The sequence below is a fragment of the Hydromonas duriensis genome (genome assembly GCF_004363775.1).
GTDB lineage: Bacteria > Pseudomonadota > Gammaproteobacteria > Burkholderiales > Burkholderiaceae > Hydromonas > Hydromonas duriensis.
Window position 1 is genome coordinate 1 of record NZ_SNZE01000014.1, and the last position, 57537, is coordinate 57537.

A 57537-nucleotide genomic window follows, 5' to 3' on the forward strand; every position below is an offset into this window, starting at 1 on the left:
TAAACTTATCCACAGGTGCAACCCAATTTGCGCCTTTAACTGCCTGGTCAAATTTCAACGCGCACTCATGGTCAGTTTTACTCGAGCAACAACACAACAGCAGCACCATCAACAACCAAAGTGGCGCATTGATAGCCACTGACACCCTCACCGCCAACGCACACACCATCAACAACCAAGCAGGCGTGATGGCTTCTGACGCCGCGCTCAACATCCAAGCCACCGATGTATTCAATGACGCAGGCTTATTACAAGCGCAAACCCTCAGCTTAAGCACCGCCAACCTCAGCAACGTCAACAGCAACACCAACACCACAGGCATCGTCGCCTCTAAAACCCTCAACATCAACGCCACACACTCAATCAACAACCAAAGCGGCGTCATCGCAGGCAACGCTTCTGTGGTGCAAGCGGGCAGTATCAATAACAGCAAAGGCAGCATCCAAGCCGCACAGAATCTAACGGTCAACGCCAACAGCGTCAACAACAACCTCGGCAACATCAGTTCAGCAGGCACACTCAAGGTTCAAAGTACGACGCTGAACAACAATACAGGCAATATCGCCAGTACGGGCGACCTCACCGTCACCGCCGACACACTGGTCAACAGCAGCGGCAATCTCATCGCCGACGGCCGCAACACCATCAACGCCAGCACGCTCACCAATGACGCTGAAGGTTTGGTTCAAGGTAAAGACTTAAACATCACCGCCGACACCCTGACCAACACCGAATCAGGTGCAACGGGTGGGCTTATCGCCACGAACGCGCTGACGATAAACGCCACCACCCATCTCAACAACGCCACAGGCTTTATCGGCAGCAAAGACCTCACCCTCAACGCCAACGCCATCGACAACCAGTCGGGACAAATCAATGTGTCGGGCAACGCCAGCGTGGCGGCCAGCAGTCTAAACAATCAAGCGGGCTTGGTATACGCGGCCCAATCCGCCACGTTAAACATCAACAGCATAGACAACAGCAACACCGCACAAGACCTCAGCGTCAAACAAACCAAAGCGACGGGCATCCAAGCCAACACCTTGAGCATCACAGGCGATGCCCTCAACAACGCTAAAGGACAAATCGTCGGTGGCAACATCAGCACCGCTTTAAGCAGCCTAGACAACCAAAGCGGTCAAGTCCTCGGCAACAACCTCAACCTCAGCGCAACCCGCTTAAGCAATAACAATGGGCAACTGCTAGCGAATGACACCCTTAAACTCGCCACCGACAACTACACCCATCAAGGCACAGTTCAAGGCAATCAGCTCACCGAACTCAACCTCACGGGCGACTTCACCAATCAAGGCACGCTCAGCTCAGGTGGCAGTTTAACCATCCACACCACGGGTAACGTCACCAACCAAACAGGCGCTACACTGAGCGCGGCCGACACCCTAGACGTGTCAGGACAAAACATCCACAACGAGACCAACGCCACCATCGTTGCCAATCACACCCAACTCACCGCCGTCGACACCCTCACCAACGACGGCACGATTGATGGCGGTCTGACTGAACTGCGTGCAGGCAAGCAAATCATCAACAACAGCAAGATTTATGGGGGCGACTTTAATGGCAACGGCGGCATCTTAATTGGCACCGACACCCTGACCAACAATGCCAACGCCGTGATTGCCAGCCGAGCGGGCATGAACATCGGCGCACGACAAATCACCAACAATGTCGGTGGATTGATTCAAAGCCAAGGTGATTTAAGCGTCGGCCGCACCTTGGGCACTGCGGCAGAAGGCTATGCCACCACGGGCACAGCTGACCGCATTGACAACAACTCCGCCACCATTGAAGTCGGTGGCAACGTGACGCAATGGAATGTCGCCGAGACTCACAATAACAACACGCAGTTTAAAACCGAAGCGGGTACGCCCGTATCAACCAATGGTAGCTATTACTACATTAACGGTCAGGAATTTGGCTTAAATGAAGCACGCTTGGTGTATAGCATGCGCGATACACCAGGGGTTCATGAGGTTGTACCTTCCAGTGACGACCCCCTACAAGTCTTAATCGTGCGAGACGGCGAGTCCTTCAACTATGTTGTTACACCGTCTTCAACTTACCCCACTAGTAACTTTGGTGTATTGGGTGAACCTCTTTACAAAGCCAATCCACAAACAATTGAGATTTTAAACAATTCCAAGCTAAGAATGGGTACTGGTTTTTTTGGTGGTGCTGGACTAACTCTAAATGACCGTGCGGATTTAGAAGCTTTAGGCATAGACTCAAGCAACTCTTATAATTTCGAACGCTATGCAGATTTTCAACTAAAGCCCGCCAACCGAAGTTATGAATACCTGCATCAAGCTTATTTACCAGAACGTACTTACACATACTCGACTGGGAAAGACAACCCAGCGCAAACGGTCAAATACTCAGAATCATTCACCTACTCAACCACCGACCCCATTTGGGCGGCATTTGGCGTGAGCGCACCGAAGTCAAGCACACCCGCACCCACAAGACCGACGGCCCCAGTGTCGCCCAAAGGCTACAACTGTGACTCACCAAATATGGCGGGTAGTACCATTTGCACTCAATACCATACAGACTTGGTCCAATACAACCAAGACAAGCCAATCTATGACAGTTGGATGAAAGACAATCTGCCTGCCTATTTAGAACTCAATGCTAAAATCAACGCCTTTAATCATGACATCAAGGCTCGCACTTACTATGACTGGCAAATGTTTACAGGCGTGAACCAAACCACCACGCCTGTTGTCACCAGCAACGCACCCGCTAAAATCATCGTCGCAGGCAACATGACATTGTCAGGGCATATTACCAACGACAAGAGCCAAATTGTGATTGGTGGCAATTTAACAGGCTCAGTCAACGGCATTGACAATGTGGGCGCAGAAGTACAACAAACCCATCATAAAATCGGCGACTACACGGACACTTCGACATACCGTCCCAACTCCACCAACTACTTCCGTCATATAAATACCGTTCACATTGATGAGGAGCAACCAAATACCACCGTCAACCTCGCCGTCGCCGAGACCAAGCTCAACGCAGGCGCGCAAGCGCTCAACAGCGCGACCAGCAGTACGAGCAACGGTTCAGGTGCGGTCAATGTCGCAGGACAAAGCAGCGCAGTAGGCAACGCTGCGGGCACGGCGAACGCCGATGGCAGCCCTGTCAGCACCGTCCCCACCAGCGACGGCAAAGGCATCCGCACGGTGGCATTTAACGGCATCCTGCCCTCGAACGTCATGTTCAGCCAAACCACAGACCCTGCTCTGGACTACCTCATCGTCACCGACCCGCAGTTCACCAACAAACAACGCTTCCTCTCCTCGGACTACATGCTCAACCAGTTTGATGCCGACAAGAAGTGGCAGCGCATTGGCGACGGCTACTATGAACAAAAGCTCATCAACGACCAAATCATCACCGCCACGGGCAAACGCTTCATTGGTGACTACAGCTCCAACGAAGCACAATACAAAGCCCTGATGAATGGCGGCGTGGCGTTTGGCAAACAGTTTGGCTTAACCGTCGGTTCTGCACTCACGCCCGAGCAAATGAGCAAACTCACCACCGACATCGTCTGGATGGTCGAACAAACCGTCACCCTCGCTGATGGCAGCACGCGCAAGGTGCTCGTGCCTAAAGTCTACCTCGCCGTCAACACGCTCGACCTTAAAGGCGACGGCACGCTCATCGCCTCTAAAAACAACTTCCTCACCGTCAAGGGCGACGTCAACAACAGCGGCGGCACCATCGCCGCGTTCAACACCATGAACCTGAGCGCGGACAACATCAACAACCGTGGCGGCACCATCGGTGGCAACAAGGGCAGCGACATCACCCTACGCGCCACCAACGACATCAACAACATCGGTGGCACCTTACGCGGCGGCAACATTGCACTGGATGCGGGACGCACCATCAACAGCGTCACCACCACACAAAGCAGCCACACAGGCGACATGAGCAACCCGTACCAGCGCGGCTACGCCAGCAGCCGCACCGCGATAGATCAAGTCGCTCGCATTCAAGGCCTCGATGGCGACCGCACGCAAGTGTACATCGACGACCAAGGGCAAGCACATGGCTACACCCAAGCCGCCGTGGCCATGAATGCAGGCCATGAAGTCAACCTCAAAGCCACCGATGTGAGCAGCGCGGGCTCAACCCAAATCACCGCTAAGGACATCAACCTGACCACGGTCGATACAGGCTTCGCAGAGAACATTACTTACAGCTGGACGAGCAAGAACAAACGCCGCTCCGACCGAGCGGATACCGCCGAGGTCGGCACTCAAATCAGTAGCGTGGGCGACACCACGCTGGTGGCGGACAATGCCATTAAAGCCCGCGCCGCCACCATCGCCGCAGATGGTGCCACCACATTGATGGGCGACACCGTCACTTTAGAAGATGGTCGAGCCACGCACAGCAGCTATGAAGAAACGTATAAGAAGTCCAAAGGCTTCCTCTCGTCGAGCAGTAAACACACCATCGACAGCAAGTCGAGTGATGAAACGGTGGGCACCTCCGTCATCGGTGACAGCACAACCATCATCGGCACGCACGATGTGAACATCAAAGGCTCGACGGTGTTTGGTAACAATGGTGTGGACATCGCCAGCGAACAAGGCAACATCAACATCAGCGCGAGCGAAGACCGCTTCAAGGAGTATCACTACAGTAAAGAAACCAAATCAGGTCTCGGTGCTCTCGGTGGCGTCTCTTACGGCAAGATGAGCGACGAAAAAGGTCGCACGGTTGACAAAGTCGGGCACACGGGTGCCACCATCGCCAGCTTGAACGGTGACGTGAACCTGCAAGCGAAGAGCGGCAAGATAGGCATCGAAGGTTCGACCGTGAATGCGGTCACGGGCGATGTCAACGCCTTGGCGCAGAACATCGCCATCACCGATGTGCACAACACGGCGACTGAAGACAGCTACACCAAGTTCAAATCGGTCGGGGTCAGCGTCTCGGTCAGTTCGCCCATACTCGATGCGGCGAAGAGTGCCGACACCATCAGCAGCCAAGCCGACAAAGCCCAAGGCGGCACACAAATTGGCGCACTGGCGGTATCGGGTGGGTTGGCGGCTTATAATGCCTACAGAGGCATTGCTGAAGTCGGCAAGGACTTGGGTAAACTCGCCAGCGGTGCTTCGACAGGTCAAGTACTCGGTGCGCTCGGTTCCGTCTCCATCACGCTGGGGATGCAGAAGTCTGAATCCAAATCGCATGGTGAAGAGTCAACCAGTCAAGGCTCTAACGTCACGGCGGGCGGCAAGGTCAATCTGACCGCTACGGGCTTGGGCAAGACGGATGATTCTAAGCTCAACGCTGAACGTGGCTCGGACATCTTGATTCAAGGCTCTACCGTTGCGGGTCAAGGCGGGACGCACCTTAAAGCCGATGATGACATCATCGTCAAGGCGGGTGAGTCCACCAGCATGATGAAGTCGACCAACAAGAGTTCGGGCGCGTCGATTGGGGTGTCGGTCGGTGCACAAACGTCGTTGAACATCGGTGTGAACATGGGACGCGGTCATGCCAATGGGGACTCCACCACGTACACCAGCAGCACGGTCGGCAGTGCGAACAGCCAAACCACGTTTGACAGCGGCGATGACACGACCATTACGGGCGGTCAAGTCATTGGCAAAGGGGTTAAAGGGACGGTGGGCGGTGACTTAACCGTCACGACCTTACAAGATGTGAACCATTACGATGCGAAGCAAACCAGTGCGAGCATCGGCGTGTCGATTCCTTTGGGCCCTGGGGCGGTTGGGGTGTCGGCGAGTTTCTCGAATGAGAAGACGCATGCCAATACACAATCGGCGAACCAAACCAGTGGCGTGTTTGCAGGAGTGGATGGGTTTGATGTGAATGTTAAAGGTCAAACGGAACTGAATGGCGGGGTCATCGCCAGCAGTGCCGATGCGACGAAGAACAGTTTGAGCACGGGCAGCTTGGTCACGCATGATGTGGTGAATACGTCGGATTACGACGCGAAGAGCATGTCGGCAAGTGCGTCCTACAGCGGCACGGATTCGAGGACGGGTAAACAAAGCGGTTATAACGGCTGGAATGCGGGTTTGCCTTCGGCGATGAATGCCAAAGACGCCGAAACCAGCACGACCCGTGCGGGGGTGTCGGCGGGAACAGTGACGATTACCGATTCTGCGGCGCAACAGGCTGCGACGGGACAAACAGCTGAACAGACGGTGGCGGGTTTGAACCGTGATGTGAGTGCGGATGCGCAACAGAAAACAGGCGTGACGAACTTGTATGAGCGGGATAAGGAGAAGATTGAAACAGGGTTTGCGATTGTCAAAACCCTAGGTGAGAACTTCAATACGTTTATGTCGCACATGGCGAAGGATTTGGATGATAAGGGCAAGCAACCTGCGGTGGATGCTCAGGGTAATCCGATTATGATTGCCGATAAAGGTGCGAATGGTGAATCGTTCATGCGCCCAGCGACGATTGCGGAGGCGGTCTCGAATCACCTTAATCCTGTGGGGGATGTGGCGAGCAGTTATATCAGCCAGAATAATGCGTTTGGTAATGGCGGTTATGGCAACATCATCTTGACGGCGATTGTGGGGGCGGCGAGTGGTAATGTGACGGGCAGTGGTTCGGCTTTAATACAAAACGCTGCGATTAATGTGGTGCGGCAGTATGGGGCAACTCAGATTAAGCATATGGCGGATTCGTTTATGACGGATGGTCAAGCCAATGGCACGAGTGAGACGATTCGGGCTGCGTTGCATGCAATTGCAGGTTGTGCTGGGGCTGCGGCGACAGGCGGGGATTGTTCGTCTGCAGCGGCGGCCAGTGCGGCGACGGTGGCGTTGAATAACTTGATTGCGGCGGATACGAGTAAGATGACTGCGGAGCAGAAGCAGGCGTATTCGAATCTGATCGGTACATTGGTGGCGGGGGTGACGACTGCCGTCGGTGGGGATGCGGCGGCGGCAACGTTGGCGTCTAAGGTGGAGTATGAAAACAATGGTGCTCTCGCAGGATTATATAAACATAATAAGGCCTTACATGAAAGACAGGCAATCGATGAGTTGAACCAAAAGCTTCTACAATATCCTGTATGTAATCGGGCGCCTGATCCATCGGCTTGTGTGAGTGCAGAACAAAACAAAGTCAACAACGCAGCCCAACGCACAGAAGAGTTTAGACGAGAACAAGCTCGTAACTCCAACATCAAAAAAGCATCATTGGTAAATCAAGCGATTGCCAATGTGGCCAATCAGAAAGCGATTGATGAGACAGGTACATCACCTGGCCATACAGCCGAGGCGGTTGGGGTAGGCGTTGATGCCACGGCGCAAACTGGTACCGAGTTCGAGAATTGCGGCTTGTTGAGAAACTGCACAACGGGTGGGGGTGCGAGTGTAATAGGTTTGCTAACTGATGTGCTAGCTGTAAGCACGGCTGTTAAAGCAATAGGAACAGAGGCTCGAATAGCCAATGCTGAGGCTGCTGCGGCTAGGGCTGAAGCCTCCCTGGCTAAGGTGGAGAATGGGGTGTATGCGGATGCGGGTGCTAATGCTTACGCGGATGATTCGTTTAATTTGGGTAAAACTGAATACAATAGTCCTGTGTCAAATGCGCACTTTGATGCACGACACGGCGCATCAACAACTTTGGAGCAACAGTATCAGAGGGCTTCAAGTGGGATACAGCCTGATGGGACTATTGGTCCGAAAGCAGTTTCTTCTCGTGCTTTCAACGATGGGGATATGCTTACTGCAATTCGAGATGCAGAAGCACGATATTCAGCAAATCCAGCGGCTTACAATAAAAGCGAAGGTATACCCATCACTTTTGAACGTCCTATTGGCGAGGGTTTTACAAAAGGAGGTGGTGATTACAAAATAACCAATGTTATTACGGTTAAAATTGATAGCGCGACAGGCAAAGCAGTTACCGCCTTTCCAAACATTACCGACAAATATGGCATTGTAAAACCCAATCCCCTTGCTGGAGGACGCCCATAATGAATGAATATATTGACATCAGTTGGGGTGCAGCTTATTCATTTTTTGGTGAGTTGGATAGCAACTTGATGGATTCGAGTCATGAGGTAGAGTTTACTACCTTGAACATGGCAAACCGAGAGGAAGCGAAATACGCTATCAAAAAATGGATTGTTAAACCGTTTTTTGAGTTTCCCAGAGCGAATGATAAGCAGAAAATAGCTAAGCACTCATTGCACTTTTTTATGACTCGAGATGGATGTGTGCCGGGTTTTGATATATGGTTAAATGGAATAGAGCCTAGTTTTTTTTTAGAAAAAGACTCAAATGGTTTAAGACATTCAAATTCATTTACGCCATTACCCCAAGAAGAAAGAATCCGCCTCACCAAACAATTTTTTGTTTGGGTATGGGAGGAGTTGTTTCAAGAGCCGTTTGTGCCTTTAACAGATGAAGAAATGAAACGTTATCGAATCCGTACAGACGGGAACTTTTTTAATCAAACAGTTTATGTTGGCGTTGACCGCCGCCACGAAGTGACGTATGCCGAAGACCCCATGACATGGAACAAACATGTTTGGTGATTTAGCTTCCCCAGTGACTTATGTTTCACCTGTTCTCACCTACATTAGCTCGCATCAACTACATTGATACATGACATATAAAAGGAAATATGAATGAAACCCTTGAAAAATACTACAAGATCTCTTCAATTAGGATTATTAATACTCTTGTTAAACGGCTGCGCTTCAAAAAGCTTTAAAAATATCAACATGGAGAATAACGCTGCAATTAGGTTTTATCATGAAGGAGGTTCAAGAGTCCTAGCAACAAAACCGATAGTTGTCGAACAAGATGGGAAGCAGTGCGTTCGTCTTGATAAAAACGCTGAAATAGTGGAAGCAAGTGCAGGTGGTTTTTCAGTCTTGGGTAAAAGCCATGATTTGGGCGTTCCGCCAGTCAAGAAAAACTATCCTGGCATTCGGATCCCTTACTACCCATATGATGATTACTACATTCCAGCAGATGAATTGGTAATGGTATCTGGATACATGGCTTGGGTTTCTGGCAATTGGCAAAAATTTTGCAAACCAAATCCAGTTTTGTTCAAACCAGAAAAAGGGAAATATTACGTCAGCGATATTGTCTTAGATAAGGATGAACGCTGTCGTTTTAATGTGGACAATGATACGATGGGAGTCGATGGATTTGGAGTCTTAACACCTGTAGCTGATTTGAAAACAATTCCAGCTTGTCCTGCTGAACAAAATGCTCAATAAGTAGTCGCTTATGACATAAAAATTCATTAGGGCGTGTTAACACTCAGTCTCATTTGCATCTTAACTTCGTGCTCTTATAGTCGATTGTCCAAATAGTGTTAACACGCCCTTGTTGTTTGTGGTTTTATTGCGCACTCAACCAAGATACCTGTAAAAACAGGACATTTCTTATTAAAACACCCGAGTCCTTTTAAGCCTTATACGCATAAAAAAACTCTTTTTCTAGAGCTTTTTTACGCTTCGCCCTTCCAAACCTCACTTTACACATCGTATCGCGCTGGATACTTTGTATGTCCCATAGCGCAGCAGTGTGTTTAAAAAAGTATCTAGGTCGCCCTTTTCATTCGAGATGAATTCAAATTGATAACAGCCCTCGCCTGTGATTTTATAGGCTTGCTCAATGCGAGGCTCTGCGATTAAAAAGGCTTCAAATCCGTCAAAGTCTAGACGCTCCATAAACATGGTGACGAAATGACGTTCCACATGCTTTTGTCGGATGGTGTAGCCATTGATAAGCCCTTGCTCTTCCAACTGTTGCACGCGAGCTGCGACGGCTTGCCCCGTCAAGTGGACGGCTTTGCCTATTTGTTGCCAACTCATGCGTCCATTGGCTTTTAATTGCTGCAAAATGGCTTTATTGGTGCGATTCAGATTCATGACTTTTTGTTTTAGGCTCGTCGTTGTTTATTCATTACAACAAATTTGTTGTGAGGTGCGCGAGCGGTAGTCTTCGATGAACGCATCAAAGTCTCCTGTTTGCGCGGCTTCCATATTGGCTTGCTCGGCGAGCGATGTGCGCGCCATGTCTTCAAACTGATCTTGTTCAATGGCACTGAGCGGTTGTTGTCTAAACTGCTCGGCAATCCACTGGCTTTGATGGGTGGTGAATTGCGTGAATGAGTTGTTGTGCTCACGGATGCCACGTAGCACGCGTGCCGACGGTGTGTGCTCTGGATTGAGCAGCTTGTCTTTTTGCAGGTTTAAGCTTTCCATAAATTCATTGCCGCCGTGTTGCGCGTCCAAAGCTTGCGCGATGGTGGCGATGTGCTCGATGAGCTCTAAGCCCCAGTCTTGCAAGCGAACGTCGCGCCCATTGTGTTTGAGCATGAGGTTGGGCTGACGGCCTTGCTTAACGGTGCGGGCAAAATTGTCGACGTTGATATGCCCTTCTTCCACATCGGTGAGCGGGCTGTCGTTGAGGGCGCAAAACCACAAAAACGCATCAAGAAAGCGAGTGGTTTGTAGGCTTAAGCCAATGGGTTCAAAGGGGTCTATGTCCATACAGCGCACTTCGATGTATTGCACGCCTCGGTCACAAAGGGCTTCGACAGGTCGCTCGCCTGAACGAATCACGCGTTTGGGGCGGATGGTGGCGTAAAACTCATTTTCAATTTGCAGAATATTGGTGTTGATTTGCACCCATTCGCCATCGCGCTTTGTGCCCAAAGCTTCATATGGCGGATGCGGGATGCGCACGGCTTTGGATAAGCTGCGCATGTATTCCATGAGGGTATTGTAAGGCGGTACGAGTCCGTCTTGGGCGTTATTTTGGTAACCCAAGTCACTCATGCGCAAGCTGGTGGCGTAGGGTAAGTACAAGGTGTCGTCGGACAGTTGCTCGAGCTGGTGCGCCTTGCCGCGCAAGAAATTTTTTGACAAGGCGGGCGATGCGCCAAACAAGTACATGAGCAACCAGCTATAACGCAAGAAGTTGCGAATCAAGGCCACGTAGCCTTCTGATTGAAAGTCTTTGTCGCTTTGCTTGGTTTCGCCTTGTTCCGTTTTCAGTAAACGCCACAAGCCTTCGGGCAATGAAAAGTTGTAATGAATGCCCGCAATGCACTGCATGCTTTTACCGTAACGCAGCGCCAAGCCGCGACGATAGACGTGCTTGAGCATGCCAATGTGTGATGTGCCGTACCATGCAATTGGAATTTCGGCTTCGCTTGGCAATTCGCAAGGCATGGATTGGCTCCATAGCATTTGCTCGCCTAAGTTTGCGTATACAAAGCGGTGAATGGCACTTAATTTTTCTAATGCCAATTGCGCATTCGGTTCAGCGGGGGTGATGAATTCAAGCAGGGATTCTGAATAATCCGTGGTGATTTGCGCATGGTTTAAGGTTGAACCCAGCACTTTTGGATGTGGCGTTGTATTTAAATGCCCATCTGGATTAACACGCAAGGTTTCGCGCTCAATGCCGCGCAGTCCTTCAGCAAATAGGTGACTGTTTTCTGCTTTCAGCAAAAGATTTAGACGTTGCTCGAGAGTGTTGCTTTTCAATGTGATGCCCCATGAAATGTGTTTGATATAGGAACAATCCATGTTGTTTCTATATCCATATTAATAATTTTATTTCTTCGTTCAGTGCCGTTATTCTACACCCCATTCGCAATATGGGTATGACTGCACCTTTTTGGTAAGCAGCTCAATAAAAACGTGTTTTTAGCTTTTACTCGTGCCAAGCAATAGACTGGTAAAATAGCGACCTTTATCAGACAGAACATACTCACACGAATGACTCCCAATTCTCAAAACCGCTCGGACTGGCAAACCATTAAAAGCCTTTGGCCATACATTTGGCGTAGCAAATACCGCGTCATGATAGCCTTTGCCGCCTTGACGTTGGCCAAATTGGCGAACCTTGGCATTCCCGTCACTTTGAAAAAAATCATTGATGGCATGACGCCCAATCCAAACCTGCAAACCGCCTTAATTGTGCCTATTGCGCTATTGGTGGCGTATGGTGGATTGCGCATCTCGATGACCTTATTTAATGAATTGCGCGAAATGGTGTTTTTTCGCGTCTCGGAAAATGCTGCGCGTACCGTGTCTTTGCAAGTATTTAACACGCTGCACAATTTATCTTTAAAGTTCCACCTGAGTCGCCAAACAGGGGGACTGACCCGAGACATTGAACGCGGTACGCGAGGCGTGCGCACCTTGATTGGTTTCTCTTTTATGACCATTGTGCCGACTTTAATCGAGATGTGCATGGTGCTCGGTTTCCTGTGGGCCAAATATGATGTGATTTTCGTCAGCATCACCGCCTTGGCCTTGGTGTGCTACATCGCGTTCACCGTGGGCATCACCGAGTGGCGGACGCAGTACCGCAAGCGCATGAACGAAATGGATTCTAATGCCAATCAAAAAGCCATCGACTCTTTGCTCAATTTTGAAACGGTTAAATATTTCAACAACGAAGCCTTTGAAGCGCAACGTTACGACCAAGGTTTAAAACAATTCCGCAGCGCAGCGATTCAGTCACAAAACTCACTGTCGCTATTGAACTTCGGTCAACAGATGATTATTTCTATCGCGTTGATTGCGATTCTTTGGTACACCACACGCGGCGTGGTCGCAGGCAAGCTCACTTTAGGCGACTTGGTGCTGGTCAATACGTTGATGTTGCAGCTTTATGTGCCGTTAAACTTCCTTGGCGTGATGTACCGCGAGTTGAAACAATCGCTGGTGGACGTGGATAAAATGTTTAACTTGCTGCACAGCGCGCCTGACGTATTGGACGCACCTGATGCGAACGAATTACACGTTGCTCACGGCCGAATTGAATTTAAACACGTTCATTTCAGTTACAACCCCAACCGCCAAATCTTACACGACGTGAGTTTTGTCGTTGAACCGAACACCACCACGGCCATCGTCGGCAAAAGCGGCGCGGGCAAATCGACGCTCTCGCGCCTGCTGTTTCGCTTCTATGACATCGACGCGGGCGACGTTTTAATTGACGGTCAGTCGATTGCTAAAGTCACTCAAACCAGCCTGCGTCGCGCCATCGGCATTGTGCCGCAGGACACGGTGCTGTTCAACGACTCGCTGGGCTACAACATTCAATACGGTCGCCCCGATGCCAATGCGACCGAAGTGCGTGCGGCTGCGAGTGCGGCGCACTTGGATGATTTTTTAAGCCGCTTACCCGAAGGCTTAGACACTGCGGTGGGTGAACGTGGATTGAAAATTTCTGGCGGCGAGAAACAACGCGTTGCAATCGCGCGCACTTTGTTAAAAAACACGCCGATTTTAATCTTTGATGAAGCCACATCCGCCTTGGACTCTCATGCCGAAAAGGCAATTCAGTCTGCTTTTGACGATGCGGCACGCAACCGCACCACTTTGATTGTGGCGCATCGCCTGTCTACCATCATTCACGCGGACCAAATTTTAGTGATGGAAGCTGGGCGCATCATTGAGCGCGGTACGCATGCGCAACTGTTGGCACAAAATGGCAGCTACGCCGCCATGTGGGCGGCGCAGCAAGAAGAGCGAACGATAGAAGCGGTGGCTTAGTTCATTTGGCGAAGGGCATGGGCATGGAATGCCATGTGCTCGCCAATAAACGTGCTGATAAAGTAATAACTGTGATCATATTCAGGCTGCAAACGCAGGTTCAAAGCAACGCCCGCAGCTTGACATGCCGTCACAAATAAAGACGGTTTGAGTTGTGAATCCAAAAATTCATCAGCCGTTCCTTGGTCAATTAAAATGGCGCGAGGAAAGCCCTTAATTTTCACCAACTCACACGCGTCCCATTCACGCCAAGCACTCGTATCGTCACCCAAATACGCTTGAAATGCTTTTTGCCCCCACGGCACTTGTGTCGGCGCAACAATCGGTGCAAAAGCCGAGACGCTAAAATACCGCTCGGGGTGTTTCAACGCACATATCAAAGCACCATGCCCCCCCATCGAATGCCCACTGATGGATTGTCGTCCGTTGGTCGGAAAGTGCGAATGAATCAAGGCGGGCAGCTCATGTACGATGTACTCGTACATATTAAAATGCGTCCGCCATGGGGATTGTGTCGCGTTCACATAAAACCCTGCACCTTGACCCAAATTATATGCGGCATCATCTGCAACCCCATCTCCACGCGGGCTTGTATCGGGCATTACAAGAATCAAACCATGCTCATCCGCATAACGCTGCGCCCCTGCTTTCAGCATAAAGTTTTGTTCGTTACAGGTTAGGCCTGAAAGCCAAAACAAAACGGGACAACGCTCATGTTGCGCCCGTTCGGGGATGAAAACGCCAAACCGCATGGTGCAATTCAACACTTCTGAAGCATGTTGCCACACGTCTTGACGACCGTTGAAGCATTTTTTTCGTTCAAGCTGTTGCATCGTATTTACCTTTTATCCTTCTGTCGTTTTAAGAAAAAACTGTGTGCGTACTCTTAAAAGTGTACGACAGTGCGAATGGATTGACCCGTGTGCATTAAATCAAAGGCCTCATTGATGCGCTCGAGCGGCATGGTATGGGTGATAAACGGATCCAACTGAATGTCGCCACGCATCGCGTCTTCTACCATGCTCGGCAATTGTGTGCGCCCTTTGACCCCACCAAACGCGCTGCCGCGCCACACACGCCCCGTCACCAGCTGGAATGGTCGTGTTGAAATTTCCTGTCCCGCGCCCGCGACGCCAATAATCACACTTTCGCCCCAGCCTTTGTGACAACACTCAAGGGCGGCGCGCATGACATTGACGTTGCCGATGCACTCAAAACTAAAATCAACACCGCCATCGGTCAGCTCAACAATCACGTCTTGGATGGGTTTGTCTTCATCTTTCGGGTTGATGCAATCGGTCGCCCCCATGCTGCGCGCCAAATCAAATTTAGATGGGTTGGTATCAATCGCAATGATGCGCCCTGCTTTCGCTTGTTTCGCACCTTGCAGCACCGCCAGCCCAATGCCGCCTAAGCCAAACACCGCGACAGTGTCGCCTTCTTTGACCTTGGCGGTATTGTGTACCGCACCGATGCCCGTCGTCACACCACACCCGAGCAAACAAACCTTTTCCAATGGTGCTTCTGGGTTAATTTTAGCCAATGAAATTTCAGCCACAACGGTGTATTCACTGAATGTGCTCGTACCCATGTAATGATAAATCGGTTGGCCTTGATATGAAAAACGTGTGGTGCCATCGGGCATCAAGCCTTTGCCTTGTGTGGCACGAATTTTTTGACACAAATTGGTTTTACCTGACAAGCAAAAATTGCAGGTTTTGCACTCCGCTGTGTACAAAGGGATGACGTGGTCTCCAGGCTGCACCGAGGTTACACCCTCACCCACTTGAACCACGATACCGCCACCTTCGTGACCCAAAACAGCAGGGAAAACACCTTCTGGGTCGTCGCCACTCAGGGTGTAGGCGTCTGTGTGGCACACGCCCGTGTGCGTGATTTTTACTAAGACCTCACCCGCTCGTGGCGGTTCAACATCAATCTCAACAATTTGTAATGGTTGACCTGGACCAAAAGCCACCGCAGCACGTGATTTCATGTAATTTTCCTATAACAATGTTAAGCAGAGATAGTTGAGCATATCCTTAGACTGGGTATATGTCAACGAACGTTCGTTTAAATTTCTTAATAAACAAAAAATGAACTTTGGTTAGAGGTTTCTTACACCGTCGTCTCTATGTGTGCCGCTCCAATGTTCATGAATGACCCGTTTCATCAAGGCTCCAAATCGATGCGCGTATGACTGCGCATTGAACACATCGAACTGATATCGGTTATTGTCCAAATGTTGGCGCATGGCTTTTAATTTGGAAACATTTCGAGCCAGCTCATCAATTTTTTTGAAATACTCGTCTTCATGCCACGTCACACACTCATCTAAACCCACGGCATGTAGCAAACTGGCGGCAACTCGCGAGGCAAATGTAGTACCCGCCCATGTCACCACGGGCGTACCCGCCCACAAAGCATCACTGGTCAAGGTGTGACCGTTATAAGGATGGGTGTCCACAATCACATCCGCACAACGTAAGCGGGCAAAATGAGCACCAATGCCTAAAGGTGGTGAAAAATATAAACGGCTGGGATGAATTCCTCGCCGCGAGGCTTCGACTCTCAGATTATGACAAACCTCTTCATTGTCAGACAGCAACCACAACACCCGTGATGCATCTAACCGCAAAAGATGGCACCACACATCGAATATTTGCGGTGTAATCTTGTAATTTTGGCTCATGTTTGCCAGCACAAAAGCGTCTTCAGGTAAACCCCAGTGCGAGCGCGGCAATTGTTCTGGTAGGCCTCGCAGCTCATCATTGGGCTGGTAACAACCTTCAATGCGCAAGACTTTTTCTGCATACGCGTAATCAAGCTCGGGCGGCGTAACAATGGCATCGCCAATGATGTAATCAAAAAAAGGCATGCCCGATGTCCCGGGAAAATATAGGTAATGAATTTGAATGGGCGCAGGTCGTCTTGCAAAGATACCTAATCGTGCGCTCGCTGGATTTTTAATGCTCAATAAGATGTCAATGCCATCTTCATACATACGTTGCGCGGCCTGCTCATCCGTCAGCTCTTGAATCGGAATAATGGCATCATAAGCATTTTCGACTCGCCGCCGATAACCATCATTTTGCGAGGGTGTATCGCCAAAATCATAGGCGCACACTTCAAATTGTGTGCGGTCTATTTTGGCCACCGCGCCCGTCAGCAAATACGCCGTTGCTTGGGCAAAAAAATCCGCCCCGACAAAACCCAATTTAATTTTTTTGCTCGATGATGGTGGGACATGCTTAAATGCAGTCAGTATTTGGTCTTGAAGCGATTGTTGAATGTATTCAGCATGCTTTTGTGTGAAATAAAGCAGGGCAAGGTTGCTCAAGGCTGGCGCGGCCAAAGTCGCTTCGCCGACAAACCATACGTCTTGCGCCACACCCATGACCGTGAGTCGCTGCAAATGCTCGTAGTGCTGCCATTCACTTTGGTCTTGCGCATGTTTAAAACCAGCCCATGCCGATGAAAAACGCCGCTCGCTGATGACTTTAAAATACTCAGGGGCTTTTTCTATCGCGGCATCAAAATATTGCACCGCTTCAGTATGTCGCCCCTGCTTTTGCAACTCATTGGCTCGCTCGAGCAACGCTTGCGCGGATAGAGAAGTAGACAGAATGGTCATGATGGGTCACACGGGATTATATTCATCAAAAAAGCGATGCATTAAACCGAATCGCTGCACCAAGTATTCGCCCAAAGCTTGAACACCGTAACGCTCCGTAGCATGATGCCCGCAAGCCAGATAGTTCACGCCCAGTTCGGTCGCCTCATGGAACGTGCGTTCAGAAATTTCGCCTGAAATAAAAGTTTGCGCCCCTGCCGCGGCCGCAGAACCGATGTAATCTTGTGCCGCGCCCGTACACCACGCGATTTTACCCACCAACGCGCTTGAATCTCCGATGAGTTGTGGCGCACGACCAAGACGTTGCTCGACTCGTGCCGCCAACTCGCCAAGCGTGACACAATCTGATGCGCCATGCCAAACCAAGGGTTCATCTGATAAAACGCCTGTTGCAGTCAAGCCCAACTTCATTCCAAGCTGGGCGTTATTTCCTAAAGTCGGATGCGCATCTAGTGGCAAGTGGTAGGCGATTAAGCTCATGTCGTTCTTAATCAAGGCCGCTATGCGACCATGTTTCATGCCCACGATGGGCGCGTCCTCGCCTTTCCAAAAATAACCGTGGTGAACCAGCAACGCATCCGCCCCCCATTCGGCCGCTTGCTCAATTACTGCGCGGCTTGCTGTGACAGCTGTCGCTATTTTAGTTATACTTGGACGTCCCTGAATCTGCAAACCGTTCGGGCAATAGTCTTTAAATGATGCCACATCTAAAACGGCATCCATTTCACTCAATAATGCTTTCAATAAAATAGTACATTCCATATGTTAAAACGCTTCTGGTTGGTGTTAACGCAAATTGTTACGATATTGCTACTCATGTCTTTTGTGGTACTTACTCTTAAACCACAATGGTTCCCTGAGTCGGTCACACGGTGGTTCAGTGGCTACAAATCCCCCAACCCTGTGCTTAAATCGGGAGAAACGCTGGCACCGCGCGAAGCCCCTCGAAATTTATCGGGTCTATCCTATCACGCCGCTGTCTCAAGCGCATTGCCTTCTGTGGTGAAAATTTTTACTTCGCGCAGTGTAACTAAAAATCCGTATAACGACCCCGCTTTAAATCAATTGTTTAACCAAGGTCAACCTCAAACGCCCGAAAACAGTTTGGGTTCTGGCGTCATCATTGATAAACAAGGCTTTGTGGTCACCAATCATCACGTCATTGAAAATGCCGATCAAATTGAAGTGGCTCTGAGCGACGGACGACGCGCCAACGCGACCGTAATTGGCTCAGATGCCGACACCGATGTCGCTGTACTTAAAATCAATCTCGACAAGCTACCCAGCATCACATTAGGGCATGACGACCAACTTCAGGTTGGTGATGTTGTACTCGCTATTGGCAACCCTTTTGGCGTTGGGCAGAGCGTTACAATGGGCATTGTATCGGCCTTGCATCGCAGTCAATTGGGCATTAACACCTTTGAAAACTTCATCCAAACCGATGCGGCAATCAACCCAGGCAATTCAGGCGGTGCTTTGGTTGACTCGAACGGGAACTTGGTCGGCATCAATACCGCCATTGTCACGGGCAATACCAGCAGCGAAGCAAATGCTGGCATCGGATTCGCCATCCCTGTCAGCGTCATGAAGCAAATTGCCGATGAATTAATTGCCACGGGTACGGTCACTCGAGGGTTTATTGGCATCTCGTCCCAAAATGTCACCCCTGAAATGGCGAAAGCGTTTAATCTATCAAGCCAAGAAGGAGTTATTATTGCCAGCGTTCGTGCGGATGGCCCAGCGGGAAAAGCAGGCATCACCGTGGGTGATATTTTATTCAGCATCAACGACACCCCCATTAAAGACACCGCTGACATGCTAAACGAGGTGGCTCACCTTAAACCCGGTGCGAAGGCACAAATAAAACTGTTGCGCAACGGGCAAATTTTAGACGTGACGGTTATTATCGGCACGCGTCCTTCTAACAAATAATCGGAGAGGTTCAATGAAAAATACGAAAGCCTTATTTAACGACCATTTGTCAGCCTTGGACAACCTGCTCACTCAAGCTCACTTGCAAGATGACCCTGCGCTTTGGCTCTATCAAAACAACGCCCGCACCGTTCTATTTTATTTAGAAGGCATGTGCCGAGCACTGGCTCAGTTTCACGACTCCAAACGATTTAACAAACTCACTGAACGATTCAAAACTCTTGAAGATGCACTCGGACAGATTGATTATTTTGATGCTTTTGTCAAAGAGTTCAGCGCCAACCCAACCATCCCTGCTGATGTGGTTGAGCACTTAACACAAGAGCGTCAAATGGCTTTGCTCGCCTTAAATGGCGCCTTACAAAAGGAAGGCTGGATAGGCGAATCCGCACGGCGAATCAAAAAAATTCGCAAAGGCAAAAAGACGAAGTCGATTAACTGGCTATCGGATGAGGAGTTAGTACTCGCTTTGCGTCACTTGTACGAACAAAAAATCGCCGACATCACTCTCGCATTAACACAATCGTTTAAAAGCATCGAAAATGACTTACATGAGCTGCGCAGACAGGTGCGCTGGTTGAGCATCTATCCGCAAGCCTTTAAGGGCTACATTACTTTGGCTCAACCTCGTCGAATAGTTGCCAAAAAATTCGATAAATACTTAACCGATGACATCGTCCACTCACCTTTTAATCAGCTGCCCCAATCGGACAACATCACCTCGCCATTGCAACTGAATCAAAACAATTTTTATGCCATGAGTTGGTTTATCGCTGCCACAGGGCTGTTGAAAGACCAAGGTTTGCGCTTAGATGCACTGACACACTCGATTCACATCACGCAAAAAGTCGCTCCAGAAACAGCACAATCGCAAGCGATGCTGATGCTCGGTTCCCAGCAAGCCTCAACAGATGAAGTGCTTTCGGCCGCTCAAATCATCGCAAAACAGCTCAAAATGGATGCTATTTTCACAGGTTTGGTCGTGGGATAAACAACACAAACGTATTAAGAAAATCCCTCCCACTCTATGACGTGGGGCATGTAAAAACCCCCACCTTTCGGCGGGGGTTTATTAATCGACATCTCTAAGTGGATGAATGTGTTATTTAGACTTCAAATAGCTAATCAAAGCAGGTACGCCGCCTTTAGCAACGATGGGGCGAAATTGACCCGCATAGCTTTGTACCAACCATACACCCGCAACGCTTAAATCATTGACTTTCCAGCCGCCATTATTTTCAAGACGATATGTCACCATTTTTGCGCCACTTGACGTGTTGATGCGTGTGCGCACTTCATTGCCATTGGCAGGATAAACGTCAATGCTATTGATAGAAGCGCCTTTGAAACCACCCGCATAGGTGCGCACCAAGTAACGACGCGATTCCACCATCAATTCATTTTGTTCAGCCGCACTGGCTTTATTCCAAGCAGGACCAACAACACGAGAGACCATGCTGCGAAAATTCACATGTGGCATGATGTTGCCATCGACATATGTGCTAATGGCGGATGGGCTGCCATTTTTTAAGCCTGGGTTTGAACGTATGGCCGCTAACACCTGATCGGACATGGTTTTAATAAACTGATCCGCTGTTTCTGCATGTGCAGCACCGACCACAGTCAATAGGCTCAAGCCTAACATCATTTTTTTTAAAAACTTCAACATCGCTATTCTCTTCTCTTAAAAGTTAACCAATATAACAGGAATCGTCATAATGCACGCCTGCGGACTCAGGTTGACGCTTACTTCATTTTTTCTGCATCAGGCGCATTTATTTTTTGCGCCATTAATTCTGCTTGCGCTAAAGCATCATTAGCAGGTGCGGGTGCAACTGCTTCTGCAACGTTTAGCCTCTGCTCAGCCACGACCTCAGGCATCTCAGCTGAATTTGATGCAGTTGCTGACAACGGCACATCATCAGGCGCATAATCTTCATCACGCACTTGAGCTTCGCGTTGCTGCAACCAAGCATCTCGCAAGAAAGTGTAGCGGTCTATCGCTGTATCATCAACCAAATCCAGCGCCTGCTGCAATGATGCGCGTGTATCAAGAACTTGAAAACCTGTCAGTGAATTACTCAGTTTTACCGAGCGGATATAACCAATAGGCCCTGCAAAAAAATCAACAAATTTTGCGCTGGCATCACGTACCGTTGAAGGACCTAACAGTGGCAAGTTAATAAAAGGACCTGATGGCACGCCCCAAACGCCAAGCGTTTGACCAAAATCTTCTTCATGCTTTGGAATATTCCATTTACTTGCCACATCGATGCAGCCTCCAACACCCACCGTGGTGTTCACAACGAATCGACAAATATCCTGCCCAGCGGCTTTGAGCTTACCTTGCAAAAGGTTGTTCACCGCGGTATAAGGCACTTTTAAATTTTCGAAAAAACCATGAATACAGCGACGGGGGCCTGATGGCACCACTTTTGTATAACCATTTATCACGGGTCGAAATAAGACTTGATCCCAACCATCATTGAATTTGTACGAACCACGGTTAAAGCCCTCAAGCGTATCCTTGGTGAGGACAACATCATCTTCGACTGGCGTGACCACACTTTGTTGTGCATAGGTTGTCGTGACCAGCAAAGCGAGGCTCAGTCCAATAAATATTTTTTTTAATATGCTATGCATGACATTCTCTTAAAGTTAGGTGCGTCATTGTAAGCTCATTTGCTTTGTTCTGCAGAATCCGAACTTTCCGACTTTGCAGAGGACTCGGCTTTGTTGATGCCAAACTGGGTAATCAAATCTTCTAAGACCATTGCCGATTGGCTGTTGTCCAAAGTGCCGCCTGCAGCAACGGGGTGTTCAATGTCCGCCCCTTGCGTCAAACTGATAAATTGAGCACCTAGCAAGCCCGCCGTATTGATGGACGCACCGCTGTCTTGCGGGATTTTTAAGCCATCATCAATAATTAAGGTGACTTGCGCTTTATATTCGCCACCCAAATTTTTTAGTTCAATGCCGCCGACACGCCCAATCACGACACCCGACATTTTGACGGGAGCACGCTCTTTTAAAGTACCAATATTTTGAAAATTAACCATTACTGGATAACCACTTTTTGTACTGAGGCCACCACGTCCACCAACGACCAACGCCAAGGCGACCAATCCAACTATGCCGAGCAAAACGAAAAAGCCGACCCAAATATCAATTTTTTTCTGTTGCATTTTAATCCTCATCACTTTCTTTAAAGCATTGGCCATGTTTTAACTAAACATCAGCGCCGTCAAAATAAAATCCAATCCCAAAACCAATAACGCAGACTTAACCACGGTTCGGGTCGTGGCCTGAGCCACACCCTCTGGTGTTGGATGGGCTTGCGCCCCCTCGTATACTGCCAAAAAGCTCACGGCCAAGCCAAAGACCACGCTCTTGATTAAGCCATTAACAATGTCTTCCCGCACGCTGACGCCGTCATTCATCATCGACCAAAATGCCCCGTCATCGACTCCAAGCCACCACACTGCGACCACATAGCCCCCGTAGACACCGACTAAAGCAAACAAGCCTGTAAGCATTGGCACAACAAAGCCCGCCGCCCAAAACCTTGGGGCAAACACACGATTGATAGGGTCTACACCCATCATCTCCATTGCTGAGAGCTGTTCACCCGCCTTCATTAAACCGATTTCAGCCGTCATGGATGTGCCCGCCCGTCCCGCAAATAAAATAGCCACCACCACTGGAGCAAGCTCTCGTACCAGCGACAAGGCCACCAGCAAACCCACCATGCTTTCAGAACCAACTCGGCTCAAAGTGTAAAAGGCTTGCAAGCCAAGCACCGCACCAATAAAAGCAGCCGAGACAATCATAATCACTAAGGAATAGTTACCCAAAAAATGAATCTGCTGAAACACCAGCCGCGTGCGTGAAAACCAAACCTTAGCATTGGCAAACAATCCCGCCAGCATGCGCATCGCAAATCCTAGAGTGCTTACGCTTCCTCGTACTCGTGCGCCTATTTTTTCCAAACGATTTAATATGAGATTCATACCACAACCTTTCCAGCATCAAGCGCATGACGACCATGAATAAAACGCTTTATGAAGGGCTCTTCGCTCGCCCATAATTCTGCTGGCGTACCTTCAGCAATCATTTTTGATTGATGCATCACATAAACATAATCGGCAATCGCAAACGTTTCCTGTACATCATGCGAGACCACGATGGAGGCCGCATTCAGCTCGTTAGTCTGTTGGCGAATCAGTTGCGCAATGGTATCCATAGCAATCGGGTCAAGCCCAGTAAAGGGTTCGTCAAACAACATTATCTGCGGATTCTGTGCAATCGCTCGCGCCAACGCAACCCGTCGCGCCATACCCCCCGAAATTTCGCTCGGCATTTTGCCTTCGGCATCCGCCAAATCAACAGCGGTCAATTTAGACATGACTTGGGCACGTATTTCCTCAAAACCCATCTTGGTGTTTTCGCGCAAAGGAAAGGCCACATTTTCAAACACAGACATGTCGGTGAATAAAGCACCAAACTGGAACAGCATCCCCATTTTTTTACGCACTTCACGCAAAGCCTGTGCATTGTCATACGGCAACGGAGCACCAAGTAGCGTCGCCTGCCCTTCACTCGGCCGCAACAGCCCCGCGACCAAACGCAACAAGGTCGTTTTGCCACACCCAGAAGGCCCCATAACTGCAACCACTTGGCCTCGAGTCACTGAAAGGCTTACACCTTGCACAATTGGCTTGGCCTGCCCATACGCAAAATGAACATCATCAAGTTTAATCATAAAAAAATACCGTCACTTTAATAGGTCAGATGTTATTTTTATGTAATGACTCATTTAAAGAACATAACAAAGCATCACATATCAACAAAAGCATAATAATACCTAAAAAAAAGCCCACTTGAAGATTCAAATGGGTTTTTACAGCATAAGCTGGTTTTTATATCAAAACCAACCACGATGTGGTTTATCCGTTATTTTATTTTTTACGTCGTAATTTAGCCAATGTCGCCAACTCAGCCATAGCGATAGCAAGCTCAGATTGAGCGTGTGCCAAGTCCATTTCGCCTTTGTTATTACTCAGCACTTCTTCTGCACGCGCTTTAGCTTCCAAGGCGCGCGCCTCATCCAAATCCTCACCGCGAATCGCAGTATCGGCCAGAACGGTGACCGATTTCGGCTGGACTTCTAAAATACCGCCCGCAACAAAAACCAACTCCTCGCTGTCATCACTCATTTGAATGCGCACAGCACCTGGTTTAATCCGCGTAATCAATGGCGTATGACCAGGCATGATGCCCAGCTCGCCAGATTCGCCTGGCAACACCACAAATGCCGCTTCACCCGAGAACACTTCGCGTTCCGCGCTGACCACGTCAACGTGTATCGTACTCATAATCTTTCCTTCAATAATGAACCAAACCTTTATACATCGCCCAGTACTTAGGCAATCTCTCAAATGAGATGAGCCGCATTGCTACGGCTCACATCACCAGTCGGCCTTAGTTCATTTTAGCTGCTTTTTCCACAGCTTCGTCGATGCCGCCAACCATGTAGAATGCTTGTTCTGGCAAATGGTCATACTCACCAGCGATAATGCCTTTAAAGCCACGAATGGTTTCTTTTAATGTCACATATTTTCCTGGAGAACCAGTAAACACTTCTGCTACGTGGAAAGGTTGAGACAGGAAACGTTGAATTTTACGCGCACGACCAACAATTTGTTTATCTTCTGGGCTCAACTCGTCCATACCCAAAATCGCGATAATGTCACGCAACTCTTTGTAGCGTTGCAATGTTTGCTGAACACCACGCGTCACAGAATAGTGCTCTTCACCAATCACATTTGGATCGATTTGACGGCTGGTTGAATCCAAAGGATCAACCGCTGGATAAATACCCAAAGACGCAATGTCACGACTCAAGACCACGGTTGCATCCAAGTGACCAAAGGTGGTCGCTGGTGACGGGTCGGTCAAGTCATCCGCAGGGACATATACGGCTTGAATTGAGGTAATTGAGCCCGTTTTGGTTGAAGTAATGCGCTCTTGTAAGCGACCCATTTCTTCCGCCAATGTCGGCTGGTAACCCACCGCTGATGGCATACGACCCAACAATGCAGACACTTCAGTACCTGCCAACGTAAAGCGGTAAATATTATCCACGAAGAACAAAATATCACGACCTTCGTCACGGAAATGTTCAGCCATGGTCAAACCAGTCAAGGCAACGCGCAAACGGTTTCCTGGAGGTTCATTCATCTGACCATAAACCAACGCCACTTTATCCAAGACGTTAGAGTCTTTCATTTCATGGTAGAAGTCATTACCTTCACGAGTACGCTCACCCACACCCGCAAAAACAGAGTAACCACCGTGTTGTTTAGCGATGTTGTTAATCAATTCCATCATATTAACGGTTTTACCCACACCCGCACCACCGAACAGACCGACTTTACCACCCTTTGCGAATGGACAAATCAAGTCAATCACTTTAATGCCTGTTTCAAGCAATTCTGTTGAAGGCGACAAATCGTCAAACGCAGGTGCCAATTGGTGAATTGAGCGTTTGTGCTCAGATGACACTGGACCCGCTTCATCGATTGGGTTACCCAAAACGTCCATGATACGACCCAGAGTGGCCGCACCCACAGGAACGGTGATAGGCGCACCTGTGTTTTTTACAGTCAAACCACGACGCAAACCATCTGATGAACCCAAGCAAATGGTACGCACAATGCCGTCGCCCAATTGCTGCTGAACTTCCAAAGTCAACTCAGAGCCATCCATTACGAGGGCGTCATAAATTTTAGGGATGCTGTCACGCGGAAATTCAACGTCGATGACCGCACCGATACACTGAACAATTTTACCTTCTACCATATTGCACTCTCAATCTGAACTTAAATGACTCTTTATGACCACACTACTTAGCCACACCACATGCTTGTTGCCAAAATGCCGAGGCATCTTGACAGGTTTTAGACTGCTCCACTGTGGGCATTGAACCCAACCGCTCAAGCAAGACCGCTGACATTTTCTGGGTATCTTCTTTATTAGAAACCCCTCTGCCAGAACAGTATTCAAGCTGATGTTTCAGGTCTTGACACTCGCTGGGCAGATGCTCCCACTTTACTTCTGCTACTGTGCTTGATTTTGGCTTTTGCTGATTTTTTTGAAAACAACCTGCAAGCAAAACGGCTAAAACAGCCAAAACCAGATAACTATTCTTTTTAAACATGCCTTCGCTTAAGAAGCGATGGCAGCAGCACCACCAACAATCTCCGACAATTCTTTGGTAATCGCTGCTTGACGTGATTTATTGTAAATCAACTGCAATTCACCGATTACTGTCTTCGCATTATCTGATGCTGCCTTCATTGCAACCATTCGAGCCGATTGCTCCGATGCAATGTTTTCAGCAACCGCTTGGTACACCAGTGCCTCAACATAGCGCGTCAACAATTCGTCAACGACAACTTCTGCGCCAGGCTCATACACATAATCCCAAGAATATGCTTTCTTTTCAGCATCTGTTTGCGCCATCAGATCGCTGGGTAAAGGAAGCAACTGTAACAAAACAGGCTCTTGTTTCATGGTGTTAATGAACTTTGTGTAAGCCAAATAAAGCACATCGATTTCACCATTAATATACGCATCAATCTGAACTTTGATAGAACCGATTAAATCATCAATACGCGGCGTATCGCCTAAAGCCGTATTGTGTGAAACCACTTGTGCTTTAATGCGATTCAAAAAGCCCAAACCCTTGCCGCCTATTGCAGTCGTTTGAATTTTCACACCCGCATCTTGCCATGATTTGAACTGATTACTCGCAGCACGAATGATATTGGTATTCATCCCGCCGCACAAACCCTTGTCTGTTGACACCAAAATCATACCAGCGCCTTTAACCTCTGGACGTACAACCAAAAATGGATGACGATACTCTGGATTGGCGGTGCTCAATTGTGCAGCAATGTTGCGGGCTTTCTCAGCGTACGGGCGAGCAGCGCGCATACGATCTTGTGCCTTGCGCATTTTAGAAGCCGCCACCATTTCCATGGCTTTGGTGATTTTACTGGTGTTTTGTACGCTTTTAATCTTACCGCGAATTTCTTTAGTGCTTGCCACTGTGTATCCTTTGCTTTTATTGAAGGCTTGAAAATTTCAAACCTTCAACTCAAACTCAAATTTAGAATGCCGCGTTTTGTTTGTACGCCTTCAAGGCTTCTGCCAATAACGCTTCGTCTTCTTTGGTGACTTCTTTTTTGCTCTCAATGCTGTCCACTAAACCAGCATGGCTCAAGCGCAAATAATCGTGCAAGCCTTTTTCAAACGGCAATACATCTTTCACTTCCAAATCATCCAAATAGCCATTATTTGCAGCATATAAAGAAGCTGACATTTCCCAAACCTGTAAAGGCTTGTACTGTTGTTGCTTAAGCAACTCAGTCACACGACGACCACGCTCAAGCTGCTTACGTGTGGCTTCGTCCAAGTCAGAAGCGAACTGCGCAAAAGCAGCCAACTCACGATACTGTGCCAAGTCAGTACGAATACCACCTGACAACTTCTTCACTGCTTTAGTTTGTGCAGCACCACCCACACGAGAAACGGAAATACCCGCGTTAATCGCTGGACGCACGCCCGCGTTAAACAAGTCAGTTTCTAAGAAAATCTGGCCATCCGTAATCGAAATTACGTTAGTTGGAACGAATGCAGTCACGTCCCCCGCTTGTGTTTCAATCACTGGCAACGCTGTTAATGAACCTGTTTTACCCTTAACCGCACCTTTGGTGAATTTCTCAACATATTCTTCAGAAACGCGCGCCGCACGTTCAAGCAAACGGCTGTGCAAATAAAACACGTCACCTGGATAAGCTTCACGTCCTGGTGGGCGGCGTAACAGAAGAGAAATTTGACGATATGCCCAAGCCTGTTTAGTCAAGTCATCATAAATAATCAACGCATCTTGACCGCGGTCACGGAAGTACTCACCCATAGAACAACCAGCATATGGTGCGAGATATTGCATTGCGGCAGAATCAGAAGCCGTTGCAGAAACGATGATGGTGTAATCCATAGCACCGTGCTCTTCAAGCTTACGAACCACGTTTACAATTGACGACGCCTTTTGGCCAATCGCAACATAAACGCAAATCATATTTTTGCCTTTTTGATTGATGATGGCATCAATCGCAACAGCAGTTTTACCTGTTTGACGGTCACCAATAATCAATTCACGCTGACCACGACCAACAGGCACCATCGCATCAATCGCCTTCAAGCCCGTTTGTACAGGTTGATCAACCGACTTACGCCAAATCACGCCAGGTGCAACTTTTTCAATCACGTCTGTCTCTTTTGCATTAATCGCACCTTTACCATCGATAGGCGCTCCCAATGCATTGACCACGCGACCGAGCAATTCTGGACCAACAGGAACTTCCAAAATACGACCCGTGCATTTAACGATGTCGCCTTCAGAAATGCTTTCGTATTCACCCAAAATCACCGCACCCACAGAGTCACGTTCCAAGTTCAATGCCAAACCAAACACATTGCCTGGAAACTCCAACATTTCACCTTGCATCACGTCTGACAATCCGTGAACACGGCAAATACCATCGGTGACAGATACAACTGTACCTTGCGTGCGCAAGTTAGCAGAGTCATCCACACCTTGAATGCGATTTTTAATCAGTTCGCTGATTTCTGAAGGGTTCAATTGCATGCTATTGCTCCAAAATTTTCACCACCAAATCGCCGACGGCGATTGGCATCTCAAGCCGTTAAGGCTGATTGCATGCGTGCCAATTTAGCACGCACAGACATATCCAACACCTCATCACCCACCGTGACACAGAAGCCGCCAATTAGCGACGCATCCACGCTCAGAGTGGGATTGAGTTTTTTACTTAATTTTTTTTCAAGCGCAGACACCAGCTCTTTGGCCTGTGAGGCCTCCAAAGGAAAGGCAGACACTATGTACGCATCAGCAGAACCTTCAAACGCATGTTTATGCGCTGAAAAAGCATGGGCAATCGCAGGGAAAGCATCCACTCGATTTGCGCTCACGACAGCACCTAGAAAATTACGCATGCTTGCCGTTGAAGGTGCAACAACCTTCTCAAAAATGTCTATTAGCTGAAAGCTAGTGACACTTGGATTTTTGGCCAACTGGCGAATTTCGTCTTGTGAAGCGGCTGTCGCTGCTGCACTCAAAAAATCATTCCAAGCAGACAAGGCGCTCTCCGCCTTAGCCACGTCAAATGCAGCTTGCGCATACGGGCGGGCGATGGTACTCAATTCAGCCATAATGACTCCGTTTGCTTAATTACAATTGCGCTTTAATTTGCGTCAACAATTCAGCATGGTTTTGCGAATTAATCTCACGACGCAAAATCTGCTCCGCCCCTGACACCACGAGCATTGACACTTGGTCGCGCAAAGACTCTTTAGCACGAACAATCTCTTGCTCAGCATCCGCTTTAGCAGCAGCAATAATACGAGCAGCCTCAACCGAAGCAGCCTCTTTCGCTTGCGCTTCTACTGCCTGCGCACGTTTCTCAGCATCCAAAAGAATTTGATGAGCGTGTTCGCGCGCTTCTTTTTCAAAACCAGCCGATTTAACTTTTGCTTCTTCTAGGCTTTTATTGCCTTTATCAGCAGCCGCCAAACCTTCAGCGATTTTCTGGCGACGTTCATCAATCGCCTTAATCATCGGAGGCCAGATAAATTGCATCGTTACCCAAGCCAAAACAAAGAAAACAATGGTCTGGATAAATAAAGTGGCATTAATATTCACGGCTTTATTCCTTTAATAAACGTAAAACAACGATTCACGCCAAGACAACACCGCTCAAACGTTCTTTGAGCGGACGACAGCGTATTTACGCTATTAGCCTTTGAAAGGATTAGAAGTAGCGAACCACAAAGCAACCGCTGTACCAATAATGAACGCAGCGTCAATCAAACCTGCCAACAAGAACATTTTGGTTTGGAGTTTATCCATCAATTCAGGTTGGCGCGCAGAAGCTTCAACAACTTTACCACCCATCAAACCGATACCGATACATGCACCCAACGCGCCCAAACCGATAATCAAACCACATGCAATCGCTACGAAACCTTCCATGACCAACTCCTTTTATGAAAAAACAAAACAACCATCTAAAAAATAAAACTCAAAACTTTTTTAACAACTCATTAATGCGCTTCATGTGCTTGACCGACATACACCAAGGTCAACATCATAAAAATAAAGGCTTGCAATAATACAACCAGAATATGGAAGATAGCCCAGATCGAACCTGCAATCACTTGACCAAGCGCCAAGCCAAGGCCAGTTCCGAGACCCACTGTCCCCCAAGCTGCACCCATGGTTGCAATCAGCGCAAAAATCAATTCGCCCGCAAACATGTTACCAAACAATCGAATCCCCAAAGATACGGTTTTCGAGAAGTATTCAACGATATTCAAACCCAAGTTGGCTGGCGCCAAATACCACTTGGCTCCAAAAGGAGCTGAAACCAGCTCATGCGCAAAACCACCAAAACCCTTAATTTTAAAGCTGTAGTACATCATTAACAAGAATACAGCAAAGGCCATCCCCATCGTCGCATTAATATCTGCAGTAGCAACTATGCGTGTGTAAGGCAAGCCCAAACCGAGCTGGTGATTTAACCAGCCTGGCAAATCAATAGGCACCCAATCCATGGCATTCATAAAGACAACCCAAAAGAACACAGTAAGCGCCAATGGCGCAACAAATGTGCGATCGCCATGAACAATGGACTTCGACTGCTCTTCAACCATCTCAACCAACGCTTCGACAGCGGCCTGCGTTCGGCTTGGCACGCCCGACGTAACTTTGCGAGCAATCATCCACAACAAAAGCAGCCCTAGGACGCCCAAAAATACCGAAAAGAAAACGGTATCAACATTGACAACTGAGAAATCAATCAGCTTGGTTTGCTTTTCACCAGAGTTCGTCAAATTGATCAAATGGTGACCAATATACTCCGATGAGTTGGCGGGTGCTTGGTGTCCTACTTCAGCCGACATAAAAACCTCAGAAAAAAATAATTCAAACTATTTACGTTACCGCACGCAGCAAGCCAAAGCTGTGCGCCTTGATAACAACAACCAACGAAACCCAATACGGCAAAGGATGCACTACAAATTCAATGCGTCGCCAAACAAAGTAGCTTAGCGCGAAAACCAGCAGCAGCTTAATGGACTCACCCAACATCAACCTTACAACGGAAGGTCGGGCATTCACTTTGAGATAAAGTGCAAACAACATGTTGGGCAGCAACGCCACCACCGCGCCGAGCGCGGCAGATAACGCAGCATCCAAACCAAACAGCCCTGCAATCAAGACCACCAATGCTGCACACACCGCCTGTATGCCAATGACATAAGCCATGCGCATCACCCTCGTTTCTTTAACTTTGCAATTGTAGCGGTCTTACAACACACTGTCAACGCCAAATACATGCAGAAATACGTGCAGCAGCCGATTTGCTACACCTTTGTATCATCAAATCATCCGCAGTGCATTCAAAAACTATAATTATAGGTCAGTCCATTTCAAGCCATTTTGTTAGGCTAGACTTTGCAGGGCGCGGCGGTACTGTATGGCTTGAGCAATGTGTGCAGCACTCAAAATTTCCACACCATCCATATCCGCAATGGTGCGTGCAACTCGTAACACCCGATGATAAATACGCGCCGACCAGTTCAATTGGGTCATGGCTCGACTGAGCAACACTCGCGCCGAGTCTTCCATCACGCAATATTTATCCACTTCAGCCACTGACAGACGTGCATTTACACAACCCTGTCGCGCCAATTGTCGCTCGTAGGCGGAGCGGACCCGTCGCGCAACGATTGTGCTACTTTCCGCTTCCGACGCATTTGCAAGCGACTCTATTTCAACGGCAGGCACTTCAATTTGCATGTCAATTCGATTTAAAAACGGCCCTGACAAGCGCGATTGATACCTGCTCACTTGGTCTGGTGAACAACGACAAGCGCGGGTCGGATGCCCCAAGTAGCCACATGGACAGGGATTCATTGCTGCGACGAGTTGAAATCGTGCTGGAAAGGTCGCCTGTCGCGCCGCTCGTGAGATATGAATCTCACCCGACTCCAGCGGCTCGCGCAACACCTCCAAAACTTTTTTATCGTATTCAGGCAATTCGTCTAAAAACAACAGTCCGTTATGCGCCAAGGATATTTCACCTGGCCTTGGGATGGAGCCACCCCCAACCAAGGCCACAGCTGATGCTGTGTGATGAGGGTTTCTAAACGGCCGCTTTTTCCATTGTTTAAAATCAAACTGCGCGGCACTTGACGCAATCGTTGCACTTTCCATCGCCTGTTGCTCTGTCATTGGTGGCAAAATGGTAGGCAACCGTGAAGCCAACATTGACTTGCCTGTACCTGGCGGGCCTACCATAAGCACACTATGCCCGCCCGCTGCAGCCACCTCTAAAGCCCTTTTAACTGCCGCCTGTCCACGTACATCGGCCCAATCGACATAAACCTCACTTAAAGCGGTTTGTGCTTGCGCCACCACCTCCTCTTGTGCATCGGGCGAGCGCAACTTTGCGCATACATTTAACAATGAGCGCGCCGACCAAACCCGTGCAGCACTCACAAGAGCAGCTTCTGCGCAACTTGCCTCTGGCAAAACCACGATGGGTGGCTCGCGCCCTGCCGTCATCGCTTCTTGCGTCAAACCATAAGTCATCGCCAGCGCACCCTGAACAGGACGCAACTCACCCGACAGCGACAATTCACCCGCAAACTCATATCGCTCGAGGTGCTTCACTTGAAGCTGACCACTGGCAATTAAAATGCCTAAAGCAATAGGTAGATCAAAACGTCCCGATGCTTTTGGCAAATCCGCTGGAGCCAGATTGACCGTGATGCGCTTGGCGGGAAATTCAAGCTGCGCATTTAGGATGGCGGCGCGCACACGGTCTTTTGATTCGCGCACTTCCGCTTCGGGCAATCCAACAATATTGAACGAAGGCAGTCCGTTTGCCAGATGCACTTCAACAGTCACCAGCGGCGCGGCCATGCCGAGCAAGGCCCTTGACTTCAAAACCGCGAGACTCATTCAAGCATCCCAAAAAACAGCGGCCTCATGGTATACAAGGTCATCGCCATATAAACCAATAAGCACATCACACCCATTAGACGATCAAACCGAATGGCTTGCTTCATGCCCTGCGGGTCAGACTCTCCATCATGAATGTGCGCAAGCTTGGTTGACATCGTTAATGCCGCGACCACGCATATACAATAAAAATATCCGATGACGTATAAATTATCGAGCAAAGTCATGTACTCAATTGTTGGCAAATCCTGACTGGAGGTCATTTGTAACGCCACAATTGACAGCAAAGACACCACCGCAATTTGAAATCGCGAATCCACCAAGCTTGGGTGCAACAAAAAAGCCAAGGAACAACACACCACCGCCAGCAGGATGGGCAAGATGTTTTTCATGAACGCGTTGACATGCGGTCGCTCTATCGGCAACTCTAGACTGATTCGAGAATATGTCGATGCGGCTGTGCGCGGGTCACCAAAGTCTGTTTGGTGGGTATAGTCTTGCGCAACCAATGAGGGCTGTTTATACAAAAACCCTGGTAATTTCAGCTCAGAATTAACACTGACCTTTTCAACCACATAACGCATTTTATTGGACTCGTTAGCAGCATCCTCAATCACCACTTGGATAATCTGCTTATCAAATGGGTAGTTGTGCAAATCCATTTTTCGACTGAGTTTACCTTGGATATGCTTGACCTGATAAAGAGAACCATCTGGCAACAGTTCTGGTTTCTCAAAGCTATTGGACATGACCGTACTCCAAGACTCGGAGTGATTGACAAACTCCATGGTGTCTGCTGGATTAATTTCTGGGTTTTTCCACTTGAACCAAATGTAAAAATCGACCATGTAATTGTGCAGCTTAAGGTCAATGGACTGCACATCATTTAGGTAAACGCCAATTTTAACCTCCTCCATGTGAACTGGCGCGGCTTGTTGCACCTCTCGCTTAACCTCATCTGGCATCGTTAAGGTCAACGCATTCGCACACGCGACACCAACAAACCAGTACAAACCCAGCACAAGCCATATCAATTTATTTTTATAATGTGTTTTGTATTGTCTCAAGATACAAACTCCTAGATATTTTGGTTTAGGAGTCGACATAGTAAACAGTGCTGAGGAGCGATGCAAGTACCTTTTGAAATAGAAAATTCAATCGTCATCTAACGTGATTTCAAAGCCCCCCAAGTATTTTGCCAAAAAGTTATACAAGGTTGATACGCCCAAAGCCACCAAAAACACCAACACAACATTGAGCAATATGGCAGCGAGGATGTTTTCAAAATCAGCCTGACTGAGACTTGCCAAAAAACCACTGCTGCTTTCACGAAAAGCGGTCACTACGAGCGCACTGATTGCAACAACGAGCGCAACCAAACAATAAATAACAGTGAGCAAAATACTGGTGTGCAAAGGTGAAATACGAACAATATGGCGTGTAGACATTCTAAATACCGTTTTAAAAAAAATGTGAATAATAAAAAATTTGAACGGTCATCATTGTGGCGCAAAATTTATTGGTAGTGCACAAATAAATTGGGAATTTTATTGTTTAACAGTGCTGAGTAGTGCTTTTGCACGGCTGCGGTTATAATGGCGGACATTATTGAAAAAGCATTGCGTACTTACATGGCTGTGTAAGGCGTGCACGCGTTACCTGCGAATAGTTAAAACAAAATCAATTATTTAAAACAAAACTCACCTAGGCACATGAGGCGAGGGAGTCAGCGACTCAAACAGCGACTCTTTTTTTAAGCTGCTCTATTTTTTTATTGTATTTTTACAACAGTTCATTCAAAATTTTTTCACTTAAGTCTTTTCATGCTCAGTTCAATTAAATCATCCATCACCAATAGCTTTGCCCAAGCCCTCGCAAACATTGCCCCTGACATTCAGCCCCATATTTTGCTTGAGCGTCCACGCGACGCCTCTCATGGCGACGTGGCTTGTAATATGGCAATGCAGTTGGCAAAAGAACTAAAGACCAATCCTCGGGCACTTGCACAATCGCTCATTGATGCTTTGCCCTCCAATCCTTATATCTCGTCAGTCGAAATCGCAGGCCCTGGTTTTATGAATATTCGACTGACTAATGAAGCCAAGCAAGCCGTGGTTCAGGTGATTTTAGACAACCCAGACACGTATGGTGAATCGCAAGCGCATGCGGGCGAACACGTCATGCTTGAATTTGTCAGCGCCAATCCAACAGGGCCTTTGCATGTTGGGCATGCTCGCCAAGCTGCGTTGGGAGACATTTTAGGCAACGTCTTAAGCACACAAGGTTTTGATGTACATCGTGAGTTTTACTACAACGATGCAGGCGTGCAAATCGCCAATCTCGCATTGTCGGTACAAGCGCGGGCTAAAGGTTTGGGCGTGGATGACCCGTCTTTTCCCGAAGGCGGCTACCGCGGCGACTATATTGCCGACATTGCCACTGCTTTTTTGGCGAAAGAAACCATCAACGCAGTCACCGCAACTGGCGATATTGACAACTTAGACGCAATACGTGAGTTTGCCGTCGCTTATTTGCGCAACGAGCAAGACTTGGACTTAAAAGCCTTTGGCGTCGAATTTAACCACTACTTTTTAGAATCGTCTTTGTACAGCAATCAAGATGTGAATAAAACCGTGAATCGCCTGATTGAACAAGGTCATACTTTTGAAGAAGGCGGTGCACTGTGGTTGCGCACAACGGATTATGGTGACGACAAAGACCGCGTGATGCGCAAATCGGATGGTGGCTACACGTACTTTGTCCCCGACGTTGCATACCACCTGAATAAATGGAATCGTGGTTTCACGAAAGTCATTAACATCCAAGGTACAGACCACCACGGCACCATTGCTCGCGTGCGGGCGGGCGTGCAAGCGGTCAATTTAGGCGTCGCACAAAATTACCCAGATTATATTTTGCACAAAATGGTCATGGTCATGAAAGACGGCGCAGAAGTCAAACTGTCCAAACGCGCTGGCTCATACGTGACCTTGCGTGACTTAGTGGACTGGACCAGCCGTGATGCCGCTCGATTCTTGCTGATTTCACGCAAAGCTGACACCGAATTTGTGTTCGACGTCGACTTGGCGGTGTCTAAGTCGGATGAAAATCCAGTGTATTACGTTCAGTATGCACACGCGCGGATTTGTTCTATTCTTGAAAAAGCTGAACTGTCTCTCCAAAAAGCCGATGCAACCTTGCTCGCCCCCCTGACCGCGGACAGCGAAATGCACCTGATGAAAATCATGTCGGAATATCCAGACACACTCGCCGCGGCCACCAACGAACTCGCACCGCACCACATCGTGTATTACCTAAAAGATTTGGCGGGCGCAGTCCATACGTTCTGCGGCTCCAAAACAGAGCGTGTACTCACTGACGACATCGCATTGAAAACTGCACGCGTGCACCTTCTTGCGGCTGCCCGCCAATTGCTGTTGAACGGGCTAAAATTATTGGGTGTGAGTGCACCTAATCGCATGTAATGCGTTATTCTTTTTAAAAACGATAGTTTCTCCGCTATTTATTCGAGAGATTCACATTAAATTCTGACCATCGGATTGTTTTATGACGACAAGCAAACACAAATCAAACTCAACCACCTTGCCCCACGGACGTCAAGCGGGTGGATTAATCCTTAATATCGGCATCGGCATTGTATTGGGTTTATTGGCCGCCCTGCTTGCGGTTTTTCTTGTCAACAAAGGTGGGCCATTCAGAGACCACGCCAATACCAATACGCTCACGCCTGCCGCAGGTCAAACCAACGATCCGAACGCACCATTGTATGGCGCACCGCCACCCGTCCTGCCCCCATCTGACGCAAAGACTGCGGACACATCAAACTCGGATAAAAACGCTTTAACGGGCGATGACGCAGCAACCGCTGAAGCCAAAAAGCAAAGTGCAACCAAAGACACCGCAAAATCTGTTGAAACACCACCCACAGATCCTGTTGCAGCCATTATCTCAAGTACAGACAAAAAAGCAGCCTCGGCTAAACCCAAAACAGACGCTACCAACAAAGCGTCAACACCGACCAAATCAACAGATACAAAACCCGCTTCTGAAAACAAAGCAGACGACGGTGGCGTGCCCAAGGAGGTCAAACCTGCCAGCCTCCCTAAAGCGGTTTCGCCTGCAACAGCCCCCTAACCCGTCGGTGGAGAAAAATCATGCAAATCCTCAAGCACGTCTTTTTCACAACCGCATTTGCATTAAGCCTTCAGTCAGCACCCATCGTGGCTGCTGATTATTTCACTAACGGACAAGAGGCTGACCAAGTGACGACACCTGGTCGCGTTCAATCGGAAGGGCAAGTCGAAGCCGTTGAGTTTTTTTGGTACGGCTGCCCTCATTGCGCGGCCTTTGAGCCATCTCTTGAGGACTGGGTTGCGCAACTTCCAAAAAATGTGGCCTTTATCCGCCTTCCTGCCAGCTGGAACGACAGCATGACGGCACAGCAGCGTTTATATTTCACATTGGCAAAACTGAATCGACTGGATTTGCACACTGCTGTTTTTGATGCCATACACAAGCAGCGCATCAGCTTAAACACGCCCGCCGCTATCGAAAAATGGGCCGTTTCACAAAAAATCAACCTGACCAAATGGCGCAAAGCGTATAACAGCGAACAGGTCACTGAACAAACCCAAGGGGCGCAAGCTGCTTTTATGCGTTTCGAACTAAATGCCGTTCCCATGATGGTCATTAATGGCAAGTATGTTATCAATTTCACGCCTAACGTGCTGATTCGAGCAGACCAAATGGTGCGACAAGAACTCGAAACTTTACAAACACCGCCATCTTCACCGAGCAAATAACTGATATTTTGTTTGACTTTAGCTATTTGCACCTTATCATTTTGTAATGCAACACCCTTATTTATGGAACGCTTGACATGATAAATTTTTTCAAAAAAACCCTTTGCTTTTCAGTCCTCACCGCTGCTTTGTTGCTCACCGCTTGTAATAAAGCCGAAACAAAACCCACAGCACCGACACCCGCCACACCAGCAGCACAAGTTGCACCCACTGGCCCGCAATATACTGCCGCTGATTTTAAAGCGGATGGCGTGGTGCTAATCCCTGGCAAAAACTACAAACAAGTAGCGAGCCCACAACCCGTCCAAGTTCCTGGAAAAATCGAAGTCATCGAGTTTTTTTGGTACGGCTGTCCTCACTGCTACCGCATGGAGTCGATGACTCAAGCATGGGAAAAAACCTTAGGCCCAGACGTGAACTTCATCCGTGTGCCCGCTTTTTGGGGTAAACCGATGGATGAACATCAAAAGATTTTTTACACATTGGCCGCGCTGAAAAAAAATGCTGAATTGGACAACAAAGTTTTCCACGCCATTCACGAAGAAGGTGCTGGATTGGCCAAACCTGATTTAATCAGCGAGTTCATGGCAAAAAATGGCATCGATAAAGCCACATGGGAAGCCGCATACAACTCCTTTGGTGTGAATACCGATATCATTAAAGCCAACGCCTTGTTTAAAGCTTACGGTTTAGATGGTGTTCCTAATTTCGTCATCAATGGCAAATATGTCGCAGGCCCTTCTATGACGGGCGAGTCACCTGAAACCTTAAAAGTCATTAACAAGTTGATTGAAAAAGAACGCGGCACAAAAAAATAACCGACGTTAACCAAACAACACCGCAGATAACCTTAAAAAAGCGTGCATTGCACGCTTTTTTATTGTATAACTCACCACATCACCTTACAAAAATCAGCCTCGAAAGAACAGTTTATGGGACAAAAAGTATTCATCACAGGCGCATCCAGCGGCTTAGGTTTAGCGATGGCTCAACAATTCGCACAAAACGGCGCGACTCTTGCCCTCATTGGCCGCCGACAAGATGCACTGGAAACCCTGCGCGACAGCTTGGTCGGTTCGCATGAGATTTACGCATTAGATGTCAACGACGAAAAAGCATTGCACGCGGCCGCTCATGACTTTATGCTCAAACACGGGCTTCCCGATGTGGTTGTAGCCGCAGCAGGAATTTCTGTCGGCACATTATCCGAAGTTTACGAAGACCTTGAACAAATTCGCCGCGTGATTCAAACCAATGTGTTTGCCCTCACTAGTACATTTCACCCCTTCATCTCGCCGATGAAAGCAGCGGGCAAAGGTACTCTGGTTGGCATTGCCAGTGTCGCAGCCATCCGCGGCCTACCTGGAGCGGGCGCGTACTGCGCATCTAAAGCCGCTGTGGTGCAATATTGCGAAAGCCTTCGCGTTGAACTGCACGGCACGGGAGTCAAGGTGACCACTATCCTTCCTGGCTACATTGACACACCGATGACTCGCGAGAACCCATACACCATGCCTTTTTTGATGAAAGCGACCGACTTTGCCTCCCGCGCGGTTGCCGCCATCGACGCACAAAAGTCTTACACTGTGATTCCATGGCAAATGGGCGTCGTGGCAAAGTTATTGCGCGTGTTACCGAATTGGCTATATGACAAAGCATTTTCTGGACGAAAGAGAAAACCTAGGGCCAATGAATAAACCCACAAGTTGATAGTAGCCTCTCCTAATTTGTCTGAACAATATAAAAACTCATTCACGGAATGAGTTTTTATCCATTCACTCTCTTGATATTTTGTTGTATACACACAACTTTCGCCTCTAAACTGAATTTTGCATGTCCTATGGGCATTATTAAAACTCACCCTCAAAATAGCCCTTAAATCTTAGGGTTTCCGAATCTTCCATCACCAGTTAAGCATCACTCTTTTGAATGAATACCTCAAGGCGCTCAGGTTCAGCCTACGCCATACGGGCAAAACGATTTGCTTTTGCCATGTCGGTTGCTATAAGATACCAAAAGATTACATTTCTTATAATTTTATCAATTATGATGCATTTCCAGTTTCAAACAATCATTAAAAATAAGGTTTAACTATGTCTTATACTAAAAATGGGAAGATTATGGATTACAAAATCCGCTTAAGTAAGTTGGCATTGCCACTGATTCTGCTGCTCGCCAGCAACAGCCTACATGCTGCTGGCGGCGGGGCTATTATTGTTGATCCAGGCGCAAAAGAAGGTAAGCATTTTGACCCTAAAGGCAAAATGCCCTCAAAGTTTACAATCGAGTTGCAAAATGGTTTACGCAAATCACTGCCTTTTGATGACAAAACGGATTTTGAAGAAGCTAAAAAAGGCTTTATTGCAGCGCCAGCTTATAAACAAATCATGGCTGAAGCGGGCAACGTTGCTTGGGACATGGGCAGCTACGATTACCTGCTAAAAGAAGGTGAAAACTTCGACAGCATTCACCCTTCTCTTCAGCGTCAAGCTATTTTGAATATGGCTTATGGGCTATATGAGGTGGTCCCAGGTAAAATTTATCAAGTTCGCGGCTTTGACTTGGCGAACATCAGTTTCGTGAAAACAAACACGGGTTGGATTGTATTCGACCCACTGACCGCTAAAGAAACAGCTAAAGCCGCCTTGGATTTCATTAACGAAAAATTAGGCAAACGACCTGTAGTGGGCGTTGTGTTTTCACATTCTCATGCGGACCATTTTGGTGGTGTGCGCGGTGTCGTGGATGAGGCAGACGTGAGAAGCGGCAAAGTACCTGTTATTGCCCCAGCGGGCTTTATGGAGCATGCCGTTGCTGAAAACGTGTATGCGGGTAATGCCATGAATCGACGCATGTTCTTCCAATATGGCGTATTGCTGCCACGCAGCCCATTTGGTCACGTTGACCAGTCCATTGGTAAAAATACGGCTTCGGGCAATTTGGGCTTAATCGAACCGTCTCGGTATGTTGCAAAAGATTTTGAAAGCATTACCATTGATGGCGTGACCATGGAGTTTCAAAACACACCTGGCACAGAAGCCCCTTCAGAAATGAACACGTGGTTTCCTCAATTCAAAGCGTTCTGGGCCGCTGAAAACATCACAGGCACAATCCACAATATTTATACACTCCGTGGTGCTTTAGTGCGTGACCCATTGGCTTGGTCTAAACACATCAACAACGCGTTGTATCGCTATGGCACACAAGCTGAGTACATGTTTGCCTCTCACTCGTGGCCGCGTTTTGGCAACCAACGCATCCAAGATGTCATGCGCACCCAGCGCGATGCTTATGCTCATTTGAACAATCAAGTCTTGCATTTGGCGAATCAAGGCGTCACCATCAATGAAATTCACAATGAGTATCAAGTACCTGACTCTTTAAAAGACAAGTGGCACGCGCATAGCTATCACGGCTCGGAAGAGCATAACAGCCGCGCAGTTATCAATCGCTACTTAGGCTATTGGGATGCCAATCCTGCAACATTGATTCCTCTCTCCCCCAAAGATTCGGCGCCTCTGTATGTCGAAATGATGGGCGGGGCGAAGAAAATCATGAACAAAGCCAAAGAGCTGAACGACAAAGGTCAATACAGGGCCGCAATGGAAATTTTGAACAAGCTGGTCTATGCCGAACCTCAGAATCAAGAGGCCAAGGATTTATTGGCTGACACGTTCGAGCAAATTGGTTACCAAAAAGAAAGTCCAAGTGTACGTAACAGCTTCTTGGCTGCCGCCTATGAGTTGCGTCACGGCATGCCGTCTGGTGTGCCTCCAAAATCAAGTGGTCCAGATATGATTAAGGCAATGTCAACCGAACTGTGGTTAAACTCTTTGGGTATTGCCATGGACACCAAAAAAGTGGCTGGTATTAATTTTGTCATGAATCTTGTACTGCCCGATAATGGTGAAAAATTTGTTGTCGAATTAAGCAATAGCGCACTCACCAATATCAAAGGTGAACAAGCTGCGAAACCTGATTTGACGCTGACCATTAACCGCTCTGAACTCGAAAAAATCATGGGCGGAGCCACAACGTTTGATAAGCTCGTCGCTGATGGAAAGGCGAAACTTGATGGTGACCGCAAATACTTTGACATTTTACGGTCATCTATTGTTCGCTTTGTACCTGACTTCGAGTTGTTGCCAGGCACTAAATCATCGGCTCCAGACCATCATAAAGCCTCGGCAGATCCATTTGAGGCCAATGACTTGGCGGATACCAGCGGTGGTTAATGTTGTTTGATGGCGACCATGTTTTAGCAAGTTGTCATTAACTAAGCGGGGAAACACATATTCTGTGTTTCCCCTTTTTTATTCGTTTATATTTATTTAATCAGACCCGCTCAATCGGTAAAAAGTAAGCTAAACTTGCCCTATCTTGATTCAACAATGCGCCCCCTCTTAACCTCAGAACGCCATGACACAACATCGCCCGCAAACACTTGCCAATCAGATCCTTAAAGGTTTTGACCGCCATTACGCTCGTTTTCGCGAATGCGCACGGGCGGCAAAAATTGCGTTTGAACAAGCCGACTGGCCGCAAATTCAAAAACTCGCGGCAGAGCGTATCGCTTTTTATGATGAGCGCGTGCACGACACCGCCACTGCGATTAAACAAAGCGGGGACTTTTCAAAGGTCGATGAAGCGTTTTGGCATTCAGTCAAAACCGAATACGTTGAATTGCTTATGAACCACCACCAGCCCGAGTGTGCTGAAACTTTTTTCAACTCGGTGTCGACCAAAGTCCTAGACCGCGAATATTTCAACAATGACATGTTATTCGTGCGCCCCATGATTTCAACCGAATACATTGACTCCGAATCAGCCACCTACAGCAGCTACTACCCCAACCGCGATGGCTGGCAAGCCGCCTTAACAGCGATGTTCAATGATTTGGGCATGCACCGCCCCTTCACGGATTTGGCTCGCGATGTACAAGCCATCATTGCGCGCTTAAGCAAGTCATCAAACAAAATTTTCGAGGCACGACCAAATCTTCAAATTCAAGCCGTGCGCTCATTGTTTTACCGCAACAAGGGCGGTTACCTGTTGGGTAAAATCATCAATGGCCATGACAATTATCCTTTCGCCATTCCAATTTTGCATGATGCTGAAGGTGGCTTATGTGCGGACACCATTTTGTTGGATGGTCGGCACTTGGGTTCTTTATTTTCTTTCAACCGCGCATATTTCATGATTGACTGCGAAGTGCCCAGCGCACTGGTTCAGTTTTTGCAAACAGTCCTGCCCCAAAAACCAAGGGCTGAGTTGTATAGCATGATTGGGTTACAAAAACACGGTAAAGCTCTTTTTTATCGAGACTTTAAACATCACCAAAAACATTCCACGGATGATTTCATCCTTGCGCCTGGCATTAAGGGTTTAGTCATGCTGGTGTTCACCCTACCCTCATATCCTTATGTTTTTAAACTCATTAAAGACGTCATTTCTCCGCCCAAAGAGGTGGACAAGGAGCTGGTGGAAAAAAAATATCAATTGGTGAAAAAGCATGACCGCGTTGGCCGCATGGCTGACACCCTTGAGTTTTCTAATGTGGCGTTTCCACACGCACGCTTCACCCAAGAATTGATTGACGAAATCACCAAACTGGCGCCAACCGAAATCGCGTATGAGGGTGACAACGTCATCATCAAACACGTGTACATTGAGCGTCGCATGATGCCGTTAAATATGTACTTACAAGACGCCAGCCAACGCGGCGACAAGAGCCGTAAAGACAATGCGGTCATCGAATATGGCAATGCCATCAAAGACATGGTCGCCGCCAATATTTTCCCAGGCGACATGCTGTTTAAAAATTTTGGCGTGACGCGTGGCGGCCGTGTGGTGTTTTATGATTACGATGAAATTGAATACCTAACCGACTGTAAATTCCGCCCGATTCCAAAACGCTACGACGACGAAGATGACATGGGCGAGGTGTGGTATTCAGTCGATAAATACGATGTATTCCCAGAAGAGTTTGAAAAATTTTTATTAACCGACCCCGAGGTGAAACAAGTCTTTATGCGTTATCATGCTGAATTACTCGACTGGAAATATTGGCAAAGTCACCAAGAGCGCATCCGCGCAGGGCATATTGAGGACTTTTACCCATATCCACATCACCTGCGATTTGTCGAAAGCGGCTACACCAGTTGATGCGAAACAACAGATTTTATTGTCAACATTGAACTTATAAAAACTTTTTATACACTTGTTTTTTTCAGTACTTTTACCCGTTCAGGAGAATGCGTTCATGAACCCTATTTTAAAAAAAATATCAGCGGCACTCGCTGCCACCATGTTATTTGCAGGTTGCGCAACAGCACAAAACACAAACAACACTTCATCGGCGACCTCACCTCAAGTGCAAGTACCCAATTTAAATAACTATGCCGAACGCAGCGATGTCAAAGAGTTTGTCAAAATGATGAGCGATAAGTACGGTTACTCACAAGAAAAATTGCTCATCACGTTTTCAAATGCTGAAAAAATGGACACCGTACTGAGCCAACTGGAAAAAGACAAACCGAATCCCAACTTCAAAAAAAACTGGGAAACTTATCGCAAACGCTACATTGAACCGATTCGCATTAAAGCGGGCGTCGATTTTTGGAATAAAAACGAGGCCACTTTAGCGCGCGCCGCCAAGCAATACGGCGTACCCGAATATATTTTAGTCGGCATCATTGGGGTCGAGACCATTTATGGTCGATACATGGGCGACACCAATGTATTTGATGTGTTGACTACCGTTTCGTTCGATTACCCACGCCGCAGCGACGAGTACAAAAAATTCCTCGAAGAATACATCGTACTCGCCATCACCAACAAAATGCCGTTGCGCTCAGTGAAAGGCTCATACGCTGGCGCGATAGGCATCCCACAGTTTATGCCAGACTCTTGGCGCGACTACGGCGTTGACTTTGACGGCGACGGCAAAGTTGATTTACGCAACAGCACAGCCGATGCAATCGGTTCTGTCGCCAACTTTTTGAAACAAAAAGGCGGCTGGATTCCAGGGCAAGATGTGGTGTATGCCGTTAAGTTCGATGGCGACAGTCCAAAAATCAAAGACCTGCTCGCGCAGCCCATTGAGCCGAGCTTGACCATCAAACAAATTAAAGAGTTTGGCGTCAGCTCACCAGAAAACATTCGTTCAGACATCAAACTATCTTTGATAGACCTGCCCAACGGCGACAAGCCGACGTCATACCTACTCGGCTCACGTAATTTTTACGCCATTACGCGCTACAACAAAAGCTACATGTACGCGATGTCCGTATATGACTTAGGCTCCGAAGTCGCCAAAGCACGGTTGAAATAAAGACTCCACGCAAAAGACGCCTCAAGGCGTCTTTTTTGTTTGAATGCCACACTTTAAAATCCAAAGTTAGAAATAACAATGCTCGAATGTTGTTTTGAAACATTCACCCCATGAAAATTCTATACAACATGTTAAAATCATCTAATGATTTTTAAAAAAATCGAAAAAGCTAAATATTAAGAAACATTCCAAGATTTTTTATACGCGTATCCAAAATGACAAAAAAACTCAACATCGGCATCTCTATTTTTGCCGTCAAAGACATCAACATTTGGGCCAATGGTTTAAATATGAACTTGGCTTTTTTAGTGCAACTCTTGCGCCAAAGCCCAGACATTGGCAAAGTGTACTTGCTCAACGGCGGCGATTTAGATGCCATTCCAGAGGGCTTGGAGTTTGGTGGACTGGACGCACAACTGGTACGCCCCCATGACGTGACCCACGATGTCGATGTGGTCATCGAAATGGGCGCGCAACTGCCCGTGGAATGGCTGCACCGAGTTCACGCCCTCGGTGTGAAATTAGTCAGCTTTTTGGTTGGGCACACCTACTGTTCAAATATTGAAGCGGCGATTTTCGAACGCCCTTCGGGTCAAATGTTTAACGATGTCCCTTGGGCAGAAACTTGGACGCTCCCTCAATACGCCAAAACCTGTATCCCCATGCTGCAAACCATCACGCGTGCACCCGTTGTAACCATGCCGCATATTTGGTCGCCGATGTTCATCGAGCAGCGCATTAAAACTTTGGGTGAAAAAGGACAGGCATTCGGCTTTAAGCCTCATGAACATCAAGCTCAGCCTCGCGCTTGGCGAGCAGCCGTGTTTGAACCCAATATTTCGGTAGCTAAAAATTGTGTGATTGCCATGCTCGCTTGTGAAGCGGCATACCGCCTCGAAAAACAATCCATTGGTTTAATGATGGCCATGAACACTTTTCACATGAAAGAACACCAAACCTTTAACCGCTTGGCCTCCCACTTGGACTTAACTCGGGACTCCAAAGCCAGTTATGAGCCGCGCGTCGCCTTTGTCGAAGGGATGATTGATCATCAATTTGACGTCGTTGTATCCCACCAATGGGAAAATGCTCAAAACTATTTGTATTACGATACCCTGTACGGCGGCTATCCATTGGTTCACAACTCGCCGTTTATGCAAGAAGCGGGTATGGGGTTCTACTATCCAGAATTTGAAGCACAAATCGGCGGCGAGGTTTTGGTTCAAGCATGGCGCAAAGACGCCGAGTTTTGGGCCGACTACAGCAAACGTTCAAACGAGTTTTTAAAAACGCTTGCGCCAGACCACCCAGAGAACATTGGTGTGTTTGTACAACGTCTAAAACATTTAGCAGGAGCGCGTGTATGAGTAAATCCACCAAACCCAACCGTAAACTAAAAGTTGGCGTCACCATCCATGTCCGCGATGGTTTTCAGTCTGTTTGGGAAAATGGCATTTTTCAAAACTGCGCGTTCTTGGTGCAGTTGTTACAACAGTCACCCGAGGTCGAGCAGGCTTATTTGGTCAACCCCGCTGGGGTTAAGCCCAACGATGCCATGATGTTAAGTGATATGAACTTGCCCATCATCAGCCTTGACCAGTCAATGGAAATGCTTGATGTCATCATTGAAATGAGCGCGATGCTCGATGACAACTGGGTGCGTGCTTTCAAGGAAAAAGGCGGGCGTTACGCATGGATGCGCGTGGGTAATGACTACGTCATTGACATTGAACGCGCGATGTTTAACAAGCCATCGGCCGCGTTGGTGAACGATAAACCGTACGATGCGATATGGACCATTCCTGAGTATGAAGTCAGTTGTAAAGATTACTTCAGCATCACCACGCGCGCGCCCGTGAAGTTTTTACCTCATTTGTGGACGCCTTTGTTTTTTGAAAAAGGCATCGCCACCTTGCCAAAAGACAAGCACTTTGGCTATATACCCAACCAAAAACGCTGGCGTGTATGTGCCTTTGAACCGAATGTCTGCATGGTTAAAACGTCTTACATCCCGATGTTGAGTATTGAAGAGGCGTATCGAGAAAAGCCCGAATTCCTTGAGCATGTGCGCTTGTTAAACACCTTGCACATTAAGGATAATGGCAAATTTGTCGCTTTAGCACGCCGTTTGGATATTGTGAACCACGGTCTAACCAGCTTTGAAAGTCGCTTTGCAGTATACGAGTATATGGCTCATTATGGCGATTGCATCTTTTCGCACCACTGGGAAAATGGGCAAAACTACCTGTATTACGAAGCACTGTATGGCGGTTACCCATTGATTCACAACTCAACTTTTATCAAAGACTACGGCTATTACTATCCTGATTTCGACACGCAAGCGGGTGGCAAAGCCTTGCTTAAAGCCTTTGAGACCCATGATTTACGTTTAGATGACTATAAGCGCGAGGCGAAAAAGCTGCTGCATGCGCTGGACGTCAATAACCCTGAAAACATCGAGATTTATACCACCGAGTTGCTGAACTTGTATGCCAACTAAAGGGTGCACAATCAAAACAAGCAAGACCACTTTGAATAGTCAATAATAGCAAGCATCTTCTTTGTTATTGATTTAAACATCATTTAAAAAGCGTGGATGATTCTGCGCTCAGTTATTTATTGGAACTTTCTAACATGACTAAAGTCATCAGTTTTTTCACTTTCAAAGACGATGAAGTTTTGCGCAACCATCGCTACTATTGCCAAATGATGGGCTACGAGCACATGTGGGTGGAAAGCAAGTTTTTAGGGCATCATTACATGCGCATTGCTTACAAATACAATGTGTTGTTAGAGCAACTAAAGGCTCAGCCCGAAGGCGGGTTGCTCATGCTGCTTGACCAGCACTCGACTGTGATGCATCCTCTGTCCCTAGACGACATGATGAACGGCATGGACAGCATGATTATCACAGGGCCAACAGAGGTGAACAAGCCTGAAATGGTTTTCACCAACATGATTATTCTGCGCAACACGCCCGCCATTCGTCAAACCTTGTTCGATATTTTAATGGCATTGCATGGTCGCTTGGCAGGACAAGACCTGCCCGAAGAAGAGTTTTTGCTGCAAAAACTCAACGTTATGCCTTCCAATACGGTGTTTGGTGACACCTTCTTAAACATCACTTGGCGCATCACATCGTGGACGCAAACAAAAAATTTCATCATGAATTTTGGTGCGCCACCTGCGTTTGACGAACACGGTCGAATTGACCATAACGCTGTTCATGCGCTTGGGCACGATGCCAACTTAGAGCGTTTGCTTATCAAAAACATCAATGAGCACGTCATCAACGGCGCCCCCTTGTTACAACGTCCAGATTACCCTGCTATTTCAGAAGACGCAGTCAGTCACTTTAACCCTGACAGCAAAATTGCTTTAGTCACGCTGTACACCCATCACATCAACACTTACGCGCGCGTGTCCGAGCACAATGTCAAACGCTATTGTGACCGTCATCATTACGCCTATCATGTGTATCGTGGCATTCCAGCCGAGCTGGATCCTGCTATTAATGGCACATGGGTTAAAAGCTGGCTGCTGAAAAACCTCATCGCCAATCATGAGTGGATTATTTGGGTCGATGCGGATGTCATTTTCCGCAATCCAAGCATTAAACTCGAACCCTTGCTTGAGGGGCGCGATTTGTTATTTGCCAAAGATTTATGCGCATGGCCCATCAATGCGGGCATCATGGGCTTTAGAAACACACCTGAAAATATTGAATTATTGGCGCGCATTTGGGAGCGCATGGTCAATGTTAAAGACAAATCGACGGTGTACAGCGACCAAGGCGACCAGCACCACACGATTGTCGAGCTGTACGAGTCTAATCTGATTAACGAGCAAAACATCCTCAGCAGTTTGACCATCAACACACCGCCGCAATTTTCATTGGGCGACAATCTATTGACCCATTATGTCGGCTGGGGTGAGCCCTATCGTTCAATCTATATGGCCGCCCACGATGAAGACTCTTTGAAGTACTAATCAGACATTAATAAGGATACACATGGACATTCCGCGCAAACTACAAATCGGCTCTGGTAACAAATACAACGAAGAATTTTTCAATGTAGACATCAACAAGTCTCGCAAAGTCGATATGATTTTAGACATTGCGGCTCCGCTACCAACAGAGCCCGTTGTCACAGAACGCTTTGGCGAAGTCACCTTAAAGCATGGTATGTTCGACTACGTATTGTGCGAGCATGTTTTAGAACACATTCCTAATCTCGTGGCCGCCATGACCAATATGCTGAATTTGCTCAGTGACGGCGGCATTATTGAAATCGAAGTGCCATACGATTTGTCGTATGGCGCATGGATGGATCCCACACACGTCCGAGCTTTTAATGAGCTGTCTTGGGACTATTATTGTGACAGCGCATGGTACTTAAACTGGCGCACCCATCGTTTTGACATCGTTGACTTGGCCTATTTTATTGACTCAGCATACGGCAAAAGCATGTTTGAGCATCACGGTCAAAACTGGGATGCCGTGCGCCCCATGCCTCGAGTCATCGAGCGCATTCGCGTCAAAATGAAAAAACGCCCATATACAGAAGAAGAGCTCAAAGCCAACCAAGAACGTGCCGTTGACTGACCATGTACACTCAAACATCAAACCCTCAAAATCTTCGCATCGGTGTCACCATTGGCTTACGTGAGCCGAATGAGTCGTTGTGGAATAACGGCATCAAACAAAATGCCGTTTTTTTAACTGAGGCGCTTAAACATTGCCCCAGCGTCCAATCCGTATGTTTGGTTAATGCCACCGATGTGCTCATTAGCGAACAACTGCCTTGGGACTTAGACCGCTGGCCTACGAAGAGCTTTGATGATGCCAAAGACGATTTGGATATTTTAATTGAGCTGGGTGGGCAAATCAGTTCTGAGCAAACCGAATACATCAAATCCCGCGGTACGCGTTTGATTTCTTACTGCTGTACCGTCGAGTACGTTTTAGCGATGGAATCTGTATTGTTTGGTCGCCCGCTGTGGGGCAGTAATTTATTCATCAACCAGCGTTACGATGCAGTTTGGATGATTCCACAAGTCGCCAATATCAGCCAATCGTACTTTTCGACCTTGCGTCGTCGTGAGGCCTGCGTCATCCCCTTTGTGTGGGACCCCGTTTTTATCGAAGCCCGCAGTGCATCACTCACGCATCACGGCGAATATCGACCGCGCCCAAACCGCGGCAAACGGTTGAGCGTCATGGAGCCTAATCACGACGTGGTGAAGTTTTGTTTTTACCCCACGTTAATTGCGGAAGAAGCGTATCGTTTGCGCCCCGATGCCATTGAAATTTTGCAGGTGACCAATGCTGAATACTTGGCTCATAACAGCAAGGAATTCGTAGCACTGATGCTGAAACTCGACATTGTGCAACAACACAAAGCCGTTTTTCTAGGACGTTACGAAACACCGCTTTTTTTGTCCGAAGCCACCGATGTTGTGATTTCACATCAATGGGACAACCCTCTTAATTATTTTTATTTTGATGTGTGCTGGCAAGGCTATCCGCTGGTGCACAATGCACACATGTGCCCCGATTTGGGCTACTACTACGAAGGCAACAATGCTGCTGTGGGCGCACAAGCCCTGCTCCGCGCCTTTGATGAGCATGACAACAATTGGCAAGACTACATCCAAAAGCAGCGCAGTATCATCAGCCGTTACCTGCCGGGTCACCCTGACATCACTAGACAATATAATGATTTGCTTAAACAAGTCATGTCTCAACCCATTATTTAACCCATGAACACACCCAAGTTTCACGTCACCGCCACTTTCAATGGCGTATATAGCTTTTATGAATGTTTATTATTCATTGTGAACGGCATCCGCGACCTCGGCTATGAGGTGACGTATGCCGACAATCAGCTCAATCCCGATGCCATCAATATTGTGCTGGGTTCGTACTCAACCATCAGTCACCTCAACAGCTGGACTCGCTTGAGTCAACAGGCGGATAACATCATCATTTACAACTGGGAACAAGTGGCACACGATGTGCCTTATTTCACCCAACGTTATTTTCGACAAATGATTAACGCACACGTTTGGGATTACAACCTGCGTAACATTGAGTCGCTCAAAAAAGCAGGGATACACGACATTCACCATGTGCCCATGTCGTTTGTACCTGAGATGTGCCGCGCTCCCAAGGTGGAACAGCAAGACATTGACGTCTTGTTTTATGGCATCATCAATGAACGACGTGCCGCTATTTTGCAAGCCATGCGCAACAAAGGGCTAAAGCTCGTCACCACTGAAGACAGCGGTTGGATGGCGGGAGAAAAACGAGATGAGTTGATAGCGCGCTCAAAAATTGTTCTGAACATGCATTTTTTTGACGTTGCACGTGTATTTGAAATTGCTCGAGTGTCCTACCTGCTCGCCAACAGCAAAGCCGTGGTATCTGAAATTGCCCCCAATACCGACATCGACGATGATATTCGCGCCGCCGTCGTCGGCGGACAAGCTCAAGATTTACCTCAATTGTGCTGGGACTTGATTCATGACGATGCGCGCCGCCACGACCTTGGGCGCAAGGCTTTTGAACTGTTTTCACAACGGCATGCCGCTCACGCACTCAAGCCCGCGATTGAGCGTTACTTGGCTCAACTAAACGCCAAACCTGCGCAGCTGGGCAATCCTCCCGAACACAGCGTTGCCTTGCCCAAAATTTTACAAATTGGGGCTGCGGAAAAGTGGAACTTCATGTATTGCAATATTGACGCCAATGCCAATTTTGCGCCAGATTTGCCTATTGACATCAGCCAGCCCGTGCCTTTTGAGCAGCCTTTGCATTCATGGCGTTTTGGTCATACCACGCTCACGCAGGGCTATTTCGATAAAATTATCGCCAAAAACGTGTTTCAACGTGTCAGCAACTTACAACAAGCCCTCACCAACTGCCTCGAACTGTTAAGCGAAGGCGGCATTGTCGAACTGAGCGTGCCCTTGGATTTGTCGCTCGACAGCTGGTCCTCACTCGAAGACTGTCGAACTTTTAACAGCTCAACATGGGAAAAATTACTTGACGAATGGTGGACGTATGGCTGGACTCACCATCGTCTTGAGATTGCCTCAATCGAATTTGGCTTGCACAATCCCTATGGCATGGGCGTACTCAAAGACAACGCCAATGATTGGGACTCTGCATTGCGCATGCCTCGTGCGATTGACACGATGAATGTTGTTTTGCGTAAACGCGCCCTTACAAACGAAGAAACAGAACTTTTACCCCAAGCACGCTTTTTAGACTGAAACCACACCCCAAATGAACAAACCGAAAATTCACCTCACAACCATCACTGCGCACGATGCCTTCACAGATTGCATCTTGACCTGCCAAGAAGGGTTACGCGCACTGGGCTATGATGTGCATTATCAGCCTGAAATGCTGTTTCGGGACGAGCTCAATATTTTATTTTGCTCACAAATGCTGACGTGGAAAACCATCAAGCACTGCACCAATAACCGTGCCATCATTTACAACTGGGAGCCCGCCGACCCCAATATCGGCCGCTTCGTTCCAGGCTACCTGCGCCAAATGATTAACACCCACGTTTGGGACTACAATGCGGGCAATGTGCAGCGACTTAAAGCCGCAGGCGTGCAAGACATACACCACGTACCGATGGGCTATGTTAAAGAAATGCAACGCGTACAAGCTGTCGAAGTTCAAGACATTGACGTGCTGTTCTACGGTGAAATCAACCATCGTCGCTCGGTTGTTATTGATGCCCTTCGCGCAAAAGGCTTGCGCGTAGTCACCTCCGATGACACAGGTCGCATGACAGGCGAGCAGCGAGACCAGTACATCGCGCGCGCCAAAGTGGTGCTCAATATTCATTTATTGGAGAGCATCCAAGCCTTTGAAATCGCTCGCGTGGGCTATTTATTAGCGAATAAAAAAGCGGTTGTATCCGAGCTATCTGAGCTGGTCGATATCGAAGGCGACATTCGACATGCAGCAGCTTATGGTCACACCGATGACTTGCCTCAACTGTGCTGGGAGTTGGTGCATGACCATGCACGACGACATGAGCTGGAACAAAAAGGCTTTGACATTTTTTCCAAACGCCAAGCACGCGACATTTTAAAACCCGCCATTGAAAATTATTTTGAACAACTCAATCAAAATCCTCCCCTCATTGGCAACCAAGTCACGGTCAACACGCCCCTACCCAGCACCATGCAAATCAGCCCAGGTGTGTTTTGGCGTTATCACATGTGCAATGTTGATGCCAATGCGGACTTTGCCCCAGATTTACCACTGAATTTATCTAAGCCTTTACCTTTTGGCGAAACCCTGTCCTCATGGCGTTTTGGTCAAGTTAAACTTGAGCCTGAATTATTTGATAAAATCATCGCAAACAAGGTTTTTCAGCGCGTTGACGACCCCATTCGTGTATTGACCAATTGCCTGCTGTTGCTCAAAGACGGCGGCACTCTTGAAATCACCGTTCCATTGAACATGTCTTTAGGAGCGTGGTCTAACATCGATGACAAACGCTGTTTCAACGAAGAATCATGGAAACACATCATCAACGACGACTGGTGGCGTTACGGCTGGGATACCCATCGTTTTGACATCACTCGAACATCAGTCAGCTGCTATCATGGTTCTGGAACACAATTCTTGCAAGAGAACAATAACGATTGGGACTTGGCTTTACGCACCCCTCGCATCATTGACACACAAACCATCATTTTGCGCAAACGCGCTTTAAATGATGAGGATAAAACAATGTTGCCACAAATACAATTTTTAGACTGACACGTTGTAAACAGGAACTCAAATGACCGAAAAATTCTCGCTACTCAATGCCGATGTCATCATGTCGTATCGTGGCAACACGCCCGAACGCGAAGACAATTTATACGCGGTATTGCGTCACTTTGACTTAACTTATACCGACTACACCATTTGGCTCATGGAAGCCGATGCCGCACCAAAATTTGACTGGCGACGTTTGTCTGACAACAAAGTGCGCCATGTTTTTTTCCCAAATTCAGGGCCTTTTCCCAAAGCCATGCTGTACAACATGGGCGCCAAATTAAGTCAAAGCCAAATTTTAATTTTTAATGACGTTGACTGCATCGCTGAGCCCAAAAACGTGCGAGACTCGGTAAGCGAATTGATTCACTTTAGACAACACGACGTTTTATGCCCCTTCTGGGAAATGATTAATGTTGAAGGCGCGCTCAAGAAACGCTTTCTTGAAGACCCTCGTTACGAGCTGTTTAATGGCATCCATAAAAATGCACTGGTTCCAGAAACCAGTATTTTGTACGAACGCAATGCGGGCGGGATATTTATTTTTCGCCGCACAGACTTCATCAAAGTTGGCGGACTGAACATGCAATTTAAAGGTTGGGGCGGCGAAGACAGTGAACTGCTCCATCGCGCCACCCGCCTCGGTTTACGTTGGTCATCTCTAGGCACGCCGCTGTTCCACCTCAATCACGATAGCCCAAACCGTGATGGCTGGCGAGAGCAAGCGATGCCCAATGTCGAACTGGGCAACCAAAGCGAACACATGCCCATTGAGCAACTGCAAGCCTTGGCGGACGAATTGCGTCAATTTTTTGTGGCATAAACCTCAACCTTAAACTTCAAAGTCATTGATTGATTATGAACACCACTTCACTGCACAATATTGATGTCATCATGTCTTTTCGTGGCAATACAGCCGAGCGTGAAGAGAATCTATACGCAGTACTGCGCCACTTCAGCCAAACGTACACAGACTATACGATTTGGCTGATGGAATCAGATACCGCCCCAAAATTTAACTGGCATCGTGTGGCCGACCCACGCGTACAACATGTCTTCACTTACAGCGCGGGACCATTTCCAAAAGCTTTTTTGTACAATTTAGGTGCAAAATTGAGCCGCTGCGAAGCCTTGCTTTTTTTAGATGTGGACTGCATACCCAATCCAAGCGTACTGAGCAGCTGCGTTTACAACATCATGTTCACCAAAAACAATGATGTACTCGTGCCCTATTTTGGCGCCATTAATATTGCGGGCGAAACCAAACAACGTTTTGTCGACAACCCATCTTATGATGTTTTTACAGGCATTGACAAAAATCACCTCAACGAAGACTCCGTCTTGCTGTACGAAAGCAGCATGGGCGGCGCTTTTATTTTTAGACGTGAGGCCTACATTCGTGTCGGCGGGATGGACACAACATTCATCGGCTGGGGCGGTGAAGACAACGAATTTTTTTACCGTTCCAAAAGACTGGGCATCCCGTGGTCGTCTATGGACGTGCCCTTGTTCCACCTACATCACGACAGCACCCACCGCGAAGATTTCAATGCCAAAGCCATCGCCAACTCACAGCGAGCCTACCAAAGCAACATCATGCCAATGGATGAGTTGCAACACATTGTGGAAAGGCTTAAGCCTTTCTTTAATTAAAATAGTAATCTAGTTTTTATTATATTAAACATCAACTCGATCAGATGATCTTCCCTCGAATTGACGGACACCTTTTAACGTAAAAAGAGAGGTGTTAAATGCAACGCAATCGTTACGATGACTCATTCAAAGCTGAGGCAGTGAGTTTAGCATTATCAGGAGAGCTGAGTTACGCGGAAGTGGCTCGAGATTTTTAAACCGACCACTAGCCCTAAGTGCAACGGCATGTTGCAATAACGTACCCTCAGACTCATAAAACCAAGCAAGTCCTTTTCTCTCGCCATACTTTCTGACATCTTCATCATCAAACCCGAAGTTGTCCCAAAGCTCAAACTTAAACTTCATTTTGCAATGCCCGCTTTCATCAGGTGGCGCGTATTCGGTTAAATGCACTTCAGCCCAAGCCACCGTGTCAATGCAAATCAATAAGCCATTAAAAATGTTATACGGTTTTTCAGCAAAAGCGGGATTACTTAGTTTTATTGGGGTTCCATTATTATCTTTTTTATTCTGGTTTTTACTCTTAAAAACATTCCCCTTTTTAAACTCATTAATTTTCCAATGAATATTTTGTTTAAAAACTTTAATCACCCCCCAAATCACTCGATTTCGATACGAAGTGAAGTTTTTATCCGTAGCCATGGTTTTATTTAATACCCCATTTACAAAGGGTGCGGACTCATAATTTTTATTGGTTAAAAACCTATCGCGTAACGCATCAATCACCCCGCGCATATCATAGTGAGCGGGTAAAAGCGCCAATTTAACCCGTTCAAACATCTGCTTGAATGATTCAATACACTGTTGCTCTGACATGTCGTTTACACTTGGATCGTGCCAAGGCGCATCAAACCGCATGCCTTTATGAGAGGTTCGGTCTTGTCCATCCATGAGGTAATTAGGAGCTGTCGCCACCAACAGCGGCAGTACAGGGGCGACATGGATGACATTGTTAATCTTACCATTGTCGCGCGGGCTGGCTACCAGCCCTTCGCGGTATTTCCATTGAGTCACAGACGGATAGAAACCCAGTTGAATTTTAGTCAAATCTCTTGGCGTTGCTTGGCTGTACAAAGTGGCGATGATGTTTTTACCGTTTAAGGCTTGGTTCGGCAAGGACTTTTTGTACACACCAAAATGAATTTCAAAATGCGTAAATGCGGGATACGCCGAGCGGTCGATGGAATATTGCTCAGAAAAGCCATTTTTAAATGTTTGGTTTTTGACTGTGTTTTTAATCTTTCCATTCACAAAAAACGTCATGTTGTACGTGAAGTCTGAATCTTTTGAGAGTGATCTGCCCTCGAATTGACGGACACCTTTTAACGTAAAAAGAGAGGTGTCAAATGCAACGCAATCGTTACGATGACTCATTCAAAGCTGAGGCAGTGAGTTTAGCATTATCAGGAGAGCTGAGTTACGCGGAAGTGGCTCGAGATTTGGGTATAAACTACGGTACATTAACGAACTGGATTTATGAAACCATGAAGAATCCTAAAGCTGCCTCAACCAAAGGCCAAAGCCCAAGTCGCCAAGACTATCAAACATTAGAGCGTCAACTCAAAGCCGCTCATAAAGAGCTTGATTTGCGCAAGCGGGAGATTGAATTCCTAAAAAAGGCAAGCGCGTACTTTGCGAGCCTGAAACCGTAAAGTACGCAATGATTGGTCAGGACG

Annotated in this window: 50 protein-coding genes; 25 read left to right on the plus strand and 25 right to left on the minus strand. The window is 47.7% G+C overall.

Going from position 1 to position 57537, the window contains the following annotated elements; translation table 11 throughout:
* A partial coding sequence (locus DFR44_RS11570; RefSeq protein WP_211336917.1) for a hypothetical protein occupies positions 1–223 on the minus strand: 223 nt, incomplete at its 3' end.
* Here DFR44_RS11570 and DFR44_RS07160 point away from each other — a divergent pair.
* The 3 genes from DFR44_RS07160 to DFR44_RS07170 all read left to right on the plus strand — a co-directional run bounded on the left by DFR44_RS07160 (position 189) and on the right by DFR44_RS07170 (position 9271).
* Entirely contained in the window at positions 189–8012 is a 7824-nt protein-coding gene (locus DFR44_RS07160; RefSeq protein WP_211336918.1) for a hemagglutinin repeat-containing protein, read from the plus strand. The genes DFR44_RS11570 and DFR44_RS07160 overlap by 35 nt on opposite strands.
* Entirely contained in the window at positions 8012–8575 is a 564-nt protein-coding gene (locus DFR44_RS07165) for a hypothetical protein (protein WP_133620536.1), read from the plus strand. The genes DFR44_RS07160 and DFR44_RS07165 overlap by 1 nt, the downstream gene beginning before the upstream one ends.
* 93 nt (positions 8576–8668) lie before the next feature.
* Positions 8669–9271 carry a hypothetical protein gene (locus DFR44_RS07170; RefSeq protein WP_133620537.1) on the plus strand — a complete coding sequence of 201 codons (603 nt, stop codon included), beginning with the start codon at positions 8669–8671 and terminating at the stop codon, positions 9269–9271.
* Positions 9272–9526: 255 nt separating this feature from the next.
* Here the strand turns inward: DFR44_RS07170 and DFR44_RS07175 are convergent, their stop codons facing one another.
* Both DFR44_RS07175 and gshA read right to left on the minus strand, forming a co-directional pair.
* Positions 9527–9928: an Lrp/AsnC family transcriptional regulator gene (locus DFR44_RS07175; RefSeq protein WP_133620538.1), complete on the minus strand. Its 402-nt coding sequence runs from the start codon at positions 9926–9928 to the stop codon at positions 9527–9529.
* Between the two features lie 27 nt (positions 9929–9955).
* On the minus strand, positions 9956–11596 hold the full coding sequence (gshA, locus tag DFR44_RS07180) for a glutamate--cysteine ligase (protein ID WP_133620539.1): 1641 nt from the start codon (positions 11594–11596) through the stop codon (positions 9956–9958).
* A gap of 192 nt (positions 11597–11788) precedes the next feature.
* Between gshA and DFR44_RS07185 the strand changes: the two genes are divergently transcribed.
* Positions 11789–13576, plus strand: a complete 1788-nt coding sequence (locus DFR44_RS07185; RefSeq protein WP_133620540.1) for an ABCB family ABC transporter ATP-binding protein/permease — start codon at positions 11789–11791, stop codon at positions 13574–13576.
* Here the strand turns inward: DFR44_RS07185 and fghA are convergent.
* The 4 genes from fghA to DFR44_RS07205 all read right to left on the minus strand — a co-directional run bounded on the left by fghA (position 13573) and on the right by DFR44_RS07205 (position 17972).
* On the minus strand, positions 13573–14409 hold the full coding sequence (gene fghA / locus DFR44_RS07190; protein WP_133620541.1) for an S-formylglutathione hydrolase: 837 nt from the start codon (positions 14407–14409) through the stop codon (positions 13573–13575). The two genes, DFR44_RS07185 and fghA, sit on opposite strands and share 4 nt — an antisense overlap.
* A gap of 53 nt (positions 14410–14462) precedes the next feature.
* Entirely contained in the window at positions 14463–15572 is a 1110-nt protein-coding gene (locus tag DFR44_RS07195; RefSeq protein ID WP_133620542.1) for an S-(hydroxymethyl)glutathione dehydrogenase/class III alcohol dehydrogenase, read from the minus strand.
* 111 nt (positions 15573–15683) lie between these two features.
* Positions 15684–17210, minus strand: coding sequence for an O-linked N-acetylglucosamine transferase, SPINDLY family protein (locus DFR44_RS07200; RefSeq protein ID WP_133620543.1), 1527 nt, complete (start codon positions 17208–17210; stop codon positions 15684–15686).
* A 6-nt stretch (positions 17211–17216) separates the two neighbouring features.
* Positions 17217–17972, minus strand: coding sequence for a Nif3-like dinuclear metal center hexameric protein (locus DFR44_RS07205; protein WP_133620544.1), 756 nt, complete (start codon positions 17970–17972; stop codon positions 17217–17219).
* On the opposite strand from DFR44_RS07205, the gene DFR44_RS07210 reads away from it, so the two are divergent.
* Positions 17973–19145: a S1C family serine protease gene (locus DFR44_RS07210; RefSeq protein WP_133620545.1), complete on the plus strand. Its 1173-nt coding sequence runs from the start codon at positions 17973–17975 to the stop codon at positions 19143–19145.
* A gap of 13 nt (positions 19146–19158) precedes the next feature.
* Entirely contained in the window at positions 19159–20136 is a 978-nt protein-coding gene (locus DFR44_RS07215; RefSeq protein WP_133620546.1) for a hypothetical protein, read from the plus strand.
* Positions 20137–20247: 111 nt separating this feature from the next.
* On the opposite strand, the gene DFR44_RS07220 is transcribed toward DFR44_RS07215, so the two are convergent.
* The 18 genes from DFR44_RS07220 to DFR44_RS07305 all read right to left on the minus strand — a co-directional run bounded on the left by DFR44_RS07220 (position 20248) and on the right by DFR44_RS07305 (position 34706).
* A complete protein-coding gene (locus tag DFR44_RS07220) occupies positions 20248–20814 on the minus strand; it encodes an MlaC/ttg2D family ABC transporter substrate-binding protein (RefSeq protein ID WP_133620547.1) in 567 nt (188 codons plus the stop codon).
* Positions 20815–20891: 77 nt separating this feature from the next.
* Positions 20892–21788: an MlaA family lipoprotein gene (locus tag DFR44_RS07225; protein ID WP_133620548.1), complete on the minus strand. Its 897-nt coding sequence runs from the start codon at positions 21786–21788 to the stop codon at positions 20892–20894.
* Between the two features lie 35 nt (positions 21789–21823).
* Complete coding sequence (mlaD, locus tag DFR44_RS07230; protein ID WP_133620549.1) at positions 21824–22330, minus strand: outer membrane lipid asymmetry maintenance protein MlaD; 507 nt, start codon at positions 22328–22330, stop codon at positions 21824–21826.
* Positions 22331–22369: 39 nt separating this feature from the next.
* Positions 22370–23155 carry a lipid asymmetry maintenance ABC transporter permease subunit MlaE gene (gene mlaE / locus DFR44_RS07235; RefSeq protein ID WP_133620550.1) on the minus strand — a complete coding sequence of 262 codons (786 nt, stop codon included), beginning with the start codon at positions 23153–23155 and terminating at the stop codon, positions 22370–22372.
* Positions 23152–23907: an ABC transporter ATP-binding protein gene (locus tag DFR44_RS07240; protein WP_133620551.1), complete on the minus strand. Its 756-nt coding sequence runs from the start codon at positions 23905–23907 to the stop codon at positions 23152–23154. The genes mlaE and DFR44_RS07240 overlap by 4 nt, the downstream gene beginning before the upstream one ends.
* Positions 23908–24103: 196 nt before the next feature.
* Positions 24104–24520, minus strand: coding sequence for a F0F1 ATP synthase subunit epsilon (locus tag DFR44_RS07245; protein ID WP_133620552.1), 417 nt, complete (start codon positions 24518–24520; stop codon positions 24104–24106).
* Between the two features lie 106 nt (positions 24521–24626).
* Entirely contained in the window at positions 24627–26006 is a 1380-nt protein-coding gene (gene atpD / locus DFR44_RS07250; protein WP_133620553.1) for a F0F1 ATP synthase subunit beta, read from the minus strand.
* A 43-nt stretch (positions 26007–26049) separates the two neighbouring features.
* Positions 26050–26364 carry a hypothetical protein gene (locus DFR44_RS07255; protein ID WP_133620554.1) on the minus strand — a complete coding sequence of 105 codons (315 nt, stop codon included), beginning with the start codon at positions 26362–26364 and terminating at the stop codon, positions 26050–26052.
* 8 nt (positions 26365–26372) lie between these two features.
* A complete protein-coding gene (atpG, locus tag DFR44_RS07260) occupies positions 26373–27257 on the minus strand; it encodes a F0F1 ATP synthase subunit gamma (protein ID WP_133620557.1) in 885 nt (294 codons plus the stop codon).
* Between the two features lie 61 nt (positions 27258–27318).
* Positions 27319–28860, minus strand: a complete 1542-nt coding sequence (gene atpA, locus DFR44_RS07265) for a F0F1 ATP synthase subunit alpha (protein WP_133620560.1) — start codon at positions 28858–28860, stop codon at positions 27319–27321.
* Positions 28861–28910: 50 nt separating this feature from the next.
* On the minus strand, positions 28911–29444 hold the full coding sequence (locus DFR44_RS07270; protein WP_133620563.1) for a F0F1 ATP synthase subunit delta: 534 nt from the start codon (positions 29442–29444) through the stop codon (positions 28911–28913).
* A 19-nt stretch (positions 29445–29463) separates the two neighbouring features.
* On the minus strand, positions 29464–29934 hold the full coding sequence (locus tag DFR44_RS07275; protein ID WP_133620566.1) for a F0F1 ATP synthase subunit B: 471 nt from the start codon (positions 29932–29934) through the stop codon (positions 29464–29466).
* Positions 29935–30027: 93 nt separating this feature from the next.
* On the minus strand, positions 30028–30264 hold the full coding sequence (gene atpE, locus DFR44_RS07280) for a F0F1 ATP synthase subunit C (RefSeq protein WP_133620569.1): 237 nt from the start codon (positions 30262–30264) through the stop codon (positions 30028–30030).
* 71 nt (positions 30265–30335) lie between these two features.
* The gene (gene atpB, locus DFR44_RS07285) at positions 30336–31193 is read right to left on the minus strand and encodes a F0F1 ATP synthase subunit A (protein ID WP_133620571.1); all 858 of its coding nucleotides are present in this window, start codon (positions 31191–31193) and stop codon (positions 30336–30338) included.
* A gap of 31 nt (positions 31194–31224) precedes the next feature.
* Positions 31225–31557: an ATP synthase subunit I gene (locus DFR44_RS07290; RefSeq protein ID WP_162845200.1), complete on the minus strand. Its 333-nt coding sequence runs from the start codon at positions 31555–31557 to the stop codon at positions 31225–31227.
* Positions 31558–31734: 177 nt separating this feature from the next.
* Positions 31735–33258, minus strand: a complete 1524-nt coding sequence (locus DFR44_RS07295) for a YifB family Mg chelatase-like AAA ATPase (protein WP_133620575.1) — start codon at positions 33256–33258, stop codon at positions 31735–31737.
* The gene (locus tag DFR44_RS07300) at positions 33255–34325 is read right to left on the minus strand and encodes a ligand-gated ion channel (protein WP_162845201.1); all 1071 of its coding nucleotides are present in this window, start codon (positions 34323–34325) and stop codon (positions 33255–33257) included. The genes DFR44_RS07295 and DFR44_RS07300 overlap by 4 nt, the downstream gene beginning before the upstream one ends.
* An 87-nt stretch (positions 34326–34412) precedes the next feature.
* Positions 34413–34706, minus strand: coding sequence for a hypothetical protein (locus DFR44_RS07305; protein ID WP_133620579.1), 294 nt, complete (start codon positions 34704–34706; stop codon positions 34413–34415).
* Between the two features lie 375 nt (positions 34707–35081).
* Here DFR44_RS07305 and argS point away from each other — a divergent pair, with 375 nt between their 5' ends.
* The 19 genes from argS to DFR44_RS07405 all read left to right on the plus strand — a co-directional run bounded on the left by argS (position 35082) and on the right by DFR44_RS07405 (position 57513).
* Entirely contained in the window at positions 35082–36743 is a 1662-nt protein-coding gene (gene argS / locus DFR44_RS07310; protein ID WP_133620581.1) for an arginine--tRNA ligase, read from the plus strand.
* A gap of 82 nt (positions 36744–36825) precedes the next feature.
* Positions 36826–37413: a hypothetical protein gene (locus tag DFR44_RS07315; RefSeq protein WP_133620582.1), complete on the plus strand. Its 588-nt coding sequence runs from the start codon at positions 36826–36828 to the stop codon at positions 37411–37413.
* A 20-nt stretch (positions 37414–37433) separates the two neighbouring features.
* A complete protein-coding gene (locus DFR44_RS07320) occupies positions 37434–38081 on the plus strand; it encodes a thiol:disulfide interchange protein DsbA/DsbL (protein ID WP_133620584.1) in 648 nt (215 codons plus the stop codon).
* Positions 38082–38158: 77 nt separating this feature from the next.
* Complete coding sequence (locus tag DFR44_RS07325; protein ID WP_133620586.1) at positions 38159–38899, plus strand: thiol:disulfide interchange protein DsbA/DsbL; 741 nt, start codon at positions 38159–38161, stop codon at positions 38897–38899.
* Positions 38900–39013: 114 nt separating this feature from the next.
* Positions 39014–39778, plus strand: coding sequence for an SDR family oxidoreductase (locus DFR44_RS07330; RefSeq protein ID WP_133620588.1), 765 nt, complete (start codon positions 39014–39016; stop codon positions 39776–39778).
* Between the two features lie 423 nt (positions 39779–40201).
* Positions 40202–42316: an alkyl/aryl-sulfatase gene (locus DFR44_RS07335; RefSeq protein ID WP_211336919.1), complete on the plus strand. Its 2115-nt coding sequence runs from the start codon at positions 40202–40204 to the stop codon at positions 42314–42316.
* 184 nt (positions 42317–42500) lie between these two features.
* A complete protein-coding gene (aceK, locus tag DFR44_RS07340) occupies positions 42501–44246 on the plus strand; it encodes a bifunctional isocitrate dehydrogenase kinase/phosphatase (protein ID WP_133620590.1) in 1746 nt (581 codons plus the stop codon).
* A 97-nt stretch (positions 44247–44343) separates the two neighbouring features.
* On the plus strand, positions 44344–45414 hold the full coding sequence (gene mltB, locus DFR44_RS07345) for a lytic murein transglycosylase B (RefSeq protein ID WP_133620592.1): 1071 nt from the start codon (positions 44344–44346) through the stop codon (positions 45412–45414).
* 215 nt (positions 45415–45629) lie between these two features.
* Positions 45630–46781, plus strand: coding sequence for a DUF2827 domain-containing protein (locus DFR44_RS07350; RefSeq protein WP_133620594.1), 1152 nt, complete (start codon positions 45630–45632; stop codon positions 46779–46781).
* Entirely contained in the window at positions 46778–47914 is a 1137-nt protein-coding gene (locus DFR44_RS07355) for a DUF2827 domain-containing protein (RefSeq protein WP_133620596.1), read from the plus strand. The genes DFR44_RS07350 and DFR44_RS07355 overlap by 4 nt, the downstream gene beginning before the upstream one ends.
* Before the next feature lie 134 nt (positions 47915–48048).
* On the plus strand, positions 48049–49404 hold the full coding sequence (locus DFR44_RS07360) for a glycosyltransferase family protein (protein ID WP_133620598.1): 1356 nt from the start codon (positions 48049–48051) through the stop codon (positions 49402–49404).
* A gap of 22 nt (positions 49405–49426) precedes the next feature.
* A complete protein-coding gene (locus tag DFR44_RS07365; RefSeq protein ID WP_133620600.1) occupies positions 49427–50020 on the plus strand; it encodes a methyltransferase domain-containing protein in 594 nt (197 codons plus the stop codon).
* A gap of 2 nt (positions 50021–50022) precedes the next feature.
* Positions 50023–51174, plus strand: coding sequence for a DUF2827 domain-containing protein (locus tag DFR44_RS07370; protein ID WP_133620602.1), 1152 nt, complete (start codon positions 50023–50025; stop codon positions 51172–51174).
* A 3-nt stretch (positions 51175–51177) separates the two neighbouring features.
* On the plus strand, positions 51178–52692 hold the full coding sequence (locus tag DFR44_RS07375; protein WP_133620604.1) for a class I SAM-dependent methyltransferase: 1515 nt from the start codon (positions 51178–51180) through the stop codon (positions 52690–52692).
* Between the two features lie 13 nt (positions 52693–52705).
* The gene (locus DFR44_RS07380) at positions 52706–54208 is read left to right on the plus strand and encodes a class I SAM-dependent methyltransferase (protein WP_133620607.1); all 1503 of its coding nucleotides are present in this window, start codon (positions 52706–52708) and stop codon (positions 54206–54208) included.
* Between the two features lie 22 nt (positions 54209–54230).
* A complete protein-coding gene (locus tag DFR44_RS07385; protein WP_133620609.1) occupies positions 54231–55031 on the plus strand; it encodes a galactosyltransferase-related protein in 801 nt (266 codons plus the stop codon).
* A 35-nt stretch (positions 55032–55066) separates the two neighbouring features.
* On the plus strand, positions 55067–55861 hold the full coding sequence (locus DFR44_RS07390) for a galactosyltransferase-related protein (RefSeq protein ID WP_133620611.1): 795 nt from the start codon (positions 55067–55069) through the stop codon (positions 55859–55861).
* 98 nt (positions 55862–55959) lie between these two features.
* Entirely contained in the window at positions 55960–56058 is a 99-nt protein-coding gene (locus DFR44_RS11800) for a transposase (RefSeq protein ID WP_133620613.1), read from the plus strand.
* Positions 56059–57207: 1149 nt separating this feature from the next.
* Positions 57208–57513, plus strand: coding sequence for a transposase (locus DFR44_RS07405; protein ID WP_133620012.1), 306 nt, complete (start codon positions 57208–57210; stop codon positions 57511–57513).
* Positions 57514–57537 lie beyond the last annotated feature (24 nt).

What these genes read in the sequence shown, in the direction of transcription:
- DFR44_RS07160 (WP_211336918.1), top strand. Translation starts at nt 189, where the DNA reads ATGGCTTCTGACGCCGCGCTCAACATCCAAGCCACCGATGTATTCAAT.
- DFR44_RS07165 (WP_133620536.1), top strand. Translation starts at nt 8,012, where the DNA reads ATGAATGAATATATTGACATCAGTTGGGGTGCAGCTTATTCATTTTTT.
- DFR44_RS07170 (WP_133620537.1), top strand. Translation starts at nt 8,669, where the DNA reads ATGAAACCCTTGAAAAATACTACAAGATCTCTTCAATTAGGATTATTA.
- DFR44_RS07175 (WP_133620538.1), bottom strand. Translation starts at nt 9,928, where the DNA reads ATGAATCTGAATCGCACCAATAAAGCCATTTTGCAGCAATTAAAAGCC.
- gshA (WP_133620539.1), bottom strand. Translation starts at nt 11,596, where the DNA reads ATGGATTGTTCCTATATCAAACACATTTCATGGGGCATCACATTGAAA.
- DFR44_RS07185 (WP_133620540.1), top strand. Translation starts at nt 11,789, where the DNA reads ATGACTCCCAATTCTCAAAACCGCTCGGACTGGCAAACCATTAAAAGC.
- fghA (WP_133620541.1), bottom strand. Translation starts at nt 14,409, where the DNA reads ATGCAACAGCTTGAACGAAAAAAATGCTTCAACGGTCGTCAAGACGTG.
- DFR44_RS07195 (WP_133620542.1), bottom strand. Translation starts at nt 15,572, where the DNA reads ATGAAATCACGTGCTGCGGTGGCTTTTGGTCCAGGTCAACCATTACAA.
- DFR44_RS07200 (WP_133620543.1), bottom strand. Translation starts at nt 17,210, where the DNA reads ATGACCATTCTGTCTACTTCTCTATCCGCGCAAGCGTTGCTCGAGCGA.
- DFR44_RS07205 (WP_133620544.1), bottom strand. Translation starts at nt 17,972, where the DNA reads ATGGAATGTACTATTTTATTGAAAGCATTATTGAGTGAAATGGATGCC.
- DFR44_RS07210 (WP_133620545.1), top strand. Translation starts at nt 17,973, where the DNA reads ATGTTAAAACGCTTCTGGTTGGTGTTAACGCAAATTGTTACGATATTG.
- DFR44_RS07215 (WP_133620546.1), top strand. Translation starts at nt 19,159, where the DNA reads ATGAAAAATACGAAAGCCTTATTTAACGACCATTTGTCAGCCTTGGAC.
- DFR44_RS07220 (WP_133620547.1), bottom strand. Translation starts at nt 20,814, where the DNA reads ATGTTGAAGTTTTTAAAAAAAATGATGTTAGGCTTGAGCCTATTGACT.
- DFR44_RS07225 (WP_133620548.1), bottom strand. Translation starts at nt 21,788, where the DNA reads ATGCATAGCATATTAAAAAAAATATTTATTGGACTGAGCCTCGCTTTG.
- mlaD (WP_133620549.1), bottom strand. Translation starts at nt 22,330, where the DNA reads ATGCAACAGAAAAAAATTGATATTTGGGTCGGCTTTTTCGTTTTGCTC.
- mlaE (WP_133620550.1), bottom strand. Translation starts at nt 23,155, where the DNA reads ATGAATCTCATATTAAATCGTTTGGAAAAAATAGGCGCACGAGTACGA.
- DFR44_RS07240 (WP_133620551.1), bottom strand. Translation starts at nt 23,907, where the DNA reads ATGATTAAACTTGATGATGTTCATTTTGCGTATGGGCAGGCCAAGCCA.
- DFR44_RS07245 (WP_133620552.1), bottom strand. Translation starts at nt 24,520, where the DNA reads ATGAGTACGATACACGTTGACGTGGTCAGCGCGGAACGCGAAGTGTTC.
- atpD (WP_133620553.1), bottom strand. Translation starts at nt 26,006, where the DNA reads ATGGTAGAAGGTAAAATTGTTCAGTGTATCGGTGCGGTCATCGACGTT.
- DFR44_RS07255 (WP_133620554.1), bottom strand. Translation starts at nt 26,364, where the DNA reads ATGTTTAAAAAGAATAGTTATCTGGTTTTGGCTGTTTTAGCCGTTTTG.
- atpA (WP_133620560.1), bottom strand. Translation starts at nt 28,860, where the DNA reads ATGCAATTGAACCCTTCAGAAATCAGCGAACTGATTAAAAATCGCATT.
- DFR44_RS07270 (WP_133620563.1), bottom strand. Translation starts at nt 29,444, where the DNA reads ATGGCTGAATTGAGTACCATCGCCCGCCCGTATGCGCAAGCTGCATTT.
- atpE (WP_133620569.1), bottom strand. Translation starts at nt 30,264, where the DNA reads ATGGAAGGTTTCGTAGCGATTGCATGTGGTTTGATTATCGGTTTGGGC.
- atpB (WP_133620571.1), bottom strand. Translation starts at nt 31,193, where the DNA reads ATGTCGGCTGAAGTAGGACACCAAGCACCCGCCAACTCATCGGAGTAT.
- DFR44_RS07290 (WP_162845200.1), bottom strand. Translation starts at nt 31,557, where the DNA reads ATGGCTTATGTCATTGGCATACAGGCGGTGTGTGCAGCATTGGTGGTC.
- DFR44_RS07295 (WP_133620575.1), bottom strand. Translation starts at nt 33,258, where the DNA reads ATGAGTCTCGCGGTTTTGAAGTCAAGGGCCTTGCTCGGCATGGCCGCG.
- DFR44_RS07305 (WP_133620579.1), bottom strand. Translation starts at nt 34,706, where the DNA reads ATGTCTACACGCCATATTGTTCGTATTTCACCTTTGCACACCAGTATT.
- argS (WP_133620581.1), top strand. Translation starts at nt 35,082, where the DNA reads ATGCTCAGTTCAATTAAATCATCCATCACCAATAGCTTTGCCCAAGCC.
- DFR44_RS07315 (WP_133620582.1), top strand. Translation starts at nt 36,826, where the DNA reads ATGACGACAAGCAAACACAAATCAAACTCAACCACCTTGCCCCACGGA.
- DFR44_RS07320 (WP_133620584.1), top strand. Translation starts at nt 37,434, where the DNA reads ATGCAAATCCTCAAGCACGTCTTTTTCACAACCGCATTTGCATTAAGC.
- DFR44_RS07325 (WP_133620586.1), top strand. Translation starts at nt 38,159, where the DNA reads ATGATAAATTTTTTCAAAAAAACCCTTTGCTTTTCAGTCCTCACCGCT.
- DFR44_RS07330 (WP_133620588.1), top strand. Translation starts at nt 39,014, where the DNA reads ATGGGACAAAAAGTATTCATCACAGGCGCATCCAGCGGCTTAGGTTTA.
- DFR44_RS07335 (WP_211336919.1), top strand. Translation starts at nt 40,202, where the DNA reads ATGGATTACAAAATCCGCTTAAGTAAGTTGGCATTGCCACTGATTCTG.
- aceK (WP_133620590.1), top strand. Translation starts at nt 42,501, where the DNA reads ATGACACAACATCGCCCGCAAACACTTGCCAATCAGATCCTTAAAGGT.
- mltB (WP_133620592.1), top strand. Translation starts at nt 44,344, where the DNA reads ATGAACCCTATTTTAAAAAAAATATCAGCGGCACTCGCTGCCACCATG.
- DFR44_RS07350 (WP_133620594.1), top strand. Translation starts at nt 45,630, where the DNA reads ATGACAAAAAAACTCAACATCGGCATCTCTATTTTTGCCGTCAAAGAC.
- DFR44_RS07355 (WP_133620596.1), top strand. Translation starts at nt 46,778, where the DNA reads ATGAGTAAATCCACCAAACCCAACCGTAAACTAAAAGTTGGCGTCACC.
- DFR44_RS07360 (WP_133620598.1), top strand. Translation starts at nt 48,049, where the DNA reads ATGACTAAAGTCATCAGTTTTTTCACTTTCAAAGACGATGAAGTTTTG.
- DFR44_RS07365 (WP_133620600.1), top strand. Translation starts at nt 49,427, where the DNA reads ATGGACATTCCGCGCAAACTACAAATCGGCTCTGGTAACAAATACAAC.
- DFR44_RS07370 (WP_133620602.1), top strand. Translation starts at nt 50,023, where the DNA reads ATGTACACTCAAACATCAAACCCTCAAAATCTTCGCATCGGTGTCACC.
- DFR44_RS07375 (WP_133620604.1), top strand. Translation starts at nt 51,178, where the DNA reads ATGAACACACCCAAGTTTCACGTCACCGCCACTTTCAATGGCGTATAT.
- DFR44_RS07380 (WP_133620607.1), top strand. Translation starts at nt 52,706, where the DNA reads ATGAACAAACCGAAAATTCACCTCACAACCATCACTGCGCACGATGCC.
- DFR44_RS07385 (WP_133620609.1), top strand. Translation starts at nt 54,231, where the DNA reads ATGACCGAAAAATTCTCGCTACTCAATGCCGATGTCATCATGTCGTAT.
- DFR44_RS07390 (WP_133620611.1), top strand. Translation starts at nt 55,067, where the DNA reads ATGAACACCACTTCACTGCACAATATTGATGTCATCATGTCTTTTCGT.
- DFR44_RS11800 (WP_133620613.1), top strand. Translation starts at nt 55,960, where the DNA reads ATGCAACGCAATCGTTACGATGACTCATTCAAAGCTGAGGCAGTGAGT.
- DFR44_RS07405 (WP_133620012.1), top strand. Translation starts at nt 57,208, where the DNA reads ATGCAACGCAATCGTTACGATGACTCATTCAAAGCTGAGGCAGTGAGT.